The organism is Acidovorax sp. K2F (assembly GCF_025246485.1).
GTDB lineage: Bacteria > Pseudomonadota > Gammaproteobacteria > Burkholderiales > Burkholderiaceae_C > Acidovorax > Acidovorax delafieldii.
Genome location: NZ_JAOBSQ010000009.1, coordinates 112951 through 170621, shown reverse-complemented (window position 1 = coordinate 170621; position 57671 = coordinate 112951). Strand labels below are relative to the sequence as shown.

At 65.6% G+C, this 57671-nt stretch carries 50 protein-coding genes, 1 tRNA gene, 1 other RNA gene and 1 riboswitch (1 of these 53 running past the window's edge); of the genes, 20 read left to right on the top strand and 32 right to left on the bottom strand.

The genetic code is table 11. The features are described from left to right. Positions 1-129: 129 nt before the first annotated feature. From thiC to lpxC, 3 genes are all read right to left on the bottom strand, one after another. Complete coding sequence (thiC, locus tag N4G42_RS04310; RefSeq protein ID WP_260666320.1) at positions 130-2007, bottom strand: phosphomethylpyrimidine synthase ThiC; 1878 nt, start codon at positions 2005-2007, stop codon at positions 130-132. A 140-nt stretch (positions 2008-2147) separates the two neighbouring features. After that, positions 2148-2271: riboswitch (TPP riboswitch) on the bottom strand. 54 nt (positions 2272-2325) lie between these two features. After that, positions 2326-2502 (bottom strand): hypothetical protein, encoded by a 177-nt coding sequence (locus tag N4G42_RS04305; RefSeq protein ID WP_260666288.1) that lies wholly within the window; start codon positions 2500-2502, stop codon positions 2326-2328. Between the two features lie 7 nt (positions 2503-2509). Then, positions 2510-3433 carry a UDP-3-O-acyl-N-acetylglucosamine deacetylase gene (gene lpxC / locus N4G42_RS04300; protein WP_015012562.1) on the bottom strand — a complete coding sequence of 308 codons (924 nt, stop codon included), beginning with the start codon at positions 3431-3433 and terminating at the stop codon, positions 2510-2512. A gap of 193 nt (positions 3434-3626) precedes the next feature. On the opposite strand from lpxC, the gene N4G42_RS04295 reads away from it, so the two are divergent. Then, positions 3627-5408: a methyl-accepting chemotaxis protein gene (locus N4G42_RS04295; protein WP_260666287.1), complete on the top strand. Its 1782-nt coding sequence runs from the start codon at positions 3627-3629 to the stop codon at positions 5406-5408. A 140-nt stretch (positions 5409-5548) separates the two neighbouring features. On the opposite strand, the gene ftsZ is transcribed toward N4G42_RS04295, so the two are convergent. The 21 genes from ftsZ to N4G42_RS04190 all read right to left on the bottom strand — a co-directional run bounded on the left by ftsZ (position 5549) and on the right by N4G42_RS04190 (position 31059). Next, positions 5549-6790 (bottom strand): cell division protein FtsZ, encoded by a 1242-nt coding sequence (ftsZ, locus tag N4G42_RS04290; protein WP_056059196.1) that lies wholly within the window; start codon positions 6788-6790, stop codon positions 5549-5551. 151 nt (positions 6791-6941) lie between these two features. Continuing rightward, positions 6942-8171 carry a cell division protein FtsA gene (gene ftsA / locus N4G42_RS04285; RefSeq protein ID WP_015012559.1) on the bottom strand — a complete coding sequence of 410 codons (1230 nt, stop codon included), beginning with the start codon at positions 8169-8171 and terminating at the stop codon, positions 6942-6944. A 107-nt stretch (positions 8172-8278) separates the two neighbouring features. Then, positions 8279-9082, bottom strand: a complete 804-nt coding sequence (locus N4G42_RS04280; RefSeq protein WP_099731221.1) for a cell division protein FtsQ/DivIB — start codon at positions 9080-9082, stop codon at positions 8279-8281. Then, on the bottom strand, positions 9082-10071 hold the full coding sequence (locus N4G42_RS04275; RefSeq protein WP_056646738.1) for a D-alanine--D-alanine ligase: 990 nt from the start codon (positions 10069-10071) through the stop codon (positions 9082-9084). Before N4G42_RS04275 ends, N4G42_RS04280 begins: the two co-directional genes overlap by 1 nt. Further along, the gene (gene murC / locus N4G42_RS04270) at positions 10068-11501 is read right to left on the bottom strand and encodes a UDP-N-acetylmuramate--L-alanine ligase (protein ID WP_260666286.1); all 1434 of its coding nucleotides are present in this window, start codon (positions 11499-11501) and stop codon (positions 10068-10070) included. Before murC ends, N4G42_RS04275 begins: the two co-directional genes overlap by 4 nt. Further along, on the bottom strand, positions 11498-12568 hold the full coding sequence (gene murG, locus N4G42_RS04265) for an undecaprenyldiphospho-muramoylpentapeptide beta-N-acetylglucosaminyltransferase (RefSeq protein ID WP_260666285.1): 1071 nt from the start codon (positions 12566-12568) through the stop codon (positions 11498-11500). The genes murC and murG overlap by 4 nt, the downstream gene beginning before the upstream one ends. Then, on the bottom strand, positions 12565-13833 hold the full coding sequence (ftsW, locus tag N4G42_RS04260; protein WP_015012554.1) for a putative lipid II flippase FtsW: 1269 nt from the start codon (positions 13831-13833) through the stop codon (positions 12565-12567). Before ftsW ends, murG begins: the two co-directional genes overlap by 4 nt. Beyond that, a complete protein-coding gene (gene murD, locus N4G42_RS04255) occupies positions 13830-15806 on the bottom strand; it encodes a UDP-N-acetylmuramoyl-L-alanine--D-glutamate ligase (RefSeq protein ID WP_260666284.1) in 1977 nt (658 codons plus the stop codon). The genes ftsW and murD overlap by 4 nt, the downstream gene beginning before the upstream one ends. Continuing rightward, a complete protein-coding gene (gene mraY, locus N4G42_RS04250; protein ID WP_015012552.1) occupies positions 15803-16981 on the bottom strand; it encodes a phospho-N-acetylmuramoyl-pentapeptide-transferase in 1179 nt (392 codons plus the stop codon). Before mraY ends, murD begins: the two co-directional genes overlap by 4 nt. Before the next feature lie 39 nt (positions 16982-17020). Beyond that, entirely contained in the window at positions 17021-18499 is a 1479-nt protein-coding gene (gene murF / locus N4G42_RS04245; protein ID WP_260666283.1) for a UDP-N-acetylmuramoyl-tripeptide--D-alanyl-D-alanine ligase, read from the bottom strand. Next, complete coding sequence (locus N4G42_RS04240; protein WP_260666281.1) at positions 18490-20004, bottom strand: UDP-N-acetylmuramoyl-L-alanyl-D-glutamate--2,6-diaminopimelate ligase; 1515 nt, start codon at positions 20002-20004, stop codon at positions 18490-18492. The genes murF and N4G42_RS04240 overlap by 10 nt, the downstream gene beginning before the upstream one ends. Further along, positions 20004-21749 (bottom strand): peptidoglycan D,D-transpeptidase FtsI family protein, encoded by a 1746-nt coding sequence (locus N4G42_RS04235; protein WP_116748936.1) that lies wholly within the window; start codon positions 21747-21749, stop codon positions 20004-20006. Before N4G42_RS04235 ends, N4G42_RS04240 begins: the two co-directional genes overlap by 1 nt. After that, positions 21746-22075, bottom strand: a complete 330-nt coding sequence (gene ftsL / locus N4G42_RS04230) for a cell division protein FtsL (protein WP_056059227.1) — start codon at positions 22073-22075, stop codon at positions 21746-21748. The genes N4G42_RS04235 and ftsL overlap by 4 nt, the downstream gene beginning before the upstream one ends. Before the next feature lies 1 nt (position 22076). Beyond that, complete coding sequence (rsmH, locus tag N4G42_RS04225) at positions 22077-23003, bottom strand: 16S rRNA (cytosine(1402)-N(4))-methyltransferase RsmH (protein WP_260666278.1); 927 nt, start codon at positions 23001-23003, stop codon at positions 22077-22079. A gap of 8 nt (positions 23004-23011) precedes the next feature. Further along, positions 23012-23440 carry a division/cell wall cluster transcriptional repressor MraZ gene (gene mraZ / locus N4G42_RS04220; protein ID WP_015012546.1) on the bottom strand — a complete coding sequence of 143 codons (429 nt, stop codon included), beginning with the start codon at positions 23438-23440 and terminating at the stop codon, positions 23012-23014. 252 nt (positions 23441-23692) lie between these two features. Then, on the bottom strand, positions 23693-25018 hold the full coding sequence (gene hslU / locus N4G42_RS04215) for an ATP-dependent protease ATPase subunit HslU (RefSeq protein ID WP_056745276.1): 1326 nt from the start codon (positions 25016-25018) through the stop codon (positions 23693-23695). 132 nt (positions 25019-25150) lie between these two features. Continuing rightward, positions 25151-25717: an ATP-dependent protease subunit HslV gene (gene hslV / locus N4G42_RS04210; protein WP_056059237.1), complete on the bottom strand. Its 567-nt coding sequence runs from the start codon at positions 25715-25717 to the stop codon at positions 25151-25153. A 150-nt stretch (positions 25718-25867) separates the two neighbouring features. Next, positions 25868-27607: an STAS domain-containing protein gene (locus tag N4G42_RS04205; protein WP_260666277.1), complete on the bottom strand. Its 1740-nt coding sequence runs from the start codon at positions 27605-27607 to the stop codon at positions 25868-25870. A gap of 47 nt (positions 27608-27654) precedes the next feature. Next, positions 27655-28452, bottom strand: a complete 798-nt coding sequence (dksA, locus tag N4G42_RS25625; RefSeq protein ID WP_082522359.1) for an RNA polymerase-binding protein DksA — start codon at positions 28450-28452, stop codon at positions 27655-27657. A 197-nt stretch (positions 28453-28649) separates the two neighbouring features. Then, entirely contained in the window at positions 28650-29711 is a 1062-nt protein-coding gene (locus N4G42_RS04195) for a CobW family GTP-binding protein (RefSeq protein WP_260666276.1), read from the bottom strand. 112 nt (positions 29712-29823) lie between these two features. Next, a complete protein-coding gene (locus N4G42_RS04190; RefSeq protein WP_099731228.1) occupies positions 29824-31059 on the bottom strand; it encodes a class I SAM-dependent rRNA methyltransferase in 1236 nt (411 codons plus the stop codon). A gap of 227 nt (positions 31060-31286) precedes the next feature. On the opposite strand from N4G42_RS04190, the gene N4G42_RS04185 reads away from it, so the two are divergent. Both N4G42_RS04185 and N4G42_RS04180 read left to right on the top strand, forming a co-directional pair. After that, entirely contained in the window at positions 31287-31814 is a 528-nt protein-coding gene (locus tag N4G42_RS04185; protein ID WP_260666275.1) for a chemotaxis protein CheW, read from the top strand. 32 nt (positions 31815-31846) lie between these two features. After that, positions 31847-33502 carry a methyl-accepting chemotaxis protein gene (locus tag N4G42_RS04180; RefSeq protein ID WP_260666274.1) on the top strand — a complete coding sequence of 552 codons (1656 nt, stop codon included), beginning with the start codon at positions 31847-31849 and terminating at the stop codon, positions 33500-33502. A gap of 47 nt (positions 33503-33549) precedes the next feature. Here N4G42_RS04180 and lepB read toward each other — a convergent pair whose 3' ends face one another. The 4 genes from lepB to dapF form a co-directional block, all read right to left on the bottom strand. Further along, entirely contained in the window at positions 33550-34218 is a 669-nt protein-coding gene (lepB, locus tag N4G42_RS04175) for a signal peptidase I (protein ID WP_260666273.1), read from the bottom strand. A gap of 118 nt (positions 34219-34336) precedes the next feature. After that, on the bottom strand, positions 34337-35314 hold the full coding sequence (locus tag N4G42_RS04170; protein WP_260666272.1) for a tyrosine recombinase XerC: 978 nt from the start codon (positions 35312-35314) through the stop codon (positions 34337-34339). A gap of 56 nt (positions 35315-35370) precedes the next feature. Next, positions 35371-36060: a DUF484 family protein gene (locus N4G42_RS04165; protein ID WP_056059265.1), complete on the bottom strand. Its 690-nt coding sequence runs from the start codon at positions 36058-36060 to the stop codon at positions 35371-35373. Continuing rightward, positions 36057-36938, bottom strand: a complete 882-nt coding sequence (gene dapF / locus N4G42_RS04160; RefSeq protein ID WP_116748927.1) for a diaminopimelate epimerase — start codon at positions 36936-36938, stop codon at positions 36057-36059. Before dapF ends, N4G42_RS04165 begins: the two co-directional genes overlap by 4 nt. A gap of 95 nt (positions 36939-37033) precedes the next feature. Here dapF and N4G42_RS04155 point away from each other — a divergent pair, with 95 nt between their 5' ends. Beyond that, on the top strand, positions 37034-37738 hold the full coding sequence (locus N4G42_RS04155; protein ID WP_260666270.1) for a glutathione S-transferase N-terminal domain-containing protein: 705 nt from the start codon (positions 37034-37036) through the stop codon (positions 37736-37738). Between the two features lie 120 nt (positions 37739-37858). Beyond that, complete coding sequence (locus tag N4G42_RS04150; RefSeq protein ID WP_015012532.1) at positions 37859-38056, top strand: hypothetical protein; 198 nt, start codon at positions 37859-37861, stop codon at positions 38054-38056. A 25-nt stretch (positions 38057-38081) separates the two neighbouring features. Here the strand turns inward: N4G42_RS04150 and N4G42_RS04145 are convergent, their stop codons facing one another. Beyond that, on the bottom strand, positions 38082-38966 hold the full coding sequence (locus N4G42_RS04145) for a LysR family transcriptional regulator (RefSeq protein WP_260666269.1): 885 nt from the start codon (positions 38964-38966) through the stop codon (positions 38082-38084). A 124-nt stretch (positions 38967-39090) separates the two neighbouring features. On the opposite strand from N4G42_RS04145, the gene N4G42_RS04140 reads away from it, so the two are divergent. Beyond that, positions 39091-40293 (top strand): MFS transporter, encoded by a 1203-nt coding sequence (locus N4G42_RS04140; RefSeq protein WP_056059279.1) that lies wholly within the window; start codon positions 39091-39093, stop codon positions 40291-40293. 7 nt (positions 40294-40300) lie between these two features. On the opposite strand, the gene N4G42_RS04135 is transcribed toward N4G42_RS04140, so the two are convergent. After that, on the bottom strand, positions 40301-41170 hold the full coding sequence (locus N4G42_RS04135; RefSeq protein ID WP_056745290.1) for a LysR substrate-binding domain-containing protein: 870 nt from the start codon (positions 41168-41170) through the stop codon (positions 40301-40303). A 98-nt stretch (positions 41171-41268) separates the two neighbouring features. Here N4G42_RS04135 and N4G42_RS04130 point away from each other — a divergent pair, with 98 nt between their 5' ends. The 6 genes from N4G42_RS04130 (at position 41269) to N4G42_RS04105 (ending at position 48507) form a co-directional block, all read left to right on the top strand. Continuing rightward, positions 41269-42231, top strand: coding sequence for a Bug family tripartite tricarboxylate transporter substrate binding protein (locus N4G42_RS04130; protein WP_260666268.1), 963 nt, complete (start codon positions 41269-41271; stop codon positions 42229-42231). Between the two features lie 92 nt (positions 42232-42323). Continuing rightward, positions 42324-43076 (top strand): Asp/Glu racemase, encoded by a 753-nt coding sequence (locus tag N4G42_RS04125; RefSeq protein WP_313771897.1) that lies wholly within the window; start codon positions 42324-42326, stop codon positions 43074-43076. A gap of 80 nt (positions 43077-43156) precedes the next feature. Beyond that, positions 43157-44854, top strand: coding sequence for an MBL fold metallo-hydrolase (locus N4G42_RS04120; protein WP_260666267.1), 1698 nt, complete (start codon positions 43157-43159; stop codon positions 44852-44854). A 31-nt stretch (positions 44855-44885) separates the two neighbouring features. Beyond that, positions 44886-45680: an rRNA pseudouridine synthase gene (locus tag N4G42_RS04115; RefSeq protein WP_056059291.1), complete on the top strand. Its 795-nt coding sequence runs from the start codon at positions 44886-44888 to the stop codon at positions 45678-45680. 335 nt (positions 45681-46015) lie between these two features. After that, complete coding sequence (locus tag N4G42_RS04110) at positions 46016-47281, top strand: YjgN family protein (RefSeq protein ID WP_056059294.1); 1266 nt, start codon at positions 46016-46018, stop codon at positions 47279-47281. Positions 47282-47283: 2 nt separating this feature from the next. Further along, positions 47284-48507, top strand: a complete 1224-nt coding sequence (locus tag N4G42_RS04105) for a M48 family metallopeptidase (RefSeq protein WP_260666266.1) — start codon at positions 47284-47286, stop codon at positions 48505-48507. A gap of 66 nt (positions 48508-48573) precedes the next feature. On the opposite strand, the gene rnpB is transcribed toward N4G42_RS04105, so the two are convergent. Both rnpB and rtcR read right to left on the bottom strand, forming a co-directional pair. Continuing rightward, positions 48574-48913, bottom strand: an RNA gene (rnpB, locus tag N4G42_RS04100) — RNase P RNA component class A. A 10-nt stretch (positions 48914-48923) separates the two neighbouring features. After that, positions 48924-50558: an RNA repair transcriptional activator RtcR gene (gene rtcR, locus N4G42_RS04095; RefSeq protein ID WP_260666265.1), complete on the bottom strand. Its 1635-nt coding sequence runs from the start codon at positions 50556-50558 to the stop codon at positions 48924-48926. Between the two features lie 350 nt (positions 50559-50908). On the opposite strand from rtcR, the gene N4G42_RS04090 reads away from it, so the two are divergent. The 8 genes from N4G42_RS04090 to clsB form a co-directional block, all read left to right on the top strand. Then, positions 50909-50972: transfer RNA gene (locus tag N4G42_RS04090), tRNA-OTHER, on the top strand. Between the two features lie 301 nt (positions 50973-51273). Continuing rightward, positions 51274-52407, top strand: coding sequence for a slipin family protein (locus N4G42_RS04085; protein WP_260666318.1), 1134 nt, complete (start codon positions 51274-51276; stop codon positions 52405-52407). A 9-nt stretch (positions 52408-52416) separates the two neighbouring features. After that, the gene (locus N4G42_RS04080) at positions 52417-53229 is read left to right on the top strand and encodes a hypothetical protein (protein WP_260666264.1); all 813 of its coding nucleotides are present in this window, start codon (positions 52417-52419) and stop codon (positions 53227-53229) included. 54 nt (positions 53230-53283) lie between these two features. Further along, positions 53284-54507, top strand: a complete 1224-nt coding sequence (locus tag N4G42_RS04075; protein ID WP_260666263.1) for an RtcB family protein — start codon at positions 53284-53286, stop codon at positions 54505-54507. Then, positions 54504-55571: an RNA 3'-terminal phosphate cyclase gene (gene rtcA, locus N4G42_RS04070; protein ID WP_260666262.1), complete on the top strand. Its 1068-nt coding sequence runs from the start codon at positions 54504-54506 to the stop codon at positions 55569-55571. Before N4G42_RS04075 ends, rtcA begins: the two co-directional genes overlap by 4 nt. Before the next feature lie 125 nt (positions 55572-55696). Further along, positions 55697-56614, top strand: a complete 918-nt coding sequence (cysK, locus tag N4G42_RS04065) for a cysteine synthase A (RefSeq protein ID WP_056059308.1) — start codon at positions 55697-55699, stop codon at positions 56612-56614. Between the two features lie 186 nt (positions 56615-56800). Continuing rightward, complete coding sequence (locus N4G42_RS04060; protein ID WP_056745297.1) at positions 56801-57574, top strand: endonuclease/exonuclease/phosphatase family protein; 774 nt, start codon at positions 56801-56803, stop codon at positions 57572-57574. Further along, positions 57571-57671 carry the 5' portion of a cardiolipin synthase ClsB gene (gene clsB / locus N4G42_RS04055; RefSeq protein WP_260666261.1) on the top strand. Its footprint extends 1132 nt past the window's final position, so the window shows 101 of its 1233 coding nt (coding positions 1-101); its start codon is at positions 57571-57573; its stop codon lies beyond the right edge, outside the window. The genes N4G42_RS04060 and clsB overlap by 4 nt, the downstream gene beginning before the upstream one ends.

The following is a 57671-nucleotide window of genomic DNA, read 5'->3' as shown; positions in this document are numbered from 1 at the left end:
CACCTTCTGGGCCGGGGGTGGGCGGGACTATATGCCGGGCAAGGCGGTCCACCGCACAGGGTAAGCACGGCCCCGGGACCCTGTTTCAGGGAATCCTCGGGGCCAGTAGCTGCGCTTATTGCGCTGCTGTCACACGGGCTTGAGCGGGATGTACAGCTCGCCCCCGCCTTTCTGGAACTCGGCCGCCTTGGTCTGCATGCCCTGGGCCAGGGCTTCAGCCTCGGCCACGCCCTTCTGGGCGGCGAAGTCACGCACCTCCTGGGTGATCTTCATCGAGCAGAACTTGGGGCCACACATCGAGCAGAAATGTGCCACCTTGGCCGAGTCCTTGGGCAGGGTCTCGTCGTGGTATTCCTTGGCCGTTTCGGGGTCCAGGCCCAGGTTGAACTGGTCCTGCCAGCGGAAGTCAAAACGCGCCTGGCTGAGCGCATCGTCGCGCGAGCGAGCGCCGGGGTGGCCCTTGGCCACATCGGCCGCGTGGGCGGCGATCTTGTACGCAATGATCCCCTGCTTCACGTCGTCGCGGTCGGGCAGTCCCAGGTGCTCCTTGGGCGTCACGTAGCACAGCATGGCCGTCCCCATCCAGCCGATCATGGCCGCGCCAATGGCCGAAGCAATGTGGTCGTAGCCGGGGGCGATGTCGATGGTCAGCGGGCCCAGGGTGTAGAACGGCGCCTCGTGGCAGGTCTTGAGCTGCTCGGTCATGTTGGCCTGGATCATGTGCATGGGCACATGGCCGGGGCCTTCGATCATGGTCTGCACGTCGTGCTTCCAGGCCACTTGCGTGAGTTCGCCCAGCGTGTGCAGCTCGGCAAATTGCGCTTCGTCATTGGCATCGGACGCGCAGCCTGGGCGCAGGCCATCACCCAGGCTGAACGACACGTCGTACGCCTTCATAATGTCGCAGATGTCTTCGAAGTGCTCGTACAGGAAGCTCTCGCGGTGGTGTGCCATGCACCACTTGGCCATGATGGAGCCGCCGCGCGAGACGATGCCCGTGCGCCGCTGCGCCGTGAGGTGGATGTAAGCCAGGCGCACGCCCGCATGGATGGTGAAGTAGTCCACGCCCTGCTCGGCCTGCTCGATCAGCGTGTCGCGGAAGATCGCCCAGGTCAGCTCCTCGGCCACGCCGCCCACTTTTTCGAGCGCCTGGTAGATCGGCACCGTGCCGATGGGCACAGGGCTGTTGCGCACGATCCAGTCGCGTGTGGTGTGGATGTTCTTGCCGGTGGACAGGTCCATCACGTTGTCGGCACCCCAGCGGATGGCCCAGACGAGCTTTTCCACTTCTTCTTCGATGCTGGAGGTGACGGCCGAGTTGCCGATGTTGGCGTTGATCTTGACCAGGAAGTTGCGGCCAATTGCCATCGGCTCCACCTCGGGGTGGTTGATGTTCGCGGGGATGATGGCGCGGCCCCGGGCCACTTCGTCGCGCACAAACTCAGGCGTGATGATGCGCGGGATGCTCGCACCCAGGGGGTTGCCCATCAGGCGCTTCTCGCGGCCTGCGTCGGCCATGTACTGCTCCATCCACTCGCGCTTGCCGTTTTCCCGGATGGCCACGTATTCCATCTCGGGCGTGATGATGCCCTTCTTGGCGTAGTGCATCTGCGTGACATTGGCACCCGCCTTGGCGCGCAGGGGCTTGCGCTGCAGCGCGGCGGCCTCGGCGCGCAGCTGGGCGAGGCGGGTGGCGTCTTCGCTCTTTTGGCCGTCGTCCAGCGCTACGGGCGCGCGGCCTTCGTAGTGCTCCACATCGCCACGGCCGGTGATCCAGCCACCGCGCACGCTGGCCAAGCCCTGGCGCACGTCGATCACGGCGTTGGGATCGGTGTAGGGGCCGGAGGTGTCGTACACGCTGACCAGCTCGCCGTTGGAGAGCGCGATGTCGCGCACAGGCACGCGCAGGTCGGTGTGCAGATGGCCGGGGATATAGGCCTTGCGGGATGCGGGGAAGGGTTCGCGGGTGCGTGCGAGCAGCTCGGCGAACTTTTCAGGGGCAGCCAGTGTGGCGTGTGGGTCGGGGGCGTTCATGGGCAGGTCTCCTGGTTCCGGTGGCGGTGGGTCTGCTCCGGAATGGACCTGTGCGCCCCCCAGGTACGGCAGCGCCTGGGGCATGGCGTGCCAGCAAAAACTGCAGGCACGGGGACAAGGAGGTCGGCTCTTCTTCCGCCGGTATGAACCGGATCAAGTTCGTCGGGTTCGCAAGCTCGCCTGAATTTCTTCACGCCTCTCGCATCTCAGCGCATTAGCACACCCCGGAGCAGGCGCGAGTATAGGGCAGAGGAAAAACGGGGCAGCAGAGCCCCCCAATCAACAGATACATCAGGCCAGGCGGCCGATGAGGATCACCGCGAAGAAAAAGACGGCGGCAATCACTGTCCAATTGAGGATGACGAGCCCCAGGCGCTTGTAGCGCGGCTGCCCGGTGCCCGCGTAAAACGCGAACGACACGGCCGCCGCCAGGAGCAGCAGCATGGCCAGCCAGCGAAAGATCAACATGTGCGTGCTACCAGGCGCGCGCAGGCTGCGCAAAGCCGGTGGGAGCCTGGCGCTCGTCCTCGAACGTGACCACCTCCCAGGCATCACGCTGGGCCAGCAGCTCACGCAGCAAGAGGTTGTTCATGGCGTGGCCCGAGCGGAACGCACTGTAGGCGGCCAGCAGCGGCTTGCCGATGAGGTACAGGTCACCCATGGCATCCAGGATCTTGTGCTTCACGAACTCGTCGTCATAACGCAGGCCGTCGCTGTTGAGCACCTTGTAGTCGTCCATCACGATGGCGTTGTCCAGCCCGCCGCCCAGCGCCAGGCCGTTGGAGCGCATCATCTCCACATCACGGGTGAAGCCGAAGGTGCGCGCCCGGGCAATGTCGCGGCTGTAGTTGCCTTGCCCCAGGTCAAACTCGACGCGCTGGCCAGTGGAGTCCACCGCCGGGTGGTCAAAGTCGATTTCGAAGCTGAGCTTGTAGCCGTGGTACGGCGTGAGGCGCGCCCACTTGGCGTTGGCACCCTCACCCTCGCGCACCTCCACGGGCCGGGTGACGCGGATAAAGCGCTTGGGTGCGTTCTGCAGTTCCACCCCGGCGCTTTGCAACAGGAACACAAACGAGGCCGAAGACCCATCGAGGATGGGGACCTCTTCGGCCGTGATGTCCACGTACAGGTTGTCGATGCCCAGCCCCGCACAGGCCGACATCAGGTGCTCCACCGTGTGCACCTTGGCATTGCCCACTGCGATGGTGGACGCCAGCCTCGTATCCGTCACCGCCTCGGCACGGATGGGAATGTCCACCGGCTGCGGCAGATCCACCCGCCGGAACACGATGCCTGTGTCCGGCTGCGCGGGCCGCAGGGTCAACTCGACCCGTTGGCCGCTGTGCAGACCCACGCCTACGGCGCGGGTCAGGGTCTTGAGGGTGCGTTGCTGGAGCATCTGCGCATTTTAGTTTCTGCGGCACCGCCCCGCACGTGCCGAGGTCTTGTCGCACCTCAAAGCGACGCGTACGTAGAGCTACCGCCGCGTTTTCACCTACTGTGCAGGCCCCATGGTTCGCCGCACAATTTGGTACACAGGGCCTTAACAACCACAACATGAACACACGACACCCGCCCCACAGGAGACTCCCATGAGCAAACTCAGTTTCAAGATGAAAGTCATGCTCATGATCGGCACCGCGCTCACGGCGCTGCTGATCATGGCCATCCTGTCACTCCTCCAGGAGCGGCGACTGATCACCGAGTCCCGCAAGGACCTGCTGACCACCGCCGTCCAGTCCGCACACAGCATCGTGGTCGGTTACCAGGCCAAGGCCGCGAGTGGCGCCATGTCGGTGGAAGACGCGCAGAAGGCTGCCAAGGACGCCCTGCGCATTGCACGCTACGGTGGCCCCGAGGGCAAGACCGAATATTTCTACATCTGGACCACCGAGGGCGTTGGCGTGATGCACCCCTTCAAGACCGAGTGGGACGGGCAGGACATGCTCGGCAAGGTCAAGGATGGTTCGGGCGTGGACATCATCGGCCTGCTGGTCAACGGCATGCGCAGCAGCAAGGACGGCAAGGCCTTTGTGCCCACCATGTTCGCGCGCCCCGGCCAGCAGACACCCGTGCCCAAGCTGCAGTACATAGTCAAAGTGGACGGCTGGAACTGGATGGTGGGCTCCGGGCTGTATACGGACGACGTCGATGCCATGCTGCGCAAGGCCCTGTGGTCGAGCCTTGCACTGGTGGTCGCGGTGTTTGTGGCGGTGGGGGTGATCGGCCTGCTGGTGTCGCGCTCGGTGTTGCGCCAGATTGGTGGCGAACCCACCCACGCCATTGCCATCATGTCCGAAGTGGCCGAAGGCAACCTGGATGCCCAGATTCCGGCTGCACCGCCCGGCTCCATGCTCGATGGCTTGGCCCACATGGTGGCCTCGCTGCGCAAGCTGGTGACCGAGGTACGGTCGGCCACGGACAGCATTGCTACGGCGTCGGGGGAAATTGCCCAGGGCAACAACGACCTGGCCCACCGCACCGAAGACACGGCCAGCAACCTGCAAACCACCGCCAGCAGCATGGAGGAGCTGACCAGCACCGTCAAGCAGACATCGGACTCCGCGCAAACCGCCAACCAGATGGCAACTTCAGCGGCTGCCGTGGCGGCGCGCGGAGGGGAAGTGGTGTCCCGAGTGGTATCCACCATGCAGGACATCAACGCCAGCAGCAACAAGATCAGCGACATCATCGGCGTCATCGACGGGATCGCGTTCCAGACCAACATCCTGGCGCTCAACGCCGCCGTCGAGGCAGCGCGCGCAGGTGAACAGGGTCGCGGTTTCGCGGTGGTCGCCAGCGAAGTACGCAGTCTGGCACAGCGCAGCGCTGCAGCCGCCAAGGAAATCAAGACATTGATCGACGCTTCCGTGGAGAAGGTGGCATCGGGCACGCAACTGGTGGGCAATGCAGGCGCCACCATGACCGAGATCGTGGACAGCGTTCAACGCGTGACAGACATCATTGGAGAAATCCGCTCAGCCACATCGGAGCAGAGCCAGGGCATTGCCCAGGTCAACACCGCCGTGAACCAGCTGGACCAGATGACCCAGCAGAACTCAGCGCTGGTGGAGCAGTCGGCTGCAGCAGCAGACAGCCTGCGCGAGCAAGCCATGAAGCTCACCCAGGTGGTGGCGCTGTTCCGCGTGAACGGCAGCACCTCCGCGCCCGCCCCGGCCAGCCGCCCCGCAGCTGCGCCCCGCCCCGCAGTGGCACCTGCCGTGCGTGCGGCAGCGCCCCGCCCGGCCCTGGCCAAGGCGCCGGCAGCCCCTCGTGCTGCTGCGCCTTCACCCGCGCCAGCGGCGGCATTGCCCCCCAAGGCAAGCAGCCCCAAGCCTGCGGCTGACAATAACGATGACTGGGAATCTTTCTGACCACTCAGAGGCCTGGGGCGGCCCAGGCCTGAGAGCCTGCTGACGTTCGCCCAGTCAAAAAGCCCTACCAGCTTGCGCCGGCAGGGCTTTTTGTCTTGCAGCCCCCGGGAGGGGGCCGCAGGGTGCGATCAGCGCGGTTGTCAGTCCGCTTGCTTGCGCAGGAAGGCGGGGATTTCCAGGTCATCCATACCGCCGGACGACAGGGCATCCACGCGGGCTGCGGCCTGCGTGCGGTTGGTACGCCACACGCTGGGTACCGACATGCTGCCATAGTCGGCCTGCGCGCTGCCCGTGTGGCCGCCTTGCACGCCCACGGCACCACCCAGCGTACCCACACCGGCGACAGGCATTTGGTAGGCCATGTTGTCCGTACCCGTGCGCAGGCCACCCTGCACCACCGAGATGGGCTGCCGGCGCGCATTGGCACGCGACAGACCCGTGGCCACCACGGTCACGCGGATCTCGTCACCCAGGCTTTCGTCATAGGCAGCACCAAAGATCACGTGCGCGTCGGTCGATGCGTAGGCGTTGATGGTGTTCATGGCCTGGCGTGACTCGGACAGCTTGAGGCTGCCCTTGCTGGCCGTGACCAGCACCAGCACACCCTTGGCGCCCGACAGGTCGATGCCTTCGAGCAGCGGGCAGGCGATGGCCTGCTCGGCTGCGATGCGTGCGCGGTCTGGGCCGCTGGCCGTGGCCGTGCCCATCATGGCTTTGCCCGGCTCGCCCATCACGGTGCGCACGTCTTCAAAGTCCACGTTCACCTGGCCGTATTCGTTGATGATCTCAGCGATACCGCCCACAGCGTTCTTGAGCACGTCATTGGCGTGCGCAAAGGCCTCGTCCTGGGTGATGTCGTCGCCCAGCACGTCCAGCAGCTTCTCGTTGAGCACAACAATCAGCGAGTCCACGTTGGCTTCCAGTTCAGCCAGGCCATCGTCCGCATTCTTCATGCGGCGACCGCCTTCCCAGTCGAAAGGCTTGGTGACCACGCCCACCGTCAGGATGCCCATCTCCTTGGCCACGCGCGCGATCACGGGCGCAGCGCCCGTGCCCGTGCCGCCGCCCATGCCCGCCGTGATGAACAGCATGTGGGCGCCAGAGATGGCTTCACGGATATCGGCCACCGCCGCCTCAGCCGCATCGCGGGCTTTCTCGGGCTTGCCCCCAGCACCCAGGCCGCTGTTGCCCAGCTGGATGACGCGGTGCGCCGAGCTGCGCGTGAGCGCCTGTGCATCGGTGTTGGCGCTGACAAACTCCACGCCCTGCACGCTGCGGGCAATCATGTGCTCGACGGCATTGCTGCCGCCACCGCCCACACCGATCACCTTGATCTGGGTGCCCTGGTTGAATTCTTCGGCTTCGATCATTTCGATGGTCATCTTGGAGCTCCTGGTTCTAAATTCGTATGCAATTGCCAATTGAGAGATGGGATCATTTTTCTTGTAGTGCGTGGCGGTCCTGTACATCGCCATCGCTCGCGCGGTATCTGGTGAGGGCTTCCACGCGCTAGCCACAGGGGGTATTTCATGGTCAGAAATTCCCCACGATGAAATCTTTGAAGCGCCCGAATGCGGTCTTCATGGACCCACTCTTCTGAGCCACCTTGAAGCCGCGCAGACGTGCCAGGCGCGCTTCTTCCAGCAGCCCCATCACGGTGGCTGCACGGGGCTGGGCCACCATGTCAGCCAGGGCGCTGGAATACTTCGGTATGCCGCGCCGCACGGGCTTGAGGAAGATGTCCTCGCCCAGTTCGATCATTCCCGGCATGACCGAGCTGCCGCCCGTGAGCACGATGCCCGACGACAGCACTTCTTCGTAGCCCGACTCGCGCACCACCTGCTGCACGAGCGAGAAGATTTCTTCGACACGCGGCTCGATCACACCGGCCAGCGCCTGCTTGCTCAGCATGCGCGGGCTGCGGTCGCCCAGGCCGGGCACTTCCACCTGCGCCTCGGGGTCAGCCAACAGTTGCTTGGCGTAGCCGCTTTCCACCTTGATGTCCTCCGCGTCCTTGGTCGGCGTGCGCAGTGCCATGGCGATGTCGCTGGTGATGAGGTCGCCCGCAATCGGAATCACCGCGGTGTGGCGAATCGCGCCGCCAGTGAAGATGGCGACATCGGTCGTGCCCGCGCCGATGTCCACCACCACCACGCCCAGCTCGCGCTCGTCGTCAGTGAGCACGGCCTGGCTGCTGGCCAGAGGATTGAGCATGAGCTGCTCGACCTCCAGGCCGCAGCGGCGCACACACTTGATGATGTTCTCGGCCGCGCTCTGCGCGCCGGTCACGATGTGGATCTTGGCCTCCAGGCGGATGCCGCTCATGCCGATGGGCTCCTTCACATCCTGCCCGTCGATCACGAATTCCTGCGGCTCCACCAGCAACAGGCGCTGGTCGCTGCTGATGTTGATGGCCTTGGCCGTCTCCACCACGCGGGCCACGTCGGCCGACGTGACTTCCTTGTCCTTCACCGCCACCATGCCGCTGGAGTTGAGACCGCGAATGTGGCTGCCCGTGATGCCGGTGTAGACGCGCTGGATCTTGCAGTCCGCCATCAGCTCGGCCTCTTTCAGCGCCTGCTGGATGCTCTGCACGGTGGCATCGATGTTGACCACCACGCCGCGCTTGAGACCATTGCTCGGGGCCACGCCCAAGCCTGCGAGCTTGAGCTCGCCATTGGGCAGAACCTCGGCCACCACAGCCATGACCTTGGCGGTGCCAATGTCCAGCCCCACGACGACGTCTTTGTATTCTCTTGCCATATCAGTCTCTGCCCTTCTCGGTTCTGTCCCGCTGTCCCACCAACCCCTCGCACCGCCCTCTCGGGGCCCGCAGAGTGCTGCGTCTTGCTCTGTCTTGCCTCATGCCATTACCTCTTGCGCACGGCCGTCGCGCCGGTTGCGTCTGCAGTCACTGTGGTCACACCCCGCAGGCGCAGGGCGTAGCCCCCGGCGTGGCGCAGGTCCGCAGACTCCAGCGCGTCCACGCGGCGGCCATACTGCGCGGCCACCTGGGTCAGGGTGCGTACAAAACGCTGCGTGCGCTGCACCACTTCCTGCGGCGTACCGCCTCCCAGCTCCACCACGGCCTCACTGTCGAGGGTGGCGCGCCAGCCGCCTCGCCCGGTCAGCTGCAGCTCTTCCACGTCCAGGCCCAGAGGTTTGAACACGGGCTCCAGCAGCCCATACATCTGCAGCACCTCGGCCGAGCTGCCTGTAGGCCCCTGCAGGCGCGGCAGGCCCTCCTGCTCCACATCGCCCACATTGGCCTCGAAGACTTCGCCCTGGCTGTTGACCAGCGCTGAGCCGGTGTCCGGCCCCCAGTACGCCACCGCGTCATGCTCCTGCAGCTCCACACGCAAGCTGCCGGGGTACACCCGACGCACTTGCGCGCGGCGTACCCAGGGCACCTGCTCGAAGGCCTCGCGGGCGGCACGCAGATCCACGGTGAAGAAGTTGCCCACCAGATGTGGCGCCACGTTGGCCCGCAGGGTCACCGCGTTGTTGTGCACCAGCTCGCCCTGCACCACGATGCGTGCGATGGCAAAGCCGGGGTAGCGCAGCACCCACCCCACCCCCGCCGCCAGCACGGCCAGGGCGCAGCCCACGAACAGGACCGACGCGGTCAGGTTCATGAGCTTGACGTCCAGGGGTGCGGGCAGCGTCTGGGTCATCAGGCGGCCTTTGGTTTTGCGGGCGTGTCGAGGGCCGCATCCGCGAGGATGCGCAGACACAGCTCTTCGTAGCTGATGCCCGAGGCCCGGGCCGACATGGGCACCAGCGAATGACCCGTCATGCCAGGGGATGTGTTCATCTCCAGCAGGAAGGGCTTGCGGTCGCTCGCGCGGATCATCAGGTCGGCACGGCCCCAGCCCCGGCAGCCCAGGGTGCGGTAAGCCTCCAGCACAATGCGCTGGATCTCGCGCTCTTCGGCCTCGGGCAGGCCGCTTGGGCACTGGTACTTCACGTCGTCGGTGAAGTACTTGTTCTGGTAGTCGTAGGCGCCATCGGGCGCCACGATGCGGATCACCGGCAGCGCACGGGCGCTGGCGCCCTGGCCCAGCACGGGGCAGGTCACCTCTTCGCCCTCGATGAACTCTTCGCAGAGCACGTCGGGGTCGTACTGGGCAGAGAGCTGCACGGCCTCCTGCATGTCCGAATAGCCGCGTACCTTGGTCACGCCGATGGACGAGCCTTCGCGCGGCGGCTTGACGATGAGCGGCAGGCCCAGCTCGTCGGGCACGGTGCGCACCACCTCGCGCTGCTGCCGATCGGGCGCCAGCCACACATAGCGGGGCGTGGGCAGGCCCTCGGCCAGCCACACCCGCTTGGTCATGACCTTGTCCATGGCGATGGCCGAGGCCATCACGCCGGGGCCGGTGTACGGAATGCGCAGCAGCTCCAGCGCGCCCTGCACCGTGCCGTCTTCGCCATGGCGGCCGTGCAGTGCGATGAAGCAGCGGGCGTAGCCGTCGCGCTTCAAGTCGCCCAGCGCGTTCTGTGCGGGGTCAAACGCATGGGCATCCACGCCACGCGAGCGCAGCGCCTGCAGCACGCCGCTGCCCGACATCAGCGACACCTCGCGCTCGGCCGAGTCCCCGCCCATCAGGACGGCAACCTTGCCCAGCGACTTCACATCGATATTCGATTCAGGAAGGGTCATAGTGCGCTCCCTTCATGCGCTTTCAGCTCATTATTTTGTAGCATCGCAACCACCTTGCCGGGCACTGCGCCAATGGAGCCGGCTCCCATGCACATCACCACGTCGCCCGCGCGTGCGTTGTCGGCAATGGCCTGGGGCAGATCGACCACGTTGTCCACAAACACCGGCTCCACACGGCCGGCCACGCGCAGGGCACGGGCCAGCGAGCGTCCATCGGCGGCCACGACCGGCGCCTCGCCTGCGGCATACACCTCGGTGAGCAGTACCGCATCGGCATGGCCGATCACCTTGACGAAATCTTCAAAGCAATCGCGCGTGCGGGTGTAGCGGTGCGGCTGGAAAGCCAGCACCAGGCGCCGCCCGGGGAACGCACCGCGTGCGGCCGCCAGCGTGGCAGCCATCTCCACAGGGTGGTGGCCGTAGTCGTCGATGACGGTGAAGGTGCCGCCGTCCTTCGCGGGCAGATCGCCATAGCGCTGGAAGCGTCGGCCCACGCCCTTGAAGCCCGCCAGCGCGCGCTGCACGGCGTCGTCGGGGATGTTGAGCTCCACCGCCACGGCAATGGCCGACAGCGCGTTGAGCACGTTGTGCTCGCCCGCGAGGTTGAGCACGATCTCCATATCGGGCAGCGTGACGCCGTTGCGCCGCTGCACGGTGAAGCGCATCTGGCCCGCCTCGGCGCGCACGTTGATGGCGCGCACCTGCGCGTCTTCCGAGAAGCCGTAGCTGGTGATGGGGCAGGTCACGCTCTGCAGGATGTCGCGCACGGCGGGACTGTCCACACACAGGACAGCCGTGCCGTAGAACGGCATGCGGTGCAGGAAATCGACAAACGCGCCCTTGAGCCGGCCGAAGTCGTGACCATAGGTCTCCATGTGGTCGGCGTCGATGTTGGTCACCACGGCCATCACGGGCAGCAGGTTCAAGAACGACGCGTCGGACTCATCGGCCTCGACCACGATGTAGTCGCCGCTGCCCAGCTTGGCATTGGCGCCCGCGCTGTTGAGCCTGCCGCCGATGACGAACGTCGGATCCAGCCCCGCCTCGGCCAGCACGCTGGTCACGAGGCTGGTAGTGGTGGTCTTGCCGTGCGTGCCCGCGATGGCAATGCCCTGCTTCAGGCGCATCAGTTCGGCCAGCATCAGTGCGCGCGGCACCACGGGGATCTTCTTTTCGCGTGCGGCCAGCACTTCAGGGTTGTCCGAAGTGACGGCTGTGGACGTGACCACGGCGTCGGCGCCATCGATGTGCGCTGCCGCGTGGCCGAGGCAGGTCTTGATGCCGAGGTCTGCCAGGCGGCGCAGCGTGGCACTGTCGGCCAGGTCCGAGCCCGAGATGCGGTAACCCAGGTTGAACAGCACTTCGGCAATGCCACTCATGCCGGCGCCGCCGAGGCCTACGAAATGGATGTGGCGAATCGCATGTTTCATGGTTGGGCCAACTCCTCGCAGGCAGTCACCACCTCGCGGGTGGCGTTGATTTTTTGCATGTTTTTGGCCTTGAGCGCCACATCCACAAGTGTGGGCCGCTCTAATTTCAATAGCATTTCAGACAGCCCTTGCGGCGTCAGGTCGCGCTGCTGCACCAGCCAGCCGCCTCCTGCGTTCACGAGGAACTGCGCGTTGGTGGTCTGGTGGTCGTCCACGGCCGACGGGAAGGGGACAAAGATGGACGCGGCGCCCACGGCCGCGATCTCGGTGACGGTGCTCGCCCCCGCCCGGCAAACGATGATGTCGGCCGCTGCAAACGCGCTGGCGGTGTCGTCGATGAAAGGCGTCAGCTCTGCCTCGACCCCGGCGGCGACGTAATTGGCGCGCAGCGCATCGATCTGCGCCGCACCGCTTTGGTGGACCACGGTGGGGCGCTGGTCGGCAGGCATCAGCGCGATGGCCTGGGGCACGATCTCGTTGAGCGCACGTGCGCCCAGGCTGCCGCCCACCACCAGCAGGCGCAGCGGGCCGCTGCGGCCCGCAAACCGCTCCGAGGGGCCGGGCTGCTGCGTGAAGGCAGTGCGCAGCGGGTTGCCCACCCACTGCCCCTGTTTGAACACGTTGGGGAAGGCCGTGAACACGCGGTCGGCCACACCGGCCAGGACCTTGTTCGCCATGCCCGCCACCGAATTCTGCTCATGCAGCACCAGGGGCTTGCCCGCGAGCACGCCCATCATCCCGCCCGGAAAGGTGATGTAACCACCCAGGCCCACCACCACGTCGGGCTTCACGCGGCGCACGACCTGCAGCGCCTGCCAGAACGCACGCATCAGGCGCAGCGGCAACAGCGCCAGCGTGACGAGCCCCTTGCCGCGCACACCCGAAAAATCGATGAGTTCCAGCGCAAAGCCGTGCTGCGGCACGATGCGCGACTCCATGCTGCCGGGCGCGCCCAGCCAGTGCACACGCCAGCCGCGTGCGCGCAGTTCCTCGGCCACGGCCAGGCCGGGGAAGATGTGGCCGCCGGTTCCACCCGCCATGATGAGGGCGGTCTTCTGCGTGCTCATACGCGACCTCCCCGCATGAGGAGCTTGTTCTCGTAATCGACCCGCAGCACCACCGCCAGCGCCACCAGATTCATCAAAATCGCCGACCCGCCAAAACTCATCAGTGGCAGCGTGAGCCCCTTGGTCGGCAGTGCGCCCAGGTTCACGCCCATGTTGATGAAGGCCTGGAAGCCGATCCAGATCGCCACGCCCTGTGCGACGAGGCCGGAGAAAACGCGGTCCAGTGCAATGGCCTGCCGGCCGATGTGCATGATGCGGCGGGTCATCCACAGGAACAGGATGATGAGCGCCACCACACCCACGAGACCAAACTCTTCGCCGATCACGGCCATCAGAAAGTCGGTGTGCGCCTCAGGCAGCCAGTGCAGCTTCTCCACGCTGCCGCCCAACCCCACGCCAAACACCTCGCCGCGCCCGATGGCGATCAGCGAGTGCGACAACTGGTAGCCCTTGCCCAGCGCATGCTGTTCGCTGAAGGGGTCCAGGTATGCAAACACGCGCTCGCGACGCCAGGGCGAGCTGGCGATCATCAGAGCAAAGGCGCCGACCAGCACGCCAGCAATCAGGAAGAACATGCGGGCATTCACACCGCCCAGGAACAGGATGCCCATGGCAATCACGGCCACCACCATAAAGGCGCCCATGTCGGGCTCGGCCAGCAGCAGCACGCCGACGATAGCCACCGCAGCGCCCATGGGCAGCACGGCGCGGAAGAAGCGCTCCTTCACCTCCATCTTGCGCACCATGTAGTCGGCGGCATAGATCAGCACCGCAAACTTGGCCACCTCGGACGGCTGGAAGCCCACCGGCCCGATGGACAACCAGCGGCGCGCGCCGTTGACCACCTTGCCCACGCCAGGAATCAGCACCGCCACCAGCATGAGCAGGGCCACGATGAACAACCAGGGCGCCACGCGCTCCCACAGCGCCATGGGCACCTGGAACGCCAGCAGCGCCGCCACAAAGCCCACCACCAAGTACATCATGTGGCGGGTCAGGAAATGGGTGGACGCATAGTTGGCAAAGCGCGGGTTGTCCGGCATGGCAATCGACGCCGAATAGACCATCACCAGCCCCCAGGCCAGCAGCGCCACCACCACCCAGAGCAGGGCTTGGTCAAAGCCCAGCACGCTTGCCGGTGTGCTGGACGACTGGCGGTACTCGGTGCCGCCCACACGCACGGGCAACACGTCGGCCGCCTTGCCGGGAAGGCCGCCGAACCAGCCGGTCACGCGTTGGAGCAGGGTGCTGGCGGGTGCTGTCATTGCATGCCCTCCGCCGACTGGCCCGCATCGTCGGCCATCGCCCGCACGGTCTCGCAAAAGACGTGGGCGCGGTGCTCGTAGTCCTTGAACATGTCAAAGCTGGCACAGGCAGGCGACATCAGTACCGCGTCGCCAGAATGGGCGCGCTGCGCTGCCAGTGCGACGGCCTCAGGCAAGGTGCCCGCATCGAGCAGTGGCACGCCAACGTCCTGCAGCGCCGTGCGGATCAGCGGTGCGTCGCGGCCGATCAGCACCACCGCACGTGCGTAGCGGGCGACGGGAGCGGCCAAAGGCGCAAAGTCTTGCCCCTTGCCTTCTCCGCCCAGAATGACCACCAAACGCCGCTCTGTGCCCAGTCCCACCAACGCTGCCGCCGTGGCGCCTACGTTGGTGCCCTTGCTGTCGTCAAAATATTCCACGCCATGGATGATGGCCACGGGTTCCACGCGGTGCGGCTCGCCCCGGTACTCGCGCAGGCCGTACAGCATGGGCGCCAGCGGGCAACCCGCTGCCGTGGCCAGCGCCAGCGCCGCCAAGGCGTTGGTGGCGTTGTGGCGCCCCCGGATGCGCAGCGCATCCGCTGGCATGAGCCGCTGGATATGCAGGTCCTCTTCGACCTCGTTGCGGCCACGCTTGCGGGTTTCGTCGGCGTCCATGGCGCGAACCAGCCAGGGCATGCCGCTCACCACCTCGATGCCGAAGTCGCCCGGACGCCGGGGCATGTCGCCACCAAAAGTGATGTGCGCGCGCACCTGCGGCTTTTGCAGTTTGACCTTGACGGGCGGTGGCAGCATGCCCATCACCGCAGGGTCTTCGCGGTTCAGGATCATCAAGCCCGTCTGGCCAAAGATGCGTGCCTTGGCCGCAGCGTAGGCCTCGATGCTGCCGTGCCAGTCCAGGTGGTCCTGCGTGATGTTGAGCACCGTGGCGGCCGTGGGCTCGAAGCCCCCTTCACCCCCATTCACGCCATCCAGCTGAAAGCTCGACAGTTCCAGCACCCACACGTCGGGCAAGGTGTCTGCATCCAGGTGTTCTGCCAGTGTGTCGAGCAGGGTCGGACCGATGTTGCCGGCCACGGCCACGCGTTTGCCAGAGCGCTCCACCAACTGTCCGGTGAGCGAGGTCACGGTGGTCTTGCCGTTGGTCCCGGTGATAGCCAGCACGGCGGGGGCATACGCGTGCGATTCGCGCAGCGCTGCCAGGGCCATGGCATAAAGACTCAGCTCACCGCCAGCGCAGATGTTGTTTGCACGAGCCGCTTCGAAAACAGGAGCAACTGCCTCAGGGCTCAACCCTGGCGAACGATAGACCGCGTGCAGATTCTGCCCTTGTACCAGGCTGGCATCGAATGCGCCCGACACAAAACGGACCTGGGGCAGCTCTCGCTGCAGTGCGGGCAGTTGCGGCGGGGCGGCGCGCGTGTCGGCCACAGTGACTTGCGCGCCGCAACGCACGCACCAGCGTGCCATCGCCATGCCCGAGGCGCCCAGGCCCAGGATCAGGATGTGCTGGCCTTGCAGCAGGTTCGCAACGCCCTCGCGCGCGGGGCCTGCAGGCACGTCCGGCGTCATGGGCTCGTCGGCCTCTGCGGTGTCTGCAGCGCCCACACTGTCAGCGGCTCCCGACTCAGGAGCCGCCACCTCTGCAAAGATCTGCGCCACAAAATCCGCTGCGGCTTTCGCGGCGGAGACAGCAGGCACGGCCTCGGGGTTCCAGGCAGTGCTGGTGCTCTTTCCTGCCGGCGCACCTGGGACCGCCTCAGTGACCTCTGCGGGAGGCACGCCGTCTGGCACTTCGCTGCCCGATGCCGCAGTGTCCTGCCCTGGACTCACATCGGGTACCGCGGGCGCAGCATCCTGCCCGCCAGGGTCGACCTCTGGAGCACCGGCAGCATCCACCCCAGCCCCTGCCAACGGGGGCATGGCCTCAGACGTGCCGAGGGGGTCAGGGACAAGAGGATCGTTCGGGTTCATCGCAGTTTCAGCGTGGACAGGCCAATCAGGCACAGCAGCATGGTGATGATCCAGAAGCGCACGACCACCTGCGTTTCTTTCCAGCCGCTCTTTTCAAAGTGGTGGTGCAGGGGCGCCATCTTGAGCAGGCGGCGGCCTTCGCCATAGCGCTTCTTGGTGAACTTGAACCAGGTGACCTGCAGCATCACAGAAAGGGCCTCGACCACAAAGATGCCGCCCATGATGGCCAGCACGATCTCCTGGCGCACGATGATGGCGATGGTGCCCAGGGCTCCGCCCAGCGCCAGTGCCCCCACGTCGCCCATGAAAACCTGGGCGGGGTGCGCGTTGAACCAGAGGAAAGCCAGGCCCGCGCCCGCCATGGCAGCGCAGAAGATCAGCAACTCGCCCGAACCCGGAATGTGAGGGAAGAACAGGTACTTGGAATACACCGAGCTGCCGGTGACATAAGCAAACACGCCCAGCGCCGAGCCCACCATCACCACGGGCATGATGGCCAGGCCGTCCAGACCGTCGGTGAGGTTCACCGCATTGCTGGAGCCCACGATGACGAGATAGGTGAGGATCACGAAGCCGAGCACGCCCAGCGGGTAGCTCACTTCCTTGAAGAAGGGCAACTGCAGCCCCGCCTTGGGGGGCAGGTCCAGCGAAAAGCCCGACTGCACCCAGCCCACGAACAGTTCCCACACCTTGGCGTTGGAGCTTTCAGAAATGCTGAACACCAGGTACAGCGCGGCCATGAGGCCGATCACCGACTGCCAGAAGTACTTCTCGCGCGAACGCATGCCTTCGGGGTCCTTGTTGACCACCTTGCGCCAGTCGTCCACCCAGCCGATGGCGCCAAAACCCAGCGTGACGATGAGCACGATCCACACAAAGCGGTTGGACAGGTCAAACCACAGCAGGGTGGAAATGGCGATCGACAACAGGATCAACACACCGCCCATGGTGGGCGTGCCGCTCTTGGACAGGTGCGACTGCATCGCATAGCCGCGGATGGGCTGGCCGATCTTGAGCGAGGTGAGGATGCGAATCACCTTGGGGCCGGCCACCAGCCCGATGAGCAGCGCCGTCATGGCGGCCATCACTGCACGGAACGTGAGGTACTGGAACACCCGAAAGAAGCCGAACTCGGGCGACAGGCCCTGCAGCCATTGCGAGAGCATCAGCAGCATGTGGCACCTCCGGCATGGGCTGACACCGTATGGGCAATATCAATGCGTTGCGCCATGGTGTCCCTCCCGTGGGTTGATCGGCTTTTGTTGTTGTTCTGGGGGCAGTGCGGCGGCGCTGATCGCCTCGACCACCTGTTCCATCTTCATGAATCGCGATCCCTTGACCAGCACGCTGCCCACCGTGGGCAGGGCGTTGCGCACCGCATCCTGCAGTGCGCTCATATCGTTGAAATGCCGGGCAACACCACCCTGCCCGTCGCCGTACGCCGACGCGGCGTGCACCGACTGCGCGCCCAGCGCAAACATCGTGGGGATACCAGCCTCACGGGCCAGTGCGCCGGCCTCGGTGTGGAACTGTGGCCCCTGGTCGCCCACCTCGCCCATGTCGCCCATCACCAGCAGTTGCGGGCCTGGCAGTTCGGCCAGCACCTGGATGGCAGCGTGCATGGAGTCGGGGTTCGCGTTGTACGTGTCGTCCACCACCGTGATGTCGCGGCCCGCGACGGTCACACTGAAAGCGCGCGAGCGGCCCTTGACCGGTGCGAAGTCGCGCAGCCCCTGGGCAATGGCCGCGACGGGTGCACCCGCTGCCAGCGTGCACGCCGTGGCCGCCAGCGCGTTGGTGACGTTGTGGCGGCCAGCGATGTGCAGGCGGGTCGTGATCTCGCCGCGTGGTGTCGTCAGGGTGACCGCCCAGGCGCCGCGCTCCCACGTGGCCTGCGCACAGCGAACATCACCGCCATCACCAAAGGTCACCGTGCGGCGGCCGGGCCGCTCCAGCGCCAGCGACTGCCACAGGCCCGTGTAGGCATCCCCTGACGGGAACACGGCCACGCCATCGGCGGGCAAGCTGGCAAACACCGAGCCGTTCTCGCGGGCCACCGCCTCGACGGTATGCATGAACTCCAGATGCTCCCGCTGCGCGTTGTTGACCAAGGCCACCGTGGGCTGGGCCATGGCGGCCAGCGTGGCGATCTCGCCAGGGTGGTTCATGCCCATCTCGATCACGGCGGCGCGGTGGCTGGCGCGCAGGCGCATCAGCATCAGCGGCACACCGATGTCGTTGTTGAAATTGCCCTGCGTGGCAAACGCAGCCTCACCCTGCCAGGCACGCAGGATGGACGCGATCATCTGCGTCACCGTGGTCTTGCCATTGCTGCCCGTCACGCCGATCAGCGGCAGGTGGAACTGCGTACGCCAGCCGGTGGCAAGTGCGCCCAGCGCAGCCAGGCTGTCGGGCACTTCGATGCCGGGCAAACCGGCTGCCTCCAGGCCACCGTGCGCAATGGCTGCAGCGGCACCGCCAGCACGGGCATCGGCCAGGAAGGCGTTGGCATCAAAACGCTCCCCCTTGAGCGCCACAAACAGATCGCCCGGCTGCAGGGTGCGCGTGTCGGTGTGCACACGCGCCAGCGGCGTGGCGCCATCGCCCACCAAGCGGGCAGCGGGAATACGCGGCTGCAGCAGCGCCCAGGCTTGCTGCAGTGTCATGACGGGTGCAATGGTGTTCATGCCCATGTGTGGGCTCCTCGGGCCTGCAGCGCAGCCTGCGCATGGGCCATGTCGGAGAACGGCACGCGCACGCCTGCCGTCTCCTGGGTGTCTTCGTGGCCCTTGCCGGCAATCAGCACCACATCGGCAGGTGCGGCCTCGGCAATGGCCTGCGCGATGGCGGCCGCACGGTCGGGCTCGGCGCGCACGGTGCCACCGGCAATCGTGCCCTGCAGGATCTGGTGCAGGATGGCGGCCGGGTCTTCGCTGCGGGGGTTGTCGCTGGTCACCAGCACCTGGTCGGCCTGCTGCTGGGCCACGGCACCCATCAGCGGGCGTTTGCCCGCGTCGCGGTCGCCGCCGCAGCCGAACACGCACCACAGCCGCCCGCCACGCTCGGTGGCCAGGGGGCGCAGGGCTTGCAGGGCCTTGTCCAAAGCGTCGGGGGTGTGGGCGTAGTCCACGGCCACCAGGGGTTGCCCCACCGCCACCAGCCGCTGCATGCGGCCCGGCACGGGCTGCAGGCTGGCGCAGACGCGCACAGCGCTGCCCAGCGGCACACCCAGGCTGCGCAGCGTGGCCAGCACCCCCAGCAGGTTCAGCACGTTGTACTGGCCGATCACGCGGGTTTGCAGCAGCTGCCGGTCAGTACCCTCGGCCACCGTGAAACACAGACCCTGGTCGCCCAGGGTGATGTCCTGCGCCGCCAGGCGCGCAGCCCCCTGGGCCGAGACGCTCCACAGATCCAGGGCACTGCCCTTCAGCTCGCCATGCAATTGGGCGCCTGCAGGGTCGTCCACATTGATGATGGCAGCCTGCAGGCCCGGCCAGTCGAACAGCGCCCGCTTGGCCAGCCAGTAATCGGCCATGCTGCCGTGGTAGTCCAGGTGGTCTTGCGTGAAGTTGGTGAAGATGGCCGCGTGGATGTGCGTGCCGTCGAGCCGGGCCTCGGCCAATCCAATCGACGAGGCCTCGATGGCGCAGGCACCGAGGCCCTGCGCCACAAAATGGGCAAACGCGCGCTGCAACCGCACCGGGTCGGGTGTGGTCATGCCGGTGGAGGTGAGCGCGGGTGGCAGTCCCATGCCCAAAGTGCCCACCAGCGCACATTGATCTTGCCCTGATTGCTCCTCATTCGATAGCACATTCAGAGCACCTGCGAGCCACCACGCCGTGCTCGTCTTGCCGTTGGTTCCCGTCACCGCCAGCACCTTCAGCTGCTGCGTGGGCTGCGCAAACCATTCGGCGGCGATGGGCCCTGTGGCGGCCTTGAGACCTTGCAGCGCGGCCATGTGGTCGCCCGCAAAAGCGAAGGCCTCGACCCCCGCCTGTTCGACGAGGCAGGCCGTGGCGCCACGCACCATGGCGTCGGCCACATGCGCGCGGCCGTCTGTGGCGGCACCGGGCCAGGCAATGAAGCCGTCGCCGGGCGTGATCTGGCGGCTGTCGGTGTGCAGGGTGCCGGTGACCCGCGTGCGCAGCCATTGCACCGCGTCGCTGGCAGTCTGCAGGGTGTGGAGCGGCGCTTGCATCACAGCGACTCCTCCACGGCATTGGCCACGATCTGCGGCTTGACGGCCATGTCGGGCTGCACGCCCATCATGCGCAGGGTCTGCTGCACCACCTCGCTGAACACCGGCGCGGCCACGGCACCGCCGTAGAACACGCCGTTGCTGGGCTCATCGATCATCACGGCCACGATGATGCGGGGCTTGTCGATGGGTGCCATGCCGGTGAACCACGCGCGGTACTTGCCCGAGGCGTAGTTCTTGCCCACCTGCTTGCGTGCCGTGCCCGACTTGCCGCCCACGGAGTAGCCCACGGTCTGCGCCTTCTGGCCCGTGCCGCCGGGGCCTGCGGCCATCTGCAGCATCTTGCGCACCTGGTCGGCCGTGCGCTCGGAAAAAACAGGCACGCCCACGGCGGGCTCGGCCGTCTTGAGCATGGTGGCGGGAATCACCCGACCGCCATTGGCAAACACGGTGTACGACCGTGCCATCTGGAACAGGCTGGCCGAGAGGCCGTAGCCGTACGACATGGTGGCCTGCTCCACGGGGCGCCAGCTCTTGTAGGGGCGCAGGCGGCCCGTCACCACGCCCGGGAAGTGCAATTGGGGCTTCTGACCAAAACCGGCGGCCGAGAAGGTCTCCCACATCTCGCGCGCGGGCATCTGCATGGCCAGCTTGGTGGTGCCCACGTTGCTGGACTTCTGGATCACGCCTTCGACCGTGAGCACGCCGTAGTTGTGCGTGTCCGAGATCGTGGAGCCTGTGATGGTGATGCGTCCGGGGTTGGTATCCACCACGGTCTCGGGGCGCACGCGCCCGGTCTCCAGCGCCAGGCCGATGGTGAACGGCTTCATGGTCGAGCCGGGCTCGAACACGTCGGTCAGCGCACGGTTGCGCAACTGCTCGCCAGTCAGGTTCTGGCGCTTGTCGGGCACGTAGCTCGGGTAGTTGGCCAGCGCCAGCAGCTCACCCGTGTGGGCATCGAGCACCACCACGCTGCCCGCCTTGGCCTTGTGCGCGGCGACCTGGTCGCGCAGCTTCTGGTAGGCAAAGAACTGCACCTTGCTGTCGATGGACAACTGCATGTCCTTGCCATCGACCGGGGGCACGGTTTCGCCCACGCTTTCGACCACACGGCCCAATCGGTCCTTGATCACGCGGCGCGAACCGGGCTTGCCCGCCAGCTCCTTATCGAACGCCAGCTCCATGCCTTCCTGGCCGTGGTCTTCCACGTTGGTGAAGCCCACCACGTGTGCGGCAGCCTCGCCCTCGGGATACTGGCGCTTGTATTCCTTGCGCTGGTAGATGCCCTTGATGTCCAGGGCGGCGATCTGCTGGCCCACATCCCAGTCAAGCTGACGCTTGATCCAGACGAAGGTCTTGTCCTCATCCGCCAGTTTTTTCAGCAGGTCGGCCTGCGGCATGTCCAGCAGCTTGGCCAGCTGCTTGAGCTTGGCGCGAACCTCGGGCTTGTCCTGGTCCACGTCTTCGGGGATCGCCCAGATGCTGGCAGCCGGCACGCTGGACGCGAGGATCAGGCCATTGCGGTCCACGATCTTGCCGCGGTTGGCAGGTAACTCCAGCGTGCGCGCAAAACGCACCTCGCCCTGACGCTGGAAGAACGCGTTGCCAAACACCTGCACATAGGCCGCCCGCCCAGCCAGCCCCAGAAAGCCCAGCCCAATCACCGCCACGATGAACTTGCTGCGCCAGACCGGCGTCTTGCTGGCCAGCAAAGGGCTGGATGTATAGAGCACGCTGCGGCTCATGGCTGCACCCCGGCGGGTTGCGAAGCGGCGGCGGCTGCCGCTGCGGTGGCAGTTGCGACGCCTTGCGGGTCAGACACGTACTGGGTGATCGCTGGGGTGGCGGTGCGCATGTTCAGCTGCGCACGCGCGATCTTCTCCACCCGCAGCGGCGTGGCCTGGGCGCGCTTTTCCACCTGCAGGCGCTGGTGCTCCGTCTCCAGACGGCGGGCCTCGGCCACGGCGCGGTCCAGCTCGGTGAACAGGCGGCGCGATTCGTACTGGGTGTGCACCAGATAGATCGCACTGGCCAGCACCGCCAGCAACAGGACCACGTTGAGCCGCGTCATGTCAGACGACCGCCGTGCGCTCGGCTACGCGCATGATGGCGCTGCGCGAGCGGGGATTGGCCTCGACCTCGGCCGCACTGGGCTTGATGCGGTCGAGCGCGATGAGCTTCATGGCCTGCGGCGCAGCAAACGGTGCGCGGCGGTCGTAGACCTCCTTGGAATGTTTGCCGATGAACTGCTTGACGATGCGGTCTTCGAGCGAATGGAAGCTGATGACCACCAGCCGCCCACCGGGCTGCAGCACCGAGAGGCTGGCCTCTAGCGCCTGTTGCAGCTCTTCAAGCTCGGCGTTGATGAAAATCCGAAGAGCTTGAAATGTGCGCGTTGCAGGGTTCTGGCCCGGCTCGCGGGTTTTGACCGCGCCAGCCACGAGGTCGGCCAGTTCTGCGGTGGTTGCAAGAGGACCCCGTTCTTCGCGCCGAGCAACAATCGCCTTTGCAATGGGGCCAGCAAACCGTTCTTCACCGTAGTCACGTATCACCTCCGCAATCTGACCGACTTCGGCCGTGGCCAACCAATCGGCCACGCTTTCGCCGCGCGTGGTATCCATGCGCATGTCCAGCGGACCGTCAAAACGGAAACTGAAGCCCCGTTCGGGGCTGTCGATCTGGGGCGAGCTCACGCCCAGGTCCATCAGAACGCCCGCAGCACTGGCGGGCGGCAGGTCGGCCAGATGGCGAAAACCTTCGTGCCGAATGGAAAAACGCGCATCGGTGATGCGCGTTGCTTCGGCGATGGCTTCGGGGTCCTTGTCAAAGGCCACCAGGCGCCCCTGGGGGCCCAGCCGGAGCAGGATGAGGCGGGAGTGCCCGCCGCGCCCGAAGGTCGCATCGATCCAGGTGCCGGAAGGTTCCGGGTCTGCGCCGCCCAGGAGAGAGTCCACGGCCTCGTTCAGCAGGACGGTGGTGTGTTGCAAAGGGGATGTCACAGCGCGCCTTAGAAGGAAAAGTCCTTGAAGACATCCGGCATCTCACCCTGCATGGCCTTGGCTTCCTGCTCGTCGTAGGTGGCCTTGTCCCAGAGTTCGAAATGGTTGCCCATGCCCAGCAGCATGGTGTCTTTGGAAATACCGGCGGCTTCGCGCAGCTCGGGGGAGATCAGCACACGGCCGGTGGCGTCCATGTCCACATCCATGGCATTGCCCAGGAAGATGCGCTTCCACCACTGGGCGGACATGGGCAGCTGGGCGATGCGCTCGCGGAACTTCTCCCATTCAGGGCGGGGAAAGACCATGAGGCAGCCGTGCGGGTGCTTGGTGATGGTGAGCTGGCCCGATGCCGTGGCCGCGAGGACGTCACGATGCCGGGTCGGCACGGACAGCCGACCCTTCGCATCGAGACTCAGCGACGAGGCACCTTGAAACACGGACAGATTCCCAGTTCGGTTTTGCGCCTCGCAGGTCCAGAAACGGACCCTGAGGGCACTTTTCACCACTTAATTGCACTTTTTTGCACTGTAGCAGGAAAAGCACACCGAACAAGGGGGTTGTCCCACAAACTTTTCAATGAAATCAACGACTTAGATGCGTTTTTTCAGACACCAGAATGCCAAAAGTCGTTGAAAAAGAAGCACTTAGAGAGGCCTATGAAAGTGACCTCTCAAGGGTTGACCGAGTGGTCACAGGATGTAGCGCGACAGGTCCTCGTCCTGGCTCAGAGTCTGCAGGCGGGTATCGACGTAGGCGGCGTCGATGGTGATGGCCTGGCCGGCCAGGCGGGTGGCGTCAAAGCTCACCTCGTCCAGCAGGCGCTCCATCACCGTGGACAGGCGGCGCGCGCCGATGTTCTCGGTGCGTTCGTTCACCTCAAAGGCGATGTGCGCCAGGCGGGTAATGCCCTCGGGCGCGAACTCCAGCGTGACGCCCTCGGTGGCCAGCAACGCCTGGTACTGCTTGACCAGCGACGCATGGGTCTGGGTGAGGATGGCTTCGAAGTCCTTGACCGACAGCGATTCCAGCTCCACCCGGATCGGGAACCGCCCCTGCAGCTCCGGGATCAGGTCGCTCGGTTTGGACAGGTGGAACGCCCCCGAGGCGATGAACAGGATGTGGTCCGTCTTGATCATGCCGTACTTGGTGGACACCGTGGTGCCCTCCACCAGCGGCAGCAGGTCGCGCTGCACGCCCTGGCGCGATACGTCGGCGCCACTGCTTTCCTGCCGCGCGGCCACCTTGTCGATCTCATCGATGAAGACGATACCGTTTTGCTCGGCGCTGGCCACCGCTCGGGTCTTGATGTCCTCTTCGTTGACCAGCTTGGCCGCCTCTTCATCGGCGATGAGCTTCAGGGCCTCGGCAATCTTGAGTTTGCGGGTCTTGCGCTTGTCCTGCCCCAGCTGGCTGAACATGCCACGCAGCTGCTCGGTCATCTCTTCCATGCCCTGGGGGCCCATGATTTCGAGCTGGGGGCGGCCTTCGGCCACGTCGATCTCGATCTCCTTGTCATCCAGTGCACCTTCGCGCAGCTTCTTGCGAAAGACCTGGCGGGCTGTGTTGTCAGCGGCGGGTTCGCTGCCTGCCGCTGCGCGGGCCGGGGGGATCAGCACGTCCAGGATGCGTTCCTCGGCGGCATCTTCGGCGCGTGTACGCACCTTCTTCATCTCGGCCTCGCGCGTCTGCTTCACAGCCATCTCGGCCAGGTCGCGGATGATGGAATCCACGTCCTTGCCCACGTAGCCCACCTCGGTGAACTTGGTGGCCTCGACCTTGATGAAGGGCGCATCGGCGAGTCTTGCAAGGCGGCGTGCAATCTCGGTCTTGCCCACGCCGGTGGGGCCGATCATGAGGATGTTCTTGGGCGTGATCTCCTGGCGCAGGCTGCCTTCCACCTGCTGGCGGCGCCAGCGGTTGCGCAGAGCGATGGCCACGGCACGCTTGGCGCTGGCCTGGCCCACGATGTGGTGGTCCAGCTCGGAGACGATTTCCTGGGGGGTCATGGACGACATACAGGTCTTCCTGGTATCAAATGGGACTGTAGCGCTAGTGAATCATGCACCAACAGCTATAAAAAACAGAGCATTCAGCCCTCGATGCGCTGACCGTGAGGCCTGCGCGGGGCCTGTTCCACCGTCGCACGCTCAGAGCGTCTCGATGGTGTGGTTCATGTTGGTGTAGATGCAGAGTTCGCCCGCAATTTCGAGCGACTTTTTCACGATCTCTTGGGCAGACAACTCGGTATTCACCAGCAGCGCCTTGGCTGCCGAGTGCGCATACGCGCCCCCCGAGCCAATCGCCACGATGCCTTGCTCGGGCTCCAGCACGTCGCCATTGCCGGTGATGATGAGCGACGCACTGGCGTCGGCCACGGCCAGCATGGCTTCGAGGCGGCGCAAGACCCGGTCGGTACGCCAGTCCTTGGTGAGTTCGATGGCAGCGCGCGTCAGGTGGCCCTGGTGCTTTTCCAGCTTCGCCTCGAAGCGCTCGAACAGCGTGAAGGCATCGGCCGTAGCGCCCGCAAAGCCCGCCAGCACCTTGCCGTGGTAGAGCTTGCGCACCTTGCGCGCCGTGCCCTTGACCACGATGTTGCCCAGCGTGACCTGCCCATCGCCGCCGATGGCGACCTGGATGCCGGAAGGCGTCTGGCGACGCACACTGAGGATGGTGGTGCCGTGGAACACCGGATGGTTGTCTTGAGATGAATCCATAGCTGCGGCAGATGGGGATCACCAGGCATTTTGCAAGCCGACCTCGGGACGGATGCCGCACACGCAGTCTGGCCAACCACGCGACACGCCCTCCCGACTACCCGCAAGACTGGAATCTGGACCGGAACAGGCCCTCCAGGAGAGGTGCTGCTAGTTCTTCCGGGGGACCACCCAGGCGTGTTCGTTGATTCCGATCACGTTGAAGAAGATCGCCACCAGCCGCTGCAAGTTGTGGAACTGGATCACATGGCCGTGGCCCTGTTGCTCGGCCGCCCAGTTGAGCACGGAGCCTGCAGCAGCAAAGTCCACCCGGATCAGCTTGTCGCAGGCGATGGTCAGCGGCACGCCGGGCTTGAAGTGCGCCTCGAATGGCTGCAGCAGGGGCGTGGCATCGCCGTCGATATGGCCGCTGAGCTGTGCGACGGGTCCGGTCTCCAAGGGAGCGGGGACCGACGACTCACCGAGATCGGACGCCATGAAGTCGCTGTCGGCGGCCAGAGGCGCAGAGCCTGAAGACACACCCTCGTTGTCCGAGTATCCGCAACGTGGCGACACCCAGGAGGGTGGAGAGACTTCGTAGGTCACGCAGTAGTCGAGCGCCACCAGTTCAAACTCGTCGGGCTTGCCCATGAGGCGCATGGCTGTCATGCGCAAACGCCACCACTCGGGGCTGTTCGAGCGGTCGCCCGACTGGGTCTTGGCATCGAGCAGGGCATGGAGCTTTTCAACCCCCGAAAACACGATCTGGACATCGCGGTCGGCCCACAGGCTGAACTGGTCAGCCAACAGGGGCACTGCCGCCTCGTCAATCGAAGCAAGGCGTGACCAGGACAGCGTCCAGGGGGACGCCGCACGGGCCAGCGAGGCCTGCAGTGCGGCCACCGAAGAAACCGCCACGGTGGGCGGAGCGTTCCAGCTGAAATCACGGCGCATGGCGGCGGCAGGCTCGGCAGCGGGAGCCACTTCAACGGCCAGGCCCAGTTGCGCCGGGATGGAAAACCACAGCGGCGCCGAACGGCCATATTGCGCGGCAAAGTCGATGGCCAGGGTGTCAAAACGGTCGTGCTGCCCGGTGGCCCGGTAAAGGTCGAACAGCGTCATCCAGATTTCCAGCTGCTGCGCTGGATCGTCCTGCTGGTGCTGGGCCAGCACCTCCAGCAGGCCAGACTCGGCCCCTGCATGGTCACCATTGGCAAACCGGATGGCGGCTTCTTCAAGATCGGGTTCGTGCACGAATTCCTCCGGTTCGAATGCGGGCGCGGGCGCAGCCGTGGGAGCCGCAGGGCTGAAGGATGCTTCGACGTGTGGGGTGCTGCCGGGCAGCATGGTGGCGTCTGTGCCACCAAAGCGGCCAATGGCCATGCTGTCATCAGCGAACAGCGGCTGAACGGCGGGTTTGGTATCCAGCGGGGCAGACAGGCTCCCGGGCACCGTGGGCGCATAGGCACGGGCTTGCTCTTCCGCAGACGCCTCCGTGCTGGAATCCGGCATCACCCCTGGTTGGGTGGGTGCGTCGGCGCCCTGCTTGCTCTTCCACCACTGCTGGGACATCTGCGCTTCGATCTCGTCGATCTTCTTGAGCGTGACGGCCCGTTCGTCGGGCGATGCCATGCTGCTCTGGAAAAACGAGGGGCGCCCTGCGGCATCTTCCACCCGCTGCCCGTGCAAGACCTCGCGCTGGCGCAGCTTGCGCAGCTGATCGAACTCGCGGCGCCGCACAAAATCGTTGCGGCGCTTGCGCTCGATCATCTCCTTGAGCATCTGCTTGCTGTACTGGCTCTCCCGGTCGTCCTGGAGGGAGTCCAGCTCCGTCCAGTTGACGGTCGGATTCTTCACGAACCGCACCACCTTCGATAGCAGGCCGCCAGGGGTGGATTCTTCCTTGCTCATGGCTCAGGGTGCAGAGTGCGCGCGTTGATCAACAGGCGGCTGCCTGCTCAATCCCCAAACATCTTCTGCTTGAGTTCGCGGCGTTGCTGCGCTTCGAGCGACAGCGTGGCGGTGGGGCGTGCGATCAGGCGGCCCACACCAATGGGCTCACCGGTTTCGTCGCAGTAGCCGTAGTCACCCGCATCAATGCGGGCAATGGATTGCTCGATCTTCTTGAGCAACTTGCGCTCCCGGTCGCGGGTGCGCAACTCCAGTGCGTGCTCTTCTTCGATGGTGGCGCGGTCGGCCGGGTCGGGCACCACCACGGTGTCCTCACGCAGGTGTTCGGTGGTTTCGCCGGCACTGTTGTGGATGTCCTGCTTGAGCTGAACGAGCTTGAGGCGGAAGAACGCCATCTGCTTTTCGTTCATGTACTCGCTGTCGGGCATGGCCATGACTTCAGCGTCGGTCAGCTCGGCGACGGACTTGGTCTTCCAGTTGTTCGCCAGCTTGGGGTCTTTTTTGGCAGCCGTGTAAGTAGGCTGCGCTTGCGCGGTCGTGGGCATGGTGTGTTGATAACTGGCTTTGGCAGCTGTCGAAGCCACCGTCTGTGCCATGGATGGTACGGTCAATTGGGCCAATCGGGAAGAAGGCCGGGTTGTGCGCACGGGTACCTGCGAGCCCGCTTGCAGTGCGGGCGCCGGAGCGGGTGCCGCCACGGCCGGGGGCGCGACCACCTTGGGTGCCGCAGCAGCCTTGGCAGTGGCCTTCGCAGCAACTTTGGGTGCCGCTGGGGCGGCGGCGCTTTTCGCCGCGGCAGGGGTTGCCTTGGTGGCCCCCTTGGATTTGCTGGTGTCGGCTTTCACTTCCTGGTCTCCTCGCAGTACGGGCGGGCCCCAGCTGCATTCGCAGCCAAGGGCGTGTGGCAAGCCTTCCGGGGTCTAGAACCTGTTCACAGGTTCTTGCCGGGGCGCGATTGTATCGACCTGGGCTGACGCAAACGGAAACGTTGCAGATACAACACAAATCGGGCTCCATTGCCCCCTCGGAACCGGCGAACAGGTCAAACCAGGCTTTGCTCCAGCCCCTGCAGGAAGATGTCCTTGGGCAGGTCAATGCCTATAAAGACCATCTTGCTGGTACGCGCCTCGCCCTCGGCCCACTGGGGGCCCAGGTCGCTGCCCATGAGCTGGTGCACGCCCTGGAATATGACCTTGCGTTCAGTGCCCTTCATATTCAGCACCCCTTTGTAGCGCAGCATGCGCGGGCCGTAAATATTGACGATGGCGCCAAGGAAGTCTTCGAGCTTGGCCGGATCGAACGGGCGGTCCGATCGGTATACAAAACTCTTCACATCATCATCGTGGTGATGGTGATGGCCATGGCCGTGCTCATGCTGGTGGGAGGGGTGGCTGCAGTGCTCGCCATGTTCGTGGTCATGGTCGTGGTGGTCATGCCCATCCCCTTCTTCCTTGAGGAAGTCCGGGTCGATGTCCAACTTGGCATTGAGGTTGAAGCCGCGCAGGTCCAGCACCTCCTTGAGCGGCACTTCGCCAAAATGCACGGCCTTGATGGGCGCGCGCGGGTTCATGTGCTTCAGGCGATGGATCAGCGCGTCGGTCTCGTCCTTGGACACCAGGTCGGTCTTGGACAGGAAGATCTGGTCCGCAAACCCCACCTGGCGGCGCGCCTCCTGCCGGTCGTTGAGCTGCTGTGGCGCATGCTTGGCGTCCACCAGCGTGATGATCGAGTCGATGAGGTAGGTTTCGGCGATCTCTTCGTCCATGAAGAAGGTCTGTGCCACGGGGCCCGGGTCGGCCACGCCGGTGGTCTCGATCACGATGCGGTCAAAGTCAAGCAAGCCCTTGCGCTTCTTGGCCGCCAGCAGTTGCAGCGTCTCGCGCAGGTCTTCGCGGATGGTGCAGCAGACGCAGCCATTGCTCATCTGCACGATCTGCTCCTTGGACTCGGTCACCAGGATGTCGTTGTCGATGTTTTCTTCGCCGAATTCGTTCTCGATCACGGCGATCTTCTGGCCATGGGCTTCGCTCAAGAGGCGCTTGAGCAACGTCGTTTTGCCCGAGCCCAGGAAGCCGGTGAGGATGGTGACGGGGATCAGTGCCATAAATCTGTCTTTCAAGGGAATCAAATACTTGCGCTGCGCGGCGCAGTGCCCCACCCAGGGGCATCTTTTTCAGTGTACCGAGGCTGTCAAGCCCCTGCTGGCACCGGAAAGCTCACCCCTTGCGCATCACCACCAGCCCCTTGAGGTACTCGCCCTCCGGAAACTCCAGCGTCATCGGGTGGTCGGGCGCGCCGCCCAGGCGCTCCAGGATGTAGCCGTCCACCCCAGCATCCGCTCCGGCCGAGGCCACGATCTTGTGGAACAGGTCGGCGCTGATACCGCCCGAGCACGAGAAGGTGAACAGCACCCCGCCGGGCGACAGCAACTGCAGCGCCAGCCGGTTGATGTCCTTGTAGGCGCGCGCAGCCCGCTCGGCGTGGGCCGCCGTGGGGGCGAACTTGGGCGGGTCCAGGATGATGGCGTCAAAACGCTGGCCTTCCTTGAGGAACTGGCGCAGCGAGGCATTCACGTCGGCATCGAGGAAGGTGGCCCGGTTCGGATCGAACCCGTTGAGCGCCACATGGGCGCGGGCGCGCTCCAGGGCCGGGCCCGAGGAATCGATGGAGGTCACGTGCCCGTCGGCCACAGTGCCCGCTGCACGCATGCCCGCCAGTGCCGCCACGCTGAAGCCACCGGTGTAGCAAAAGCAGTTGAGCACATGCTTGAAGCCCAGGCGCTGGGTGTAGTCGGCAAACCGCTGGCGGCTGTCGCGCTGGTCCAGATAGAAGCCGGTCTTGTGGCCCTCAGCGATGTTGAGCGTCAGACGCCACTGGTGTTCACGGATCGTGAGTTCGAGCGGCGGCCCCTCGCCATCACCTGCCGCACCCGTGGGTCCGCCGCGCAGCCAGCCGGTGGCGGGCTCCAGGCCCTCCAGCGAACGCACGCTGGCATCCGAGCGCTCGTAGAGCTTGGTCAGCCCCGTTTCGCGCAGCAGCGCATCGGCAATCACGCCCTTCCAGCGCTCGGTGCCTGCGCTGGTGAACTGCGCCACCAGCGTATCGCCATAGCGGTCCACGATGAGCCCGGGCAGGCCGTCGGACTCGCCATGCACCAAGCGTACACCATCGCTTTGCACGTCAAAACGTGCCCTGGCGATGATGGAACGTGCGCAAGCAGCTATAAAAAACGGAGCATCAATGCGCTGCGCCTCATCAAAGCTCCACACCCGGGCACGGATGCGCGAGCTGGGGCTGTACGCAGCCCAGGCCAGAAACTGGCCTTCGTGCGATTCCACGCGCACGGTCTCGCCGCTGTCGCCGCCGCCCTTGGCGATGGCCGATTCAAAGATCCAGGGATGGCGGCGCAACAGCGAGCGTTCTTTGCCTGCGCGGAGTCGAAGGGTTTTCATGCCCCGAATTGTGCGGGCTGGCGGGCACGGGAGAGTGCCCCGCCGACGGAAAAACGCGCGCAGAAGCCATCACCGCGCCTGATCACGCCTTGGTCAGACACGCGCCGCCCGCCCCTCTTCGCCCGGCAGACACCCGGCCGAGTCGCTCTCTCGAAACCGCATATTTGACAAATATGATTCTCAATCGATAGAATTACGGAAATTATCATTTTTATCAAAACACTCCGATGACTACCTCCGCCACACGCCCCAGCACCACCCGCCTCGCCCCCGCGCCCGGCACGGCCCAGGCCGTGATGACCGACCTTCGCGAATTTCTGGCCTTCAAGATTGGCAACGAGGAATACGGGGTGGACATCCTGCGCGTGCAGGAGATCCGGTCGTACGAGAAGCCCACCACCATCGCCAACGCGACCGGTGAGCTTTTGGGCGTGATGAACCTGCGCGGCGTGATCGTGCCCATCCTCGACCTGCGCCTGAAGCTGGGCCAGACCGCTGTGCAGTACGACCACCTGAAGGTGGTGATCGTGCTGCACATCGGCCAGCGGACGGTGGGTGTGGTGGTGGACGGCGTGTCCGACGTGCTCACGCTGGAGCGCGAACAGCTGCGCCCCGTGCCCGCCCTGCGCGGCAACGTCAAGCCCGAACACCTGCTGGCCATCGGCTCGGTCGGCCCGCGCATGCTGATCCTGCTCGATATCGAGAAATTTCTTGCCAAATCGGTAGCGAGTGACACACCTGCCACCAGCCACTGAGCGGCTGCATCACCCACAAGGAACTGCTAATCATGAACTTCAATGACCTGAAGATTTCTACCCGCCTGTCTCTGCTACTGGCCGTACTTTGCGTGCTGACCGTTGTGATCGGCAGCGCAGGCCTCACTGGCATGCAGCGCGCCAACGCGGGGCTCAATACCGTGTACCAGGACCGCGTGGTGCCACTCAAACAGATCAAGCTGGTGTCAGACGCGTACGCCGTGAACGTAGTGGATACCGCACACAAGGTGCGCGACGGCGCGCTCACCCCGCAGCAAGGGTTGGATTCGATCGCCAGAGCCAAGAAGGACATCAGTGACAACTGGAACGCCTATCTGGCGACCGAGCTGGTGGCCGACGAAGTGCGCCTGGCAGCCCAATTCAAAGAGCTGCAGCCCAAAGCCGATGGCGCCGTCCAAGCGCTGGAAAACCTGATCGGTAACAAGGACCTGCCGGGCCTGACCGACTATGCAGCACGAGAGATGTACCCCGCACTCGATCCGCTGCAAGACGTGCTGGGCGCTCTGGTGCAGGTGCAACTGGACACTGCGCGCAAGGAGTATGACCAAGCGGTCGAGTCCTACGCCAATACGCGATGGTTCGTGGCGCTGGCTATTGCCAGTGGCGTGCTATTCGCCCTGGGCTTTGGCTACCTCGTGACCCGCAGCATCGTGGGCCAGTTGGGCACCGAGCCGGGCACTGCTGCCGCACTGGCGCGCAGCGTGGCGCACGGCGACCTGACCGTGGCCATTGACCTCAGGCCCGGCGACACCTCCAGCCTGATGGCGCAACTCAAGCGCATGCAGGACAGCCTTGCCACCATGGTAGCCATGGTGCACCAGAGCTCCATCAACGTAGCCAGCGCTTCGGAACAAATCGCACAGGGCAACAACGACCTGTCTTCGCGCACCGAAGAGCAAGCCAGCGCGCTCGAAGAGACCGCCGCCTCCATGGAGCAGCTCAACGCCACTGTGCGCCAGAACGCCGAGAACTCCCGCCAGGCCAACCAGCTGGCCCAGACCGCCACCTCGATTGCAGTGCAGGGTGGCGAGGTGGTGGCTGACGTGGTGCGCACCATGAAGGACATCAACGACAGTAGCAACAAGATCTCCGAGATCATTGGCGTCATCGACTCCATCGCGTTCCAGACCAATATCCTGGCGCTGAACGCGGCGGTGGAGGCCGCCCGCGCCGGCGACCAGGGCCGGGGCTTTGCCGTGGTGGCCACCGAGGTGCGCGTGCTGGCGAGCCGCTCGGCCGAGGCCTCCCGCGAGATCAAGGGCCTGATCGGGACCAGTGTGGAGCGCGTGGAAGCCGGGTCTGCCTTCGTGGACCGCGCCGGTCAAACCATGGGTGAGGTCGTTGCCTCCATCCGCCGTGTCACCGACATCATGGGCGATATCACTGCCGCCAGCACCGAACAGAGCCAAGGGGTGGACCAGATCAACGAAGCGGTAACGCAGATGGACCAGGCCACACAGCAAAACGCCGCCCTGGTAGAAGAAATGGCCGCAGCCGCTGCCAGCCTGAACCAGCAGGCGGGCGAACTGGTCGACACGGTTGCCACCTTCAAGCTGCCTGCGGTTCAAGCCCTCATCCACGTCCATGAGCCACTTGCTGTCGCGCAGCACAGGCCCGCACGCCGCCCCTCGCTCGGTCACGCCCATCCGCCGATGGCAGCCGTCTGAGCAGCGCTGCCAGGCGTGCCGGCCGCGCCCCTGATGGACTGGAGGGACTACAGCGCCTGACCAAAGCGCTCCAGGCGCGGCGCCCAGTGGCCCAGCACATCGGCCGACAGCAGCACGCGGTGCGCCTGCCCGATGAGCAGATGGCGTGGCACCAGGCCGATGTAGCGCGAGTCGGCACTGTTGTCCCGGTTGTCACCCAGCACCAGGTATTCGCCTTCGGGCACCTGCACCGGATCGAAGCTGCTGCGCGCTGTCACGCCCTGCAGCCACTGCACGCGGCGCTCATGCCCCAGCAGACGCTCTGTCCAGCGCGTGGCCGTGAGCGTGTGGCCTGGCAGCACCGGCTCCTGCACAGAATCGGGCATCTCGTATTCGGCCGCCTGGCCGTTGATGTAGAGCACCTCGTTGCGCATCTCCACCGTGTCTCCGGGCAAGGCCGCAATGCGCTTGATCAGGCGGGTGCCATCCAGCGGGGACGAGAAGGTGACCACATCGCCGCGCTGCGGATCATCGATGTGTGCCAGGATCATGTCCGTGAGCGGCAGCTTGAGGTCGTAGGCCAGGCGATTGACCAGCACCACGTCCCCCTCCAGCAGCGTGGGCCGCATCGAGCCCGAAGGGATGGGATTCCAGTCGGCCACTGCAGTGCGAAAAACACCAAAGCACAACAGCAACACGATGAACCACCGGTTCGATTGGATCCATTTCAGCAGCATGAGGACAACTCCAGGGCGCTCCACAGCGGGCGCCACGTTGCTCGGAGGCGCCTGGTTGTCACTTGGTTCCGCCAGGCCAGCAGGCGCGCCGCACTTTGGAGGGACGCCGCACGGCAACTCAGGGGGATTTCTTTCGCGCGCGCGGGTGGGCCGCGTCATACACCTTGGCCAGGTGCTGAAAGTCGAGCCGCGTGTACACCTGCGTGGTCGTGATGTTGGCGTGCCCCAGCAGCTCCTGCACCGCACGCAGGTCGCCACTGCTTTGCAGCAGGTGGCTGGCAAACGAGTGGCGCAGCATGTGCGGGTGCACCGGCGTGGTCAGCCCCGCCTGCTGGCTGCGCTGGCGCAGGCGCAGCCAGATGGACTGGGCGGTAAGGCGTTTGCCGCGCTGGCCCACGAACAGGGCGGTGTCCAGCCGCACAGAGCCCTCGCCCCCAAACGGTGTGGCCCGCAGCTGCAGCCAGGCCTGCAGCGCGGCTGTGGCAGCCGCGCCCACCGGCACGCTGCGCCGCTTGCTGCCCTTGCCGAACACATGGGCCTCGCCCGCTTGCAGGTCCACCCAGCCACGGCCCTGGCGCTGGGTGTCGGCGTTGGGGATGGCATCGAGCCCCGCCAGTTCGCCCACGCGCAGGCCGCAGCCGTACAGCAGCTCCACCATGGCTGCATCGCGCGCCTCAAGCCAGGGGTCGGCGCCGGTGTTGTCGAATTCGGCCAGCCGCACGGCGTCGTCCACCCCCAGCGCCTTGGGCAAAGGCTTGGGCGCCTTGGGGGCGCGCACGTCCTGCACCGGGTTGTGCGGGATCAGCCCCTGCCGCCCCGCCCAGATGAAAAATCCGCGCCACCCCGACAGGATGAGCGCGATGCCCCGCCCGCTGCGGCCGCCGCTGTGCATCTGCGCGACAAAGCGGCGAATGTGAGCGGTCTGCAACTGCAGCAACGGCACATTCACGCTGGCCGCAAACTGCGCCAGTTTTTCGAGGTCGAGGGTGTAGAGCGTGAGCGTGCGCGCGGCCAGCCGCTTTTCGACGCGCACATGTTCCAGATAACGCAGGACGTGGGGGTCGAGCGTGGTGAGTGCCGCGGGCGTTTCAGGCATGGAGGCCGTGGCTGAGACGCCGTTGGTTTGGCAATGGCGGCGGGGCTTGCGACTGCTTACTGAAGCCGCAGAAGGGCTGCGCTCGCCAGCTCTGCCATGCGCGACAAAAAGTCGGTGCCCATCGTGGCATCAAAACGCTGTGGATCGTGCGACCCCAGCACCAGCAGGCCAAACGCAGGCGTGGCGCTGTCGATGGCGCCTGCGCGCAGCGGCAGCAGGGCCAGCGACTGTGCAGGCTCACCGGCCTCTTGCGCCAGCCAGCCCGCAGGCTCAAAACCCAGGTTGGGCCCGCAGAACGGCATGGTCAGCGACGACGCAAAGGCCCGCGCGTCCTCGCTCGCGCCCTGGGTGAAGTCGGCGTCGATGTAGGGCGCTGCCACCTCCCACACACGCACCGCCGCCTGGGGCACGTCGAAGAGAGTGCGCACACCATCGACCACGGCCTGGGGCAGGTCGAACGGGTCGCGCACCTGCAGCAGGCTGCCAGTCCATTGGTGCACCTTCTGGGCAATGGCGGCGTTTTCGGTGCTGTTGCGCACCATTTCCATGATGCGATGCTCCAGACCCTTGATCTTCTCGCGCAGCATCTCGGCCTGGCGCTCCTGCAGGCTCACCGCACGCGCGCCGTGCGGGCTGGTGATCTGCACACTGGCCAGCACCTCGGCATGGCGCTCGAAGAAGCCGGGCGTGTTGGTGAGGAACTGGGCGATGTCGTCTTCGGTGATCGGTGGGATGTGGGTAGTCATACGAGCGTGTCGGGAATGTCGATCTGGCCCTCGAACACCGTGGTGGCGGGGCCTGTCATGAAAACGGAATCGGTGTCGGCACCGCTCCACGCAATGGTGAGGCGGCCGCCGCGCGTGTCCACCTGCACCTCGGGGTCGAGCAGCCCCAGGCGGATGCCGCTGGCCACTGCCGCGCAGGCGCCGGTGCCACAGGCCAGGGTCTCGCCTGCGCCGCGCTCGAACACGCGCAGGCGCACATGGGAGCGGTCCACGATCTGCAGGTAGCCGGCGTTCACCCGCTGGGGGAAGCGCGCATGGCGCTCGATCAGCGGCCCGGTCTGCGCGACCGGAGCGGTGTCCACGTTGTCCACCAGCTGCACCGCATGCGGGTTGCCCATGGAGGCAACAGCTATCAAAACAGAAGCACCGGAGGCATATTCTTCTAGCGCCAGCGGCCATTTTTGCCCCAAACCCTGCTGCACGGGCGTGAGACCGGTGGTGTCGAACGGCACCTGGGCGGGGTCGAACTCGGGACGCCCCATGTCCACCGTGACGCGGCCGTCGCCCGTGAGGCGGGGCGCGATCACGCCGCTTTTGGTCTGCACGCGGATGGTGTCCTTGCCCGACAGGCCCCGGTCATGCACAAAGCGCGCAAAGCAGCGCGCGCCGTTGCCACACTGCTCCACCTCGCCGCCGTCGGCGTTGTGGATCACGTATTCGAAGTCAATGCCGTCACCAGGAGAAGGCCGCACGGTGAGGATCTGGTCGGCCCCGACACCGAAGTGTCGATCTGCCAGGAAGCGGTATTGGGCCGTGTTCAGCCCCAGGCGGCCCTGGGTTTCGTCGAGCACCACAAAATCGTTGCCCGCGCCCTGCATTTTGGTGAAGCGAATCTGCATGGGATGGGATTATGGCCCCGCCCCTGCGCCAAACCACGTGCGGGCTTACGCTTGGCAGCTTCTCTCGATTCCACCGGCTTTTTCAGGAACCTCGCATGACCGATCTTTCCGCTTTTGCCATCACCCGCAAATGGCCCGCCCGGCACCCCAACCGCATCCAGCTGTATTCATTGCCCACGCCTAACGGCGTGAAGGTGTCGATTGCACTGGAAGAACTGGGCCTGCCCTACGAGCCCCACCTGGTGAGCTTTGAGACCAACGACCAGACCTCGCCCGAGTTTCTCTCGCTCAACCCCAACAACAAGATCCCGGCCATCCTGGACCCGAACGGCCCGGACGGCCAGCCGCTGGCGCTGTTCGAGTCCGGCGCCATCCTGGTGTACCTGGCCAGCAAGACCGGTCAGCTGATGCCGCAGGACACCGCCGGGCGCTACGAGACCCTGCAGTGGGTGATGTGGCAGATGGGCGGCGTGGGCCCCATGTTTGGCCAGCTCGGGTTCTTCCACAAGTTTGCGGGCAAGGACTACGAAGACAAACGCCCGCGCGACCGGTATGTCGCTGAGTCGAAGCGCCTGCTCAAGGTGCTGGACGAGCGCCTGGCGGGCCGCCCATGGGTGATGGGCGAACAGTACACCATCGCCGACATTGCCATCCTGCCCTGGGTGCGCAACCTCATCGGCTTCTATGGCGCGGGCGACCTGGTGGAGTTTGGCCAGTTCGCCGAAGTGCAGCGCGTGCTCGATGCGTTTGCGGCCCGCCCGGCGGTGGCCAGGGGCCTGGCGATTCCGGCACGCGGCTGACGGCGGGCGCCAGGGCGCCTGGGTTTCTCATCGGCCCTTGATCTTGATCATGCCGCGCAGCCCGGCACCCGGCCGCCACGCACCTACCATGGGCCTCCTCAAAAAAACAGGGAGTGCCCCATGGGATTGACCGTTGATGTTCTTCAGGATCTGGACCTGCACGACCTCCAGGCTGCCGCCCGTGCAGCGCTGCAGGAAACGAACGCCATCGCCTTGATCGAGTTGCTGGAAATGCTGTGGAGCTGCGATGTGGAGGGTGCCAATGCCGTCATCGACGCGGTGCTGCTTCGCCTGCAGCAGCTGCGCGCATTGCGCTAACGGCGGGCCTGCAAGGCAGGCCTGCTCAGCCCAGACGCTCCTGCAGAAAATCCAGAAAACACGCGATGCGTGCCGCCAGCTGCGTGTTGCGGTAGTACACCGCGCTGATGGGCTGGCGCACCTCCACCGTGTCCTTGGCCAGCACCTGCACCAGGTGGCCACGCGCACGGTCACCGGACGTCATGAAATCGGACAGGCACACGATGCCCACCCCCTGCAGCGCAAGCTGGCGCAACGTTTCGCCGTTCGACGCGGTGAGGCTGGGCACGATGGGCCAGGCATCGCCATGCTCGCCCCGCAGCGGCCAGTGGTTAAGCGACTCAGGCTGGTGAAAGCCCAGCAGCGTGTGCCGCGCCAGGTCCGCCACGCTCTTGGGCCTGCCCGTCCGCGTCAGGTAGTCGGGACTGGCCAGCACCCGCAGGCGGCTGGTGCACAGGGGGCGCGCATGCAGGCTGGAGTCCTGGAGTTGTCCGATGCGAATGGCCACGTCCGTGCGCCGCTCCAGCAGGTCGATGTACGTTTCGTCCGTGTCCAGTTGCAGCGTGATCTGCGGATACGCCTCGCGAAACGCTGGCACCAGGGGCACCACGGCATGCAGCATGAAGGGCGTGGCTGCATTCACCCGCAGGCGGCCTGCGGGCTGCTGGCGGCGCGCAGCCATGTGTTCCTCGGCGTCGTCGATGGAGGCCAGGATGGCGCGCGTGCGCTGCAAAAAGGCCTGGCCCTCCTCGGTCAGCTCAGTGCGGCGCGTCGTGCGGCGAAGCAGCGTGGTGTCCAGCTTTTTCTCCAGCCGCGCCAGTGCCCGGCTGATGCCAGAGACAGTCTGGCCCAGTGCGTCAGCTGCGGCCGTGATCGAACCGCCATCCACCACGGCGACAAAGGCCTGCAGTTCTTCCAGCGTGGTTTTCATGGGTGCTCCTGGCGCTTTGATTGTTGATTTTCAGTCAATTATCAATGGCATCTCACCCTCTTTTTCTGCAAGACCCAAACACCCACACTCCAGAGCCCGAAAGCCTGAAAACTGGAGTGTTCCCATGCCCATTGCCTTGCTCGCGCTGACGCTCAGCGCTTTTGCCATCGGCACGACAGAGTTCGTGATCGTTGGCCTGCTGCCCACCGTGGCGGCAGACCTTTCCATCAGCATCCCCTCGGCGGGCCTGCTGGTCAGCCTGTACGCCCTGGGGGTCGCCGTCGGCGCCCCGGTGCTCACCGCACTCACCGGCAAGCTGCCGCGCAAGGCGCTGCTGCTGGCGCTGATGGCCTTGTTCACCGCCGGCAACCTGCTGGCCTGGCAGGCCCCCAGCTACGAGACACTGGTGGCCGCGCGCATCCTCACCGGGCTGGCGCATGGCGTGTTCTTCTCGATCGGCTCGACCATCGCCACCGGCCTGGTGCCGCGCGAAAAGGCCGCAAGTGCGATTGCCATCATGTTCACCGGCCTCACGGTGGCCCTGGTCACGGGCGTGCCGCTGGGTACCTTCATCGGCCAGCACTTTGGCTGGCGCGAAACCTTCCTGGCCGTGTCAACCCTGGGCGCGGCAGCCTTCATCGGCAGCGCCCTCTTCGTGCCGCGCAACCTGGCGCATACCCCGCCCGCCTCGCTGCTGCAGCAGGCCAAGGTGCTGGCCGAGCCGCGCCTGCTGCTGGTATATGCCAAGACGGCCATCGGCTACGGCGGCACCTTCATTCCGTTCACCTTTCTCGCGCCCATCCTCACCGACATCTCGGGGTTCAGCGCGGGTTCGGTGGGCTGGGTGATGCTGGTGTACGGCGTGTCCGTGGCCGTGGGCAACCTCTGGGGCGGCAAGCTGGCCGACCGGCTGGGCCCCATCCCGGCGCTGCGCATCATCTTTGCGCTGCTGGCGGCCGTGTTGCTGCTGCTGCAGTTCACCGCGCCCCACCCCTGGCTGGCTGTGGGCACCGTGCTGCTGTGGGGCGCCGTGGCATTCGGCAATGTGCCGGGGCTGCAGGTGTATGTGGTCAAGCAGGCCGAGCGCTTCACGCCGCAGGCGGTGGACGTGGCATCGGGCCTGAACATCGCAGCGTTCAACCTGGGCATCGCCGGCGCCGCGTGGGCCGGTGGTCTGATCGTGACGCACCTGGGCCTGCAGCACACGCCGTGGATCGGTGCGCTGGTGGTGCTGGTGTCGCTGGCCCTCACGCACTGGAGCGGTGTGCTGGACCGGCGCAGCGGCATCCCCGTGCGTGCCGCTGGTGTGGTGCCTGTGGGGCACTGAGCCCACCTCAGCCCGCCATCACCCGCACGAAAGCCGGCACCACGCCCAGCAGGTCGTCGCGCCGCTGCACCGCATGCACATCGGCGCGCGGCGCTTTGGCGCCCAGGGGCTTGAACACCACGCGCGGCCCGAACAGCATGCCCAGGGACGACGGCACCAGGGCCACGCCCAGCCCGGCCGCCACCAGGCTCAGCACGGCCGCCAGCTCCACCGTGGTCTGCGCCACCTGGGGCGCAAAGCCGGCCTGCACGCAGCACTGCACCATGTGCTCGGCATGGGCGGATGAATCGCGGCGCAGCATCACGAAGGCCTCGCTGCGCAGGTCCTTCAAGGCCAGTGCCTTGCGCGCCGCCAGCGGGTGGCCGGGCGGCAAAGCCGCCACCACAGGGTCGGGCCACAGCAGGGTGCTGGCGAGCTGGTCGTCGTTGACGGCCGTGCGCGAGATGCCCACATCGATGCGTTTGTCGCGCAGGGCCGCCTGCTGCAGCGAAGGCTGCATCTCGTGCAGCACCACATCCACGCCCGGATGGCTTTGCCGGTAGCGCGCCAGCGCCGCCGGAAACGGCCCGAGGAAGTGCGAGCCCGACAGCCCCACTTCAATGCGCCCCGCCTGCCCCTGGCCAATGGCCGCCACCCGCTGGCGCGCCGTGTCCAGCCGCTCCAGCACCGCGCGTGCATCCACCAGATAGGCCTGGCCTGCCAGCGTCAACTCCACACGCCGGCTGGTGCGCACGAAAAGCTGGGCGCCCAGTTCTTGTTCCAGCTGGGCGATCTGCAGACTCAGCGGCGGCTGCGAGACATGCAGGCGCTGCGCGGCGCGTGTGAAGCTCAGCTCTTCCGCCAGGGCGACGAAGTAACGCAGGTGGCGCAGTTCCATTGATACTTTTCAGGTCTTGATCAAGACCAACAATATATTGGACTGCTGATTCGCTTGTTTCCACAATACCTTCACTACAACATCTGGTGGAGACGAACATGACGATCAAGCACAGCCTGCTGGCTGCCACGCTGGCCCTCTCGGGCCTGGCCATGGCGCAAGACAACTACCCCAGCAAGGCCATCACGCTCACCGTGCCCAACCCGCCCGGCGGCGTGGTGGACACCTCGGCCCGCCTGCTCAACGAGCCGTTGGCGCGCGTGATCGGCCAGCCGGTGGTGATCGACAACAAGGCGGGCGGCAGCGGCAACGTGGCCTACGGCGCCGTGGCCCGCGCAAAACCCGATGGCTACAACCTGCTGATCTCGTACTCGGCCTACCACGTGGGCAACCCGGCCCTCACCCCCAGCCTGCCCTGGGATGCCAAGGACTTCGCCCCCGTCGCGCTGCTCACCGTGGCCACCAACGTGATTGCCGCTCACCCCTCGGTGCCAGCCAACAACCTCAAGGAATTCATCGCGTACCTCAAGGCCAACCCGGGCAAGGTGAACTACGCCTCGCAGGGCAACGGCTCGCTGTCGCACATCGGCACCGAGATCTTCAAGCAGCAAAGCGGCACCTTCATGACCCACATCCCCTACCGTGGCTCGGGCCCAGCGGTGGCCGATGTGCTGGCAGGCCAGGTGCAGGTGTTCATCACCACGCCACCGTCGGTCATGCAGCATGTGGTCAGCGGCAAGCTCAAGGCCTTTGCCGTCACCGGCACCAAGCGCCATCCGGGCCTGCCCAACGTGCCCACCGTGGCCGAGGCCGGCATGCCCGACTTCAAGCTCGAAGCCTGGGTGGGCCTGTTCGCCCCGGCCGCCACGCCACCCGCCGTGGTGGCCAAGCTCACGGCCGATGTGAAGAAGGCGCTGGACATGCCCGAGACGCGCCAGCGCGCCGACGCGGCCGGCATCGAACTGCGCTACCTGCCGCCCGACGCCCTCGGTGAGCTGGTGAAGACCGAAACCGCCTACTGGGCCAAGACCATCAAGGCCGCCGGTATCAAGGCCGACTGACCGGCCCACAGACATCCCCTGCGCGATCCCATTTCCGGCGCTCCGCGCGCCGGGCGGGCAGCGCTTTGCCCATTGACTCCTGAAAGACCACCATGCAACGCACCTACCGCATCGGGCAGATCGTGCCCAGCTCCAACACCACCATGGAGACCGAGATCCCGGCCATGCTGCGCGCCCGCGAGCAGATCCTGCCCGAGCGCTTCAGCTTCCACGCCAGCCGCATGCGCATGCAAAAGGTCACCAAGGAAGAGCTGGCCGCGATGGACCGCGACTCCGACCGCTGCGCGCTGGAGCTGTCGGACGGCAAGATGGACGTGATGGGCTATGCCTGCCTCGTGGCCATCATGAGCATGGGCCTGGGCTACCACCGCGCATCCGAAAAGCGGCTGCATGAGGTCACCGTGGCCAATGGCAAGCCCGCGCCCGTGGTGTCCAGCGCAGGCGCGCTGGCCGAAGGGCTCAAGGCCATGGGCGCGAAGAAGGTGTCGGTGCTCACGCCCTATATGAAGCCGCTGACCCAACTGGTGGTGGACTACATCGAGCACGAGGGCATTGCCGTGCACGACAGCCTGTCGCTGGAAATTGCCGACAACCTGCAGGTGGGCGCGCAGGACCCCGCCGCCCCGGCCCAGCTGGTGCAACGGTTGGACACCCGCGGCGTGGACGTGGTGGTGATCTCGGCCTGCGTGCAGATGCCCTCGCTGGCGTCCGTGCAGATGGCACAGGACCAGTTGGGCATTCCTGTCGTGTCCGCTGCAGCCTGCACCACCTGGGCGATGCTCAAGCGCCTGGGGCTGGAAACGCGGGTACCCAACGCAGGGGCCCTGCTCTCTGGCGCCTACTGACCTCCCCAAGGGCAAGAGGCCGGTCCGTTGACGAAAGCAGCTGGCGGGCAGGCTGCAGGGCAACGCCGGATAATGGCCCGATGCCCCGCTCCAGCCAACAACTCCACCCCCACCGAGAACCGGTAGCCACCCGCCCCGCTGCCACCGTGCTGCTGCTGCGCGATGTGCCTGGCGGCGGCGGGCTCGAAGTCCTCATGACCCGGCGCTCGGCCACGGCCAGTTTTGCGCCTGGCGCGTATGTGTTCCCCGGCGGTGGCATTGATGCGCTGGATGCAGCACCCGCGACGCACGCCGCCGCCGACCGCCGCCCCACCCAAAGCGACCAGCACCTCACCCAGGCGATTGCCGCCATCCGCGAGAGTTTTGAAGAGCTGGGCGTATTGCTGGCGCGCCATACAGAAGGCCCCCGCCAAGGGCAGATGGCCGATGCGCAGGACATTGCCGCCATCGACCGCCACAAGCCGTTTGCCGCCCAGTGCGCCGCACGCGGACTGCGCCTGGCGGCCGACGGGGTGTACCTGCTGGCCCACTGGACGGCCGACCGTGACCTGGCGCGCCGCTTTGAAGTGCCCTTTCTGGTGGCCCGCATGCCCGAGGGCCAGGAGCCCGTGGCCGACGAGGCAGAGCAGTTCGAGCCCGTGTGGGTGCGCCCTGCCGACGCGCTGGCGCGGCACGAGGCGGGGCAGTTCTTCATGATCTTCCCGACCATCCGCACGCTGCAGCGCCTGGCCCAATTTGCCAGCACCCAGGCGGTGCTGGACGCCGTGGCGCACGAGCAGCCCCTGTGGGTCAGCTGCCCGCGCGCCGGCCTGCTGGCAGGCAAGGAAGCGCGCTACATGGAGGACGACATGCCGTTTGGCGAGCTGGCGCTGGTCTGCCCCGACGGGCAGATCGTGCACCCACTGGACTGGCAGACCGAGCGCCCCGTGCCGCTGCTGCGCAACGTGATGCGCCTGACCGCCCCCAACCCCGGCGTGATGACCGGCCCTGGCACCAATAGCTATCTGGTGGGCGACCCGGCCACGGGCTTCATCGCCATCGACCCTGGCCCGGCCGACGCCGAGCACCTGGACAAGCTCTGGCGTGCCGCAGGGGGCGACATCCGCATGATTGTGTGCACCCACTCGCACGCCGACCACTCTCCCGGCGCGGCGCCGCTGCAGGCGATGTGTGTGCAGGCCGGCAAGGCGCGCCCGCCCGTTCTGGGCCTGCCGTCGGCCCCCACGGCCCGCGCGGCCAGCCAGTTCACTCCCGACCGGGCGCTACAAAATAATGAGCTACTCGTGCTTGAGGGACTAGCACCTGAAGGCAAAATCACCCATACCCTGCAGGTCATCCACACCCCAGGCCATGCGGCCAACCACCTGTGCCTGCTGCTGGTGGAAGACGCGCTGCTGTTCAGTGGTGACCACATCCTGAACGGCAGCACCACGGTGATCGACCCGCCGGACGGCAACATGGCCGACTACCTGGATTCGCTGGACCGGCTGGATGCGGTCTGCGCCGAGCACAGCGTGGAGTTCATCCTGCCCGCGCATGGCTACGTGCTGGGGGGCCCGGTCCTCGGTGCCCGCAATGCCATCGCCAAGCTCAGGGCCCACCGCCTGGCGCGCGAGGCCAAGGTACTGGCCGCCATGCAGGCGCTGCCCCAGGGCAGCATGGACGACTGGGTGCGCCACGCCTATGACGACGTACCGCAGCGCATGTGGCCCGTGGCCCAGCGCTCGCTGCTGGCGCATGTGGAGCGCATTCGCTCGCTGCAACCCGGCAACAACTGAGCCACAAGAACACCAACACCGCCTTCATTCAATGACCGACAAGAACCCCGACCCCACCCACATCCGCCTGGCCAAACGCGTGGCCGAGCAGCTGAGCTGCTCGCGCAGCACGGCCGAGCAATTCATCGAGGGCGGCTTTGTGAGCGTGGACGGCCAGATCGAGGAAGCCCCCGGCGCGCGCGTGCGCCCCGATCAGACCGTGGCGGTCGCACCCGATGCCAGCCTGCTGGAACTGACCCCAGTGACCTTGCTGCTGCACAAGCCCGCAGGGTTTGAAGCCGGCCTGGGCCTGCCAGGCGCCCCCACCGGGCAGGCGGCCCACGCCAGCCGCAGCCAGGGTGCGCAACAGGCGCTCACACTGCTCAGCGCGGCGTCCCACCTGCCGGAAGACGCCTCGGGCATCCGCGTGCTGCAGCGCCACTTCAAGCAGCTCGAATGCTTCACCCCGCTGCCCACCGAGGCCAGCGGCCTCGTGGTGTACACGCAAGACAAGCGCATCGCGCGCAAGCTGGCCGAAGACATCGAGTCGCTGGAGCAGGAGTGCATCGTCGAGGTCAAGGGCGACATCGCGCCCAATGGCCTGCAGCGCCTGTGCCATGGCCTCACGTTCAATGGCCGCCCCCTGCCCCCCATCAAGGTGAGCTGGCAGAACGAAACCAAGCTGCGCTTTGCGCTCAAGGGCATCCGCCCCGGCCAGATCCCGGCCATGTGCGAAGCGGTGGGCCTGACGGTGGTGGGCATGAAGCGCATCCGCATCGGCCGCGTGCCGCTGGCCAAGGTGCCCGAGGGGCAGTGGCGCTACCTGCAGCCTTGGGAGAAGTTCTAAGGCAACGTTGAATAAGTCCCCGCAGTGGCGCGCGCCCTGATTTGGGATGGGATGCAAGGCGCAAACCACAGCGATAGCCGTAGCTATCGCGAGGATTTGCAACGCGGCAGACCGCCCAAAGCAGGGGTGCGCGGTGCGCGAGGGACTTGTTCAGCGTTGCCCTAAGGGCTTGCGGGCCCAGCGGCGCCTTGCCGATGCGCACCGGACAAGTCAAGCACATATGCTCCTGAAAACATAGCTACCAGCGCTTTTACAACAAGCGCTTCAAGCCTTTTTCATTTGAATTCCTTCGATCCGCACCGCTGCTACACTGCGCAGCACTCTGGAGGGAGTTCATGAACACAAACCAATCGTCTGGCGGCGCTGCGGGGCCGATGTCCACCTTCATGCCGATGAACATCGATGCCCACCCGCTCGAGTTCACGGGCAGCGGGGGTGAGTATTTCCGGGTCTGGATCGTCAACGTGCTGCTGTCCATCGTCACGCTGGGCATCTACACCCCGTGGGCGCGCCGCCGCACCGCCCAGTATTTCTACAGCCACACGCTGGTGGCCGGCAGCCCCCTCGAATTCACCGCGCAGCAGCGCAAGATGGTGATGGGCTTTGTGCTGCTGATGCTGCTGACCATTGCCTACAACCTGGCCGCCAACACCGGGCAAGACACGGCGGTGGGCCTGTTCCTGCTGGCGGGCGCGGCGCTGGCGCCCTTCATCTGGGCCAGCGCCATGCGGTTTCGCCTGGGGGCCACGCGGTGGCGCGGGCTGCGACTGCAGTTCACTGCCAGCTGGAAAGAGGTCTACATCGCCAGCTGGCCTGTGTTTGCGCTGGCGCTGGTGTGGTTTGGCGTGTTTTATGGTCTGCAGCTGCTGTCGCCCGACCTGGCCCAGGCACTGGAGGCCATCGAAGAAGAGGGCAAGAAACAACCCATGCCCCGCTTCACGCCCGCCATGGGCGGCTTGGTACTGCTGGGCCTGGTGCTGTCGGTGCTGTGCGTGATCCGCACCGAATACAACTTCAAGAGCCTCTTGGTGCTCAAGGCCCAGGTGGGCGCCGAGCGAGGCCGCTGGAAGCCCGTGTACATGGACTTCGTCAAGGTGTGGATGGCCACCGTGGCTGTGTTCATCCTGTGCGTGGTGGGGTTCTCGGCGCTGATCGGCATCCTCGCAGGCAGCTCGATCGCCCTGGTGGCCAGCCAGAGCGACCGCCTGGGCCTGTGGATGTTTGTGGTGATCATCGTGTCCATCATCGCGGGCATCTTCATGCTGATCCTGGCGTCGGCACCGGCCCGCGCATACCGCGAAGCGCGCATGTTCCAGCTGATGTGGAACAACATCGGCGTGAGCCACGTGGCCCGCTTCAAGTGCCACCTCAAGAGCGGCCGCTACGTATGGCTGCGCATCAAGAACATGCTGCTTACCCTGCTGACGCTGGGGCTGTACCGCCCGTTTGCGCGGGTCAGCGAATACCGCATGAAGTGCGAGTCCGTCACCCTGCACGTCAAGGGCGGCGTGGAGCAGGTGACCGGTGCCATGGTGCGCCAGCAGCAGGGGGGCCTGGGCGATGCGCTGGCGGATGCGGCTGGCCTCGACCTTATCGGTTGAACATGTCGGCATCTGCGCACCCAGCCCTCGTCCCCGGGCGCTGGTTCGATGGCCAGAGCAGCAAGGCCCGGCCCGTGGTGGTGAGCCTGCGACCCACGCCGCAAGGCCCCTCCTTGGTGCTGCACCCGCTCTCGCAACCCGGGCCCGAGCCTGTGGTCTTTGCCTGGAAACAGGTGGGCTGGCCCGAGGCCTGGAACGAGCGCAAGCCGCAACCCCGCGTGGTCGTCGATCTGCGCGACCATGGCAGCGTGGAGATCGATGCCGTGACCGAATGGCGCGCCGCCCTGGCTGCTGCAGGCGAGCGCCCCGGCATCGCACAACGCATGCAGACCCGCTGGCCCGTGCTGCTGGGCGTGACGGCTGCCGCCGTCATCGGCCTCACGCTGTTTTACCGCTACGGCACACCCTGGGCGGCCACGCAGCTCACGCGGTTTGTGCCCATCAGCTGGGAGGCCAGCGTGGCCGAGAACGTGCTCCAGCAGATGGACAACGGCACCCTGAAGCCCAGCAAGCTGCCTTCGGCCCGACAAGACCAGCTCAAGGCGCGTTTTGACGCCCTGGTGCAGCAAACGCCCCCTGGCCTGCAGCGTTACTCCGGCTACCGGCCGCCTTTGTCCCTGGAGTTCCGATCCGGCATGGGCGCCAATGCCTTTGCGCTGCCAGGCGGCAAAATCGTGATGACCGACGGCATCGTGAAGGCAGCGGCCGACAAGGGCCTGGACGACAACGCATTGGTGGGCGTGCTGGCCCACGAGGTCGGCCACGTGGTGCAGCGCCACACTACGCGCATGGTGGTGCAGCAGGGCGTACTCAACATGGGCCTGGGGCTGGCGCTGGGCGATGTGTCTGGCATCGTCTCTACGGGTGCATCCTTGCTGACCGGCCTGGCCTACAGCCGCAGCCATGAGCGCGAGGCAGACTGCTACGCCATCGCCGTCATGCGCCACGCCGCACTGCCCACTGCGCCCATGGGCCAGCTGCTGCTGGCGATTGCGCGCGATGAGGACAACGAAGAGACCCGGAAAAAGGACCAGGGCAAGGGCCCGACCGCCGCAGCATCGGCGCCCTCCTCCGGGGCCAGCACACCCGATGCAGCGCGCCAGCGCAAGGCGGCTCAGGAGATCGGCTCGCACCCTGTCTGGTCGCTGCTGAGCAGCCACCCCGACACGGTGGAGCGTGCGACAGAGCTGGAGCGGGGGCAAGCACCCCATTGCGCAAAAAACTGAACACAGCCGCGCCACAGGGGCGGCGTGCTCACCACACGACCCTTGGCGAGTCGGGGTGGAAATAAAGTGTGAAGCGCGCCGATAAGCCGGATTCTGTGCACCACGGTTGCCCGCAGTGTGACCGCCATTAATCTGGGCCGGGTGTCGCCACCACGGCTCGGTGCTACCTACCCGCCAACTCTGCGGAACCACATCAACGTTGGCCTACTTGGTATTGCTGCGCGTAGAGATTGCCCGTTTCACCCCCAGTGGTCTACCTTGCGGCACTCCCCCGGGACTCGTCTCTGTTGCTCTGATCCTCACCTCACGGTGGGCAGCCGTTAGCTGCTACGCTGTCCTGTGCAGTCCGGACGTTCCTCCAGTGCCTGGTTTCCCAGATTGCACCAGCGGCGGTCTGGCGTGCTTCACGGGTGGGATTATCGCCCAGCGGCCGCGACGCGATCCCAGTCCAGACCAAAGCGCACAAGATACTTGCGCAGCCGGTCCGCGTCATTGACCACCGTGCGCTGCGTGCGCGAGGCCTGGAACAGCAGGCGCCCGGCGTCCGACAGCGTGCGCGACTGGCGGCAGACCTGCAGCACCGCCGCCAGTTGGAGCTGGTCGAAGATGTCCATGGATTCCACCGCCTCGTCGCCCAGCAGGGCCGCGAGTTCGTCGCGTCCCACCGTCCCTGTTGCAGATGCCAGCCCGTTGCGCGCATCGCTGGCGGGCTGCCACAGCCAGCGCAGGCGGGCGATCTCGGCCTCGACCAGGGGCAGGCCGATGCGACCGCTGTCAGCCAGCGTGGCCAGGCGTGTCACGCTGGCCGAGAGGTCGCGGAAATTGCCGGTCCACAACGCTTCGGGCGACTGGGCATAGCGCAGGTAGGCGGCGCGCGCTTCGTTGGAAAAGCGCACGCTGCGTCCCAGTTCCGTGCCCGCACGAACCAGCAGGTGCTCCACATTGGGCTCGATGTCTTCGGGTCGCTGGGCCAGGCCCGGCAGCACATAGCTCCAGAGGTTGATACGCGCAAACAGGTCCTCACGAAAGCGCCCTGCCGCCACCTCGGTGCGCAGGTCACGGTTGGTGCCAGCCACCAGTTGAAAGTCGCTCTCCACCTCGCGGTCGCTGCCCAGGGGGTAGAAGCGTTTTTCCTCCACGGCCTTGAGCAGCATGGCCTGCTCGTCCGGGCCCAGCTCACCAATCTCGTCCAGAAACAGGACGCCCTTGTGCGCAGTACGCAGCAAACCCGCACGGTCGGCCGCAGCGCCAGTAAAGGCACCTTTCTTGTGGCCGAACAGCGTGGACGCCGCACCGTCGCCATGCAGCGTGGCGCAGTTCACCTCCACAAATTCGCCCTCGACCTGGTGGCGGGATTTTTTCAGCTCATACATGCGCCGCGCCAGGTGCGACTTGCCTGCACCCGTGGGCCCCGTGAACAGGATGGGCGCGCGCGAGCGCACCGCCACCCGCTCCACCTCGTCGATCAGCGCGTTGAAGCGCGCATTGCGCGTGGCAATGCCGCTTTTGAGGAACTGCACCGCATCCTGCTGCTCCGCGCCGAAGCGCTGCGCGATCACGTCGTAGCGCGAGAGGTCCAGGTCGATCAGCGTGTAGCTGCCAGGGTTGCCCATCTGCTGGCGCTTGGGCGGAGAGGTCTGCACCAGCACACCCGGAATGCGGCGCGACTCCACCAGCAGGAACAGGCAGATCTGCGCGACGTGCGTGCCGGTGGTGATGTGCGTCCAGTACTCTTCGCGCTCGGTGTCAAAGCGGTAGGCCTGCGTCCAGTCGTACAGCTGGGCATAGACCTCGCCAAAGTCCCACGGGTCGGCAATGGGCATCGGCACCAGGTTCACCGTGGTCTCGGGCGAGGCAGTCGCCATGTCAGCGCGCACCTGATGGGCCAGCTCGCGGTGCGGTGGTGTGTAGAGCAGCTCCAGCCGCTCGATCACCACGTCCTCATGCTGCACCAGCGATACGGTGGGGCGCCACTTCTCCCACCGCCCCGCGCCCCGGCCGGAGTCCAGCTGGGTGCCAAGGAACCCCATGACCACCTTGTTTTTGCGCATTCAATTTTATCTATTTAACTAGCTTTCATTCTAGTTATTCCGATAAGCGCATACCACACCAATTTCGTAAAACAAAATATCACCATACAAATCAACAGCTTGCGCAAGTTGAATACCACTCATCACAAACTGGCACACATCTGGCAATAGAAGAAGCATCCAGCGCAAGCGGTGACCGCTCACAGGCTGGGGTTAGGACAAATGTTCGCCCCACCGGTGCCGGGCGTCCGGGGCCTTCGGGTTCTGTTGATGTTCTGCATGCCGCACATCGCCAACGCTGGGTATTGGCAAGGTCTTGGTGACGCCTCGCAAGAGGAGATGCCGGGTTCGACTCCCGGCTTGCCACCTTTGGTAGCTCATTGGTAGAGCAACCTCGCAAGAGGTCTGTAGCAGGTTCGACTCCTGCCCATTACTCCGGCCGCAAGGCTGGAACTTTGTACCGGTCGAAAGACCACCCGCCGAACGCGGGGAGAGGCCCCGAGGTTGCGCAGCGACCGCAAGGGATTCACCCCGTCAGCCGGTGGCGGTTTGTGCCAGCACCCGGCACAGCCCGCGCCCGCAGCCAGCCGCGCTGCCGCCATTCCCGCTGGGGATGGGGGCAGCCACCACGGCGCACTGCACGGCCCAGGCTGCACCCCCTGGCACCCCGCCATCGCTGTAACGGCAACCCGATACGACAACGAAGAAGAGAGAGGAAAAAGAGATGCTGACGAAGATGTTCCAACGCGCCACCGTCAAGAAAAACGAACGCGCCCTACTGCTGCGCAACGGCAGCTTTGACCGCGTGCTGCGCAGCGGCACCTACTGGCTGTTTTCGGGCACCGACCAGTTGCGCGTGGAGACCTTCGCCCTGGAACAACCCGCCTTCACCCACGGCCTGGCCGAGTACCTGATGGCGCAAGAGCCCGCGGTGGTGGCCGCCGAGTTTGTGCAGGTGAGCCTGTCGGAAACCGAAGTGGGCTTGCGCAGCGAAAACGGCGTGCTGGTCGAGATCCTGCCCCCCGGCACTCGCCGCCTTTATTGGAAAGGTTTGGTGGATGTGAGCGTGCAAGTGGTGGACCTGCAAGCGGGCGCTGAGTTACCCACCGCACTGGTGGCACGATTGACGCAAACCCAGCTGCGCCAGCGCAGCGTGACCGGCTTGGCCGGTGTGCTGCAGGTGCAGGTGCCCGAGGGCCAGTGCGCGCTGTTGACGGTGGACGACAAGGTGGAGCGCCTGCTCACGGCTGGCACCTACGCCTTCTGGAAGTACGGCCGCACCGTGGCCGTGGAGATGGTGGATTTGCGCCTGCAAGCCGTGGAGGTATCGGGCCAGGACATCATGACCCGCGACAAGGTAAGCCTGCGCCTGAACCTGTGCGCCACCTACCGCTACACCGATGTGCTGCGCGCCTTTGCCCAGTTGCAAAAGCCTGCCGACCACCTGTACCGCGAGCTGCAGTTTGCGCTGCGCGCCGCCGTGGGCACCCGCACGCTCGACGAGCTGCTGGAGAACAAGACGGTGATCGACGACGTGGTGACCGCACACATGGCCGCCAAGCTGTTGCCCTACGGCATGCAGCTGGAAAGCGTGGGCGTGAAGGACATCGTGCTGCCGGGCGAGATGAAGACCATCCTGACCCAGGTGGTGCAGGCACAGAAGCAGGCCGAGGCCAACGTGATCCGCCGCCGCGAGGAAACTGCCGCCACGCGCTCGCTGCTCAACACCGCGAAAGTGATAGAGGACAACCCTGTCGCCCTGCGCATGAAGGAGCTGGAGACGCTGGAGCGCGTGGCTGAACGCATCGACAAGATCTCGGTTTTTGGCGGCCTGGACCAGGTGCTCAATGGCCTGGTGAAGATGAGATGAAAGAACCCTATGAAGAAGCAACCGACACCTGTAACCACACCGCTGGAAGCAGCCACACAGGCGGTCTACCAGGCATTTGCCAAATACAGCGCACCAGAGGTGGGCACCCTGGATGTCTGCACTGCCTGCTGCATGGATGCTGACCTGGCGCTGCAAATGAGCCACCTGCCGATGCCCCAACTGACCGAGAAGCACTTCTACCAATACAACGATTCGGCCAAGAGCCAGGTGCAGCCTGCGGATGAAATCAAATACCTGGCCCCACGGCTGCTGGAACTGCTGGCCGAAGGCGCCCGGTTGCACCACTCCACCGAGCTGTACCTGGACCGCTTGGGGCGGTGCGAGCCCGGCTCCTTTTCAGCGACAGAACAGGCTGCGCTGCAGGGCTTTGCGCTGGCGTACTTTGCACAAGGCTTGGAGCAATGGCCTGCGGGCAGCGATTCGCTTTTCCAGTGGGATAACGCCTTCACCATCTTGCTCATGTGGGCCTATGCCCGCGTGCCGCTGGAGCCCTTGCTAGAGCACTGGCTCGATAGCGACAGCGACGCATCGACCCTGCACTTTGTGGACGCGTGCTATTGGGACTATGTGTGGAATGCCAACCAGATGGGCAATGCGTTTGCCGCTGACCAGGCCGAATACAAACGCACCATGGAGGAATGGCTGAACAGGCCCGCCACCAAGGCACGTTGGGCGGAAAAGCTCATGCGCCTGGTGGACACAGGCCCCACCAGTTCCTGGTTGCCAGCGGGGGCCGTGGACCATCAGCGCTACCCGCTCCCGGAGCGGATCAGCGCAGTTTTTGACGCGATGACCGCATAACGCCCGTCGCCCTAAAAGCGAACAACACAACAAAGAAACAACGAGAAAAGAACCATGGCCGATAACTACGAACAACTCGAAATCCCGAACGGTGTGCCCGTGAAGATGTGGACGAACGGCGTGCCCGTGGAAGAAGAAGCCAGGAACCAGCTGCGCAACATTGCCCGCCTGCCCATCGTGTTCAAGCACGTGGCGGTGATGCCCGATGTGCACCTGGGGATCGGCGCGACCATCGGCTCGGTGGTGCCCACCCTCAAAGCCATCATCCCCGCTGCGGTGGGGGTGGACCTGGGGTGCGGAATGATGGCGTGCAAGACCACGCTCACGGCCAGCGACCTGCCCAATAACCTCGCTGGCGTGCGCACCGCCATTGAACGCGCCGTGCCCGTGGGGATGACCCCCAAGCGTTTCGGCCGCGACAAGGGAAGCTGGGATACGCCGCCCGCCGAGACCGACCGCGCCTGGGCAGCGCTGGTGGATGAGTTCGATGAGATTTGCGAAGCGCACCCGCGCATCAAAAACACGAACAACTACAAGCACCTGGGAACGCTCGGAACGGGCAACCACTTCATCGAGATCTGCCTGGACGAACACCAGTCCGTGTGGGTGATGCTGCACTCGGGCTCGCGTGGGGTGGGGAACGCCATCGGCACCCACTTCATCGAGCTGGCAAAGAAGGACGCCGAGATGAACCAGCGCAACCTGCCGGACAAGGACCTGGCGTACTTCGAAGAAGGCGCGCAGTACTTCGGCGACTACGTGAAGGCCGTGGGGTGGGCGCAGAAATTCGCCGCCGCCAACCGCGAGGTGATGATGGGCCGCGTGATTGCAGCGCTGCGAAAAGTCATCACCAAGCCATTCGAGACGCACATTGAGGCGGTGAACTGCCACCACAACTACGTGCAGCGCGAAACGCACTTCGGGCAAGACGTGTTCGTGACCCGCAAGGGCGCGGTGAGTGCCGAGCAAGGCAAGCTGGGGATCATCCCTGGGAGCATGGGGGCCAAGAGCTTCATCGTGCGCGGAAAAGGCAACCCTGAGAGCTTTAACAGCTGCAGCCACGGCGCAGGCCGCACCATGAGCCGCACCAAGGCCAAGAAGCTGTTCACGGTCGAAGACCAGATCAAGGCGACCGAAGGCGTGGAATGCCGCAAGGACGCGGATGTCATTGACGAGATTCCGATGGCGTACAAGAACATCGACGCGGTGATGGCGGCGCAGGAAGACCTGGTGGAGGTGGTTTACACGCTCAAGCAAGTCGTGTGCGTGAAGGGATGAACGTGCAGCAACTGGACTTAGACGGCTCCACTGGCGAAGGCGGCGGCCAGATCCTGCGCACCGGCCTGGCCCTGTCCATGGTCACCGGCCGCCCACTGCACATCACGCGCATCCGTGCGGGGCGGCCCAAGCCGGGGCTGATGCGCCAGCACCTGGCCTGCGTGCAAGCGGCGGTGGCCGTGTGCGGCGGGCAGGCCGAAGGCGCGGAGCTGAATTCGCAAACGCTGGTGTTCACACCCGGCAACGTGCGTGCAGGTGATTACCGTTTTCAGATCGCGACGGCAGGCAGTTGCCTGCTGGTGCTGCAGACGGTGCTGCCCGCGCTGATGCTGGCCGATGGCCCGAGCAAGGTCGAGCTGTCGGGTGGCACGCACAACCCGATGGCGCCGCCGTTTGATTTTCTGGAACGCGCCTTTGCGCCGCTGGTGCGGCGGCTGGGTGTGGGGCTGGAGTTGCAATTGCAGCGGCGGGGCTTCTACCCCGCCGGGGGCGGCGAGCTGGTGGCGCACATCGTGCCCGCCACCGCCACCACGCAGCCGCTGGCGCCGGTGGATGTGCTGGAGCGCGGCCCGCTGCAAAACGGCTGGGGCGAGGCACTGGCACCCGGCCTGGCGCGCCACATAGCGACGCGGGAGCTGGAGGCGCTGGGCCAGCGCATGGGGTGGACGTTCGAGGCCGGCCAACTGCGCCAGCCATCCACACGCCAGAACGAGGGCCCGGGCAATGCGCTGATCGCCACGCTGGAGTATGCGCAGGTGACCGAGGTGTTTTGCCAGTTGGGCGAGCGCAGCCTGTCGGCCGAGCAGGTGGCCAAGCGGCTGGTGGACGAGGTGCGCGCCTACCAGCGCAGCACCGGCGCGCTGGGCCCGCACCTGGCGGACCAGTGGATGCTGCCGCTGGCTCTGTCTGTGTGGCGCAGTGGGCAGGCCGCGCGCTACACCTGCACCAAGGTTACGCAGCACACGGTTACCAATGCGCAGACCATCGCGCTAGGCTTGCCGGTTGAGGTTCAGATCACCCCCTCAGAGGATGCAATGCACGTTGAGATATCTCCCGTGCCCTGAAGGGCCAGCGCGGCATGGACCCATACCCTGGCTATATCCATATGACCAGGGCCGTAGAACAAGTGGTTCAGAATGCGCACCACACCCCTTCCCTTTGACCCATCCGACACCTCACAGGAGACGCCATGAAAGTTGACAACATTCTTCAGACCATTGGCAACACGCCCCACGTGCGCATCAACCGCCTGTTCGGCCCAGGCGCCAATGTGTGGGTGAAGTCGGAGCGCAGCAACCCCGGCGGCTCCATCAAGGACCGCATTGCGCTGGCGATGGTGGAAGACGCCGAGAAATCGGGCGCGCTCAAGCCCGGCGGCACCATCATCGAGCCCACCTCGGGCAACACCGGCATTGGACTGGCGCTGGTGGCGGCCGTCAAGGGCTACAAGCTCGTCCTCGTGATGCCCGACAGCATGAGCATCGAACGCCGCCGCCTGATGCTGGCCTATGGCGCGCAGTTCGACCTGACCCCGCGCGAAAAAGGCATGAAGGGTGCCATCGCCCGCGCGCAAGAGCTGCAGGCGCAGACGCCTGGCTCGTGGATTCCGCAGCAGTTCGAGAACCCCGCCAACATCGACATCCATGTGCGCACCACGGCGCAGGAGATCCTGGCAGATTTCCCCGACGGCATTGATGTGCTGATCACGGGGGTGGGCACGGGTGGCCACATCACGGGCGTGGCGCGGGTGCTCAAAGCCAAGTTCCCCCAACTCAAGGTGTTTGCGGTGGAGCCCACGGCCTCGCCGGTGATCTCGGGCGGCGCGCCGTCGCCCCACCCCATCCAGGGCATTGGCGCGGGGTTCATCCCCAAGAACCTCGACACCAGCCTGCTCGACGGAGTGATCCAGGTCGATGCCGAACCGGCCCGCGAATACGCCCGCCGCTCTGCGCGCGAAGAGGGCATCCTGGTGGGCATCTCGTCCGGCGCCACCTTGGCCGCCATTGCCCAGAAGCTGCCCGAGCTGCCCGCAGGCGCCAAGGTGCTGGGCTTCAACTACGACACGGGCGAGCGCTACCTGTCGGTGGAAGGTTTCCTGCCGGCCTGATGGCCGCTGGCACGCAGCGCACTCACACCAGGGCCCTTCGGGGCCCTTTTTTTTGGGCTGCGCAGCACAAAGCCACGGCCAGCCGTCCTACAGCGGCGGGGCACGCAGGCCAGAACAATCAGTGTTCGCACCGGCCCACCTCTGCGGTGATTTCGCCGGAGCCCCTCCCAACGATTGCAACTGCCCATGGCCCCGAACTCCGCGACAGACTCCCAGCCTATTGCGTTCAAGGTGCTCACCGTGAACGTGCACAAGGGCTTCACCACCTTCAACCGGCGCTTCATGCTGCACGAGCTGCGCGAGGCCGTGCGCGACGTGGCGGCCGACCTGGTGTTCTTGCAGGAGGTGCTGGGCACGCACCACCGGCACGCCAGCCGGTTCGCCAACTTTCCGCAGGTTCCGCACTACGAGTTTCTGGCCGACACCATCTGGTCGCAATACGCCTACGGCCGAAATGCGGTGTATGACAACGGCGACCATGGCAATGCGTTGTTGTCCAAGTTTCCGATCACGCATTACGAGAACCACGACATCTCGGTGAGCGGGCCCGAACGGCGCGGCATGCTGCACTGTGTGCTGCAGCCCCCCGGGCACCACCTGCCGGTGCATGCCGTATGTGTGCACCTGGGCCTGCAGGAGTCGCACCGGCAGCACCAGCTGCGCCGCGTGTGCGATCTGGTCAACAGCTTTCCCGCCCACGAGCCTGTGGTGCTGGCGGGCGACTTCAACGACTGGCGCCACCGTGCCCACCGGGTGCTTCAGCACGAGGCGGGATTGCAGGAAGTCTTTGTGCAGGCGTTTGGCCGAGCGGTGCGCACGTTTCCGGCGGCGATGCCGCTGCTGGCGCTGGACCGCATTTACGTGCGCAACGCGACCGTGCACTCGCCATTGGCATTGCCCAAGAAACCCTGGGACAAGCTCTCGGACCATGCGCCCCTGGCTGCGGAGATCCTGCTATGAAACGCCCTACCTTCCGCGCGCCACGCTCGTCCCGCTGGGTGCCCGGCAACCATTTCGAGTTGCTCGAAAACGGCGAGGAGTTCTTTCCCCGCGTGTT

Bases quoted from the DNA above. Each gene is read 5' to 3' on its own strand.
- N4G42_RS04205 (WP_260666277.1), bottom strand. From the start codon at position 27,607: ATGAGCAAGGAAGAATCCACCCCTGGCGGCCTGCTATCGAAGGTGGTG.
- N4G42_RS04305 (WP_260666288.1), bottom strand. From the start codon at position 2,502: ATGTTGATCTTTCGCTGGCTGGCCATGCTGCTGCTCCTGGCGGCGGCC.
- N4G42_RS04120 (WP_260666267.1), top strand. From the start codon at position 43,157: ATGCCCCGCTCCAGCCAACAACTCCACCCCCACCGAGAACCGGTAGCC.
- N4G42_RS04185 (WP_260666275.1), top strand. From the start codon at position 31,287: ATGACTACCTCCGCCACACGCCCCAGCACCACCCGCCTCGCCCCCGCG.
- N4G42_RS04195 (WP_260666276.1), bottom strand. From the start codon at position 29,711: ATGGCACTGATCCCCGTCACCATCCTCACCGGCTTCCTGGGCTCGGGC.
- ftsA (WP_015012559.1), bottom strand. From the start codon at position 8,171: ATGGCAAGAGAATACAAAGACGTCGTCGTGGGGCTGGACATTGGCACC.
- N4G42_RS04145 (WP_260666269.1), bottom strand. From the start codon at position 38,966: ATGAAAACCACGCTGGAAGAACTGCAGGCCTTTGTCGCCGTGGTGGAT.
- dapF (WP_116748927.1), bottom strand. From the start codon at position 36,938: ATGCAGATTCGCTTCACCAAAATGCAGGGCGCGGGCAACGATTTTGTG.
- N4G42_RS04080 (WP_260666264.1), top strand. From the start codon at position 52,417: ATGAAGAAGCAACCGACACCTGTAACCACACCGCTGGAAGCAGCCACA.
- murC (WP_260666286.1), bottom strand. From the start codon at position 11,501: ATGAAACATGCGATTCGCCACATCCATTTCGTAGGCCTCGGCGGCGCC.
- N4G42_RS04180 (WP_260666274.1), top strand. From the start codon at position 31,847: ATGAACTTCAATGACCTGAAGATTTCTACCCGCCTGTCTCTGCTACTG.
- N4G42_RS04190 (WP_099731228.1), bottom strand. From the start codon at position 31,059: ATGAAAACCCTTCGACTCCGCGCAGGCAAAGAACGCTCGCTGTTGCGC.
- N4G42_RS04240 (WP_260666281.1), bottom strand. From the start codon at position 20,004: ATGCAAGCGCCGCTCCACACCCTGCAGACTGCCAGCGACGCGGTGCAA.
- hslV (WP_056059237.1), bottom strand. From the start codon at position 25,717: ATGGATTCATCTCAAGACAACCATCCGGTGTTCCACGGCACCACCATC.
- ftsL (WP_056059227.1), bottom strand. From the start codon at position 22,075: ATGACGCGGCTCAACGTGGTCCTGTTGCTGGCGGTGCTGGCCAGTGCG.
- N4G42_RS04155 (WP_260666270.1), top strand. From the start codon at position 37,034: ATGACCGATCTTTCCGCTTTTGCCATCACCCGCAAATGGCCCGCCCGG.
- N4G42_RS04125 (WP_313771897.1), top strand. From the start codon at position 42,324: ATGCAACGCACCTACCGCATCGGGCAGATCGTGCCCAGCTCCAACACC.
- N4G42_RS04150 (WP_015012532.1), top strand. From the start codon at position 37,859: ATGGGATTGACCGTTGATGTTCTTCAGGATCTGGACCTGCACGACCTC.
- murF (WP_260666283.1), bottom strand. From the start codon at position 18,499: ATGGGCATGAACACCATTGCACCCGTCATGACACTGCAGCAAGCCTGG.
- ftsW (WP_015012554.1), bottom strand. From the start codon at position 13,833: ATGACAGCACCCGCCAGCACCCTGCTCCAACGCGTGACCGGCTGGTTC.
- murD (WP_260666284.1), bottom strand. From the start codon at position 15,806: ATGAACCCGAACGATCCTCTTGTCCCTGACCCCCTCGGCACGTCTGAG.
- N4G42_RS04140 (WP_056059279.1), top strand. From the start codon at position 39,091: ATGCCCATTGCCTTGCTCGCGCTGACGCTCAGCGCTTTTGCCATCGGC.
- cysK (WP_056059308.1), top strand. From the start codon at position 55,697: ATGAAAGTTGACAACATTCTTCAGACCATTGGCAACACGCCCCACGTG.
- N4G42_RS04170 (WP_260666272.1), bottom strand. From the start codon at position 35,314: ATGCCTGAAACGCCCGCGGCACTCACCACGCTCGACCCCCACGTCCTG.
- N4G42_RS04295 (WP_260666287.1), top strand. From the start codon at position 3,627: ATGAGCAAACTCAGTTTCAAGATGAAAGTCATGCTCATGATCGGCACC.
- N4G42_RS04110 (WP_056059294.1), top strand. From the start codon at position 46,016: ATGAACACAAACCAATCGTCTGGCGGCGCTGCGGGGCCGATGTCCACC.
- N4G42_RS04105 (WP_260666266.1), top strand. From the start codon at position 47,284: ATGTCGGCATCTGCGCACCCAGCCCTCGTCCCCGGGCGCTGGTTCGAT.
- N4G42_RS04135 (WP_056745290.1), bottom strand. From the start codon at position 41,170: ATGGAACTGCGCCACCTGCGTTACTTCGTCGCCCTGGCGGAAGAGCTG.
- lpxC (WP_015012562.1), bottom strand. From the start codon at position 3,433: ATGCTCCAGCAACGCACCCTCAAGACCCTGACCCGCGCCGTAGGCGTG.
- mraY (WP_015012552.1), bottom strand. From the start codon at position 16,981: ATGCTGCTGATGCTCTCGCAATGGCTGCAGGGCCTGTCGCCCGAGTTC.
- hslU (WP_056745276.1), bottom strand. From the start codon at position 25,018: ATGTCGTCCATGACCCCCCAGGAAATCGTCTCCGAGCTGGACCACCAC.
- N4G42_RS04085 (WP_260666318.1), top strand. From the start codon at position 51,274: ATGTTCCAACGCGCCACCGTCAAGAAAAACGAACGCGCCCTACTGCTG.
- N4G42_RS04130 (WP_260666268.1), top strand. From the start codon at position 41,269: ATGACGATCAAGCACAGCCTGCTGGCTGCCACGCTGGCCCTCTCGGGC.
- N4G42_RS04165 (WP_056059265.1), bottom strand. From the start codon at position 36,060: ATGACTACCCACATCCCACCGATCACCGAAGACGACATCGCCCAGTTC.
- rtcA (WP_260666262.1), top strand. From the start codon at position 54,504: ATGAACGTGCAGCAACTGGACTTAGACGGCTCCACTGGCGAAGGCGGC.
- ftsZ (WP_056059196.1), bottom strand. From the start codon at position 6,790: ATGACCATCGAAATGATCGAAGCCGAAGAATTCAACCAGGGCACCCAG.
- lepB (WP_260666273.1), bottom strand. From the start codon at position 34,218: ATGCTGCTGAAATGGATCCAATCGAACCGGTGGTTCATCGTGTTGCTG.
- N4G42_RS04280 (WP_099731221.1), bottom strand. From the start codon at position 9,082: ATGACCCAGACGCTGCCCGCACCCCTGGACGTCAAGCTCATGAACCTG.
- rtcR (WP_260666265.1), bottom strand. From the start codon at position 50,558: ATGCGCAAAAACAAGGTGGTCATGGGGTTCCTTGGCACCCAGCTGGAC.
- N4G42_RS04275 (WP_056646738.1), bottom strand. From the start codon at position 10,071: ATGACCCTTCCTGAATCGAATATCGATGTGAAGTCGCTGGGCAAGGTT.
- N4G42_RS04075 (WP_260666263.1), top strand. From the start codon at position 53,284: ATGGCCGATAACTACGAACAACTCGAAATCCCGAACGGTGTGCCCGTG.
- N4G42_RS04115 (WP_056059291.1), top strand. From the start codon at position 44,886: ATGACCGACAAGAACCCCGACCCCACCCACATCCGCCTGGCCAAACGC.
- N4G42_RS04235 (WP_116748936.1), bottom strand. From the start codon at position 21,749: ATGAGCCGCAGCGTGCTCTATACATCCAGCCCTTTGCTGGCCAGCAAG.
- N4G42_RS04060 (WP_056745297.1), top strand. From the start codon at position 56,801: ATGGCCCCGAACTCCGCGACAGACTCCCAGCCTATTGCGTTCAAGGTG.
- murG (WP_260666285.1), bottom strand. From the start codon at position 12,568: ATGAGCACGCAGAAGACCGCCCTCATCATGGCGGGTGGAACCGGCGGC.